This is a genomic window from Methylobacterium sp. Leaf88, from assembly GCF_001422795.1.
Taxonomy (GTDB): domain Bacteria; phylum Pseudomonadota; class Alphaproteobacteria; order Rhizobiales; family Beijerinckiaceae; genus Methylobacterium.
Genome location: NZ_LMMK01000020.1, coordinates 191,727 through 235,106, shown reverse-complemented (window position 1 = coordinate 235,106; position 43,380 = coordinate 191,727). Strand labels below are relative to the sequence as shown.

At 69.6% G+C, this 43,380-nt stretch carries 41 protein-coding genes and 1 tRNA gene; 26 read left to right on the top strand and 16 right to left on the bottom strand.

The genetic code is table 11. The features are described from left to right. The 3 genes from ASF20_RS23355 to ASF20_RS12695 form a co-directional block, all read right to left on the bottom strand. The coding region (locus ASF20_RS23355; RefSeq protein WP_244476417.1) for a Hint domain-containing protein at positions 1–648 on the bottom strand (648 nt) is incomplete at its 3' end. Between the two features lie 783 nt (positions 649–1,431). Beyond that, the gene (locus ASF20_RS12700) at positions 1,432–1,665 is read right to left on the bottom strand and encodes a Flp family type IVb pilin (protein ID WP_056274668.1); all 234 of its coding nucleotides are present in this window, start codon (positions 1,663–1,665) and stop codon (positions 1,432–1,434) included. 196 nt (positions 1,666–1,861) lie between these two features. After that, positions 1,862–2,167, bottom strand: a complete 306-nt coding sequence (locus ASF20_RS12695) for a DUF3072 domain-containing protein (RefSeq protein ID WP_056274666.1) — start codon at positions 2,165–2,167, stop codon at positions 1,862–1,864. A gap of 287 nt (positions 2,168–2,454) precedes the next feature. Between ASF20_RS12695 and ASF20_RS12690 the strand changes: the two genes are divergently transcribed. The 4 genes from ASF20_RS12690 (at position 2,455) to ASF20_RS12675 (ending at position 5,409) form a co-directional block, all read left to right on the top strand. Further along, positions 2,455–2,964 carry a MarR family transcriptional regulator gene (locus ASF20_RS12690; RefSeq protein WP_056274665.1) on the top strand — a complete coding sequence of 170 codons (510 nt, stop codon included), beginning with the start codon at positions 2,455–2,457 and terminating at the stop codon, positions 2,962–2,964. Then, complete coding sequence (locus ASF20_RS12685) at positions 2,964–3,686, top strand: response regulator (RefSeq protein ID WP_056213646.1); 723 nt, start codon at positions 2,964–2,966, stop codon at positions 3,684–3,686. Before ASF20_RS12690 ends, ASF20_RS12685 begins: the two co-directional genes overlap by 1 nt. Positions 3,687–3,690: 4 nt before the next feature. Next, positions 3,691–5,082: an ATP-binding protein gene (locus tag ASF20_RS12680; protein ID WP_056274663.1), complete on the top strand. Its 1,392-nt coding sequence runs from the start codon at positions 3,691–3,693 to the stop codon at positions 5,080–5,082. Positions 5,083–5,214: 132 nt separating this feature from the next. Beyond that, on the top strand, positions 5,215–5,409 hold the full coding sequence (locus tag ASF20_RS12675; protein ID WP_056213650.1) for a hypothetical protein: 195 nt from the start codon (positions 5,215–5,217) through the stop codon (positions 5,407–5,409). 82 nt (positions 5,410–5,491) lie between these two features. On the opposite strand, the gene ASF20_RS12670 is transcribed toward ASF20_RS12675, so the two are convergent. Beyond that, the gene (locus ASF20_RS12670) at positions 5,492–8,635 is read right to left on the bottom strand and encodes an efflux RND transporter permease subunit (protein WP_056274662.1); all 3,144 of its coding nucleotides are present in this window, start codon (positions 8,633–8,635) and stop codon (positions 5,492–5,494) included. Between the two features lie 12 nt (positions 8,636–8,647). Continuing rightward, positions 8,648–9,895, bottom strand: coding sequence for an efflux RND transporter periplasmic adaptor subunit (locus tag ASF20_RS12665; RefSeq protein WP_056274660.1), 1,248 nt, complete (start codon positions 9,893–9,895; stop codon positions 8,648–8,650). A gap of 188 nt (positions 9,896–10,083) precedes the next feature. Here ASF20_RS12665 and ASF20_RS24635 point away from each other — a divergent pair, with 188 nt between their 5' ends. Further along, on the top strand, positions 10,084–10,257 hold the full coding sequence (locus tag ASF20_RS24635) for a hypothetical protein (RefSeq protein WP_181259671.1): 174 nt from the start codon (positions 10,084–10,086) through the stop codon (positions 10,255–10,257). Positions 10,258–10,317: 60 nt separating this feature from the next. Here ASF20_RS24635 and ASF20_RS12660 read toward each other — a convergent pair whose 3' ends face one another. After that, positions 10,318–11,277 (bottom strand): Crp/Fnr family transcriptional regulator, encoded by a 960-nt coding sequence (locus tag ASF20_RS12660; RefSeq protein WP_244476416.1) that lies wholly within the window; start codon positions 11,275–11,277, stop codon positions 10,318–10,320. Between the two features lie 254 nt (positions 11,278–11,531). On the opposite strand from ASF20_RS12660, the gene ASF20_RS12655 reads away from it, so the two are divergent. Both ASF20_RS12655 and ASF20_RS12650 read left to right on the top strand, forming a co-directional pair. Further along, positions 11,532–12,242, top strand: a complete 711-nt coding sequence (locus ASF20_RS12655) for a Crp/Fnr family transcriptional regulator (protein ID WP_056274658.1) — start codon at positions 11,532–11,534, stop codon at positions 12,240–12,242. A gap of 445 nt (positions 12,243–12,687) precedes the next feature. Further along, positions 12,688–13,434 carry a sigma-70 family RNA polymerase sigma factor gene (locus tag ASF20_RS12650; RefSeq protein ID WP_056274656.1) on the top strand — a complete coding sequence of 249 codons (747 nt, stop codon included), beginning with the start codon at positions 12,688–12,690 and terminating at the stop codon, positions 13,432–13,434. Between the two features lie 109 nt (positions 13,435–13,543). Here the strand turns inward: ASF20_RS12650 and mgtE are convergent, their stop codons facing one another. After that, complete coding sequence (gene mgtE / locus ASF20_RS12645; protein WP_056274654.1) at positions 13,544–14,914, bottom strand: magnesium transporter; 1,371 nt, start codon at positions 14,912–14,914, stop codon at positions 13,544–13,546. Positions 14,915–15,435: 521 nt separating this feature from the next. On the opposite strand from mgtE, the gene pqqA (ASF20_RS12640) reads away from it, so the two are divergent. Both pqqA (ASF20_RS12640) and pqqA (ASF20_RS12635) read left to right on the top strand, forming a co-directional pair. After that, complete coding sequence (gene pqqA / locus ASF20_RS12640; protein ID WP_019902976.1) at positions 15,436–15,525, top strand: pyrroloquinoline quinone precursor peptide PqqA; 90 nt, start codon at positions 15,436–15,438, stop codon at positions 15,523–15,525. 93 nt (positions 15,526–15,618) lie between these two features. After that, positions 15,619–15,708: a pyrroloquinoline quinone precursor peptide PqqA gene (pqqA, locus tag ASF20_RS12635; protein ID WP_056213663.1), complete on the top strand. Its 90-nt coding sequence runs from the start codon at positions 15,619–15,621 to the stop codon at positions 15,706–15,708. On the opposite strand, the gene ASF20_RS12630 is transcribed toward pqqA (ASF20_RS12635), so the two are convergent. Next, the gene (locus tag ASF20_RS12630) at positions 15,701–16,717 is read right to left on the bottom strand and encodes a LysR family transcriptional regulator (RefSeq protein WP_082501314.1); all 1,017 of its coding nucleotides are present in this window, start codon (positions 16,715–16,717) and stop codon (positions 15,701–15,703) included. The two genes, pqqA (ASF20_RS12635) and ASF20_RS12630, sit on opposite strands and share 8 nt — an antisense overlap. Positions 16,718–16,819: 102 nt before the next feature. Between ASF20_RS12630 and ASF20_RS12625 the strand changes: the two genes are divergently transcribed. Beyond that, the gene (locus ASF20_RS12625) at positions 16,820–17,989 is read left to right on the top strand and encodes an MFS transporter (protein WP_056274652.1); all 1,170 of its coding nucleotides are present in this window, start codon (positions 16,820–16,822) and stop codon (positions 17,987–17,989) included. 22 nt (positions 17,990–18,011) lie between these two features. Here ASF20_RS12625 and dinB read toward each other — a convergent pair whose 3' ends face one another. Then, complete coding sequence (gene dinB, locus ASF20_RS12620; RefSeq protein ID WP_056213667.1) at positions 18,012–19,100, bottom strand: DNA polymerase IV; 1,089 nt, start codon at positions 19,098–19,100, stop codon at positions 18,012–18,014. A gap of 225 nt (positions 19,101–19,325) precedes the next feature. On the opposite strand from dinB, the gene ASF20_RS12615 reads away from it, so the two are divergent. The 4 genes from ASF20_RS12615 to ASF20_RS12600 all read left to right on the top strand — a co-directional run bounded on the left by ASF20_RS12615 (position 19,326) and on the right by ASF20_RS12600 (position 24,656). Next, complete coding sequence (locus ASF20_RS12615; RefSeq protein ID WP_056274650.1) at positions 19,326–20,480, top strand: hypothetical protein; 1,155 nt, start codon at positions 19,326–19,328, stop codon at positions 20,478–20,480. Between the two features lie 179 nt (positions 20,481–20,659). Next, positions 20,660–21,583 carry an alpha/beta hydrolase gene (locus ASF20_RS12610; protein ID WP_056274648.1) on the top strand — a complete coding sequence of 308 codons (924 nt, stop codon included), beginning with the start codon at positions 20,660–20,662 and terminating at the stop codon, positions 21,581–21,583. Positions 21,584–21,690: 107 nt separating this feature from the next. Beyond that, complete coding sequence (locus ASF20_RS12605; protein WP_056274647.1) at positions 21,691–23,964, top strand: xanthine dehydrogenase family protein molybdopterin-binding subunit; 2,274 nt, start codon at positions 21,691–21,693, stop codon at positions 23,962–23,964. A gap of 161 nt (positions 23,965–24,125) precedes the next feature. After that, the gene (locus tag ASF20_RS12600; RefSeq protein WP_056274646.1) at positions 24,126–24,656 is read left to right on the top strand and encodes a phosphate-starvation-inducible PsiE family protein; all 531 of its coding nucleotides are present in this window, start codon (positions 24,126–24,128) and stop codon (positions 24,654–24,656) included. Positions 24,657–24,746: 90 nt separating this feature from the next. On the opposite strand, the gene ASF20_RS12595 is transcribed toward ASF20_RS12600, so the two are convergent. The 3 genes from ASF20_RS12595 to ASF20_RS12585 form a co-directional block, all read right to left on the bottom strand. Continuing rightward, positions 24,747–25,259, bottom strand: a complete 513-nt coding sequence (locus tag ASF20_RS12595) for a winged helix DNA-binding protein (RefSeq protein ID WP_056213676.1) — start codon at positions 25,257–25,259, stop codon at positions 24,747–24,749. Positions 25,260–25,423: 164 nt separating this feature from the next. Next, positions 25,424–25,891 carry a DUF6163 family protein gene (locus ASF20_RS12590; protein ID WP_056274644.1) on the bottom strand — a complete coding sequence of 156 codons (468 nt, stop codon included), beginning with the start codon at positions 25,889–25,891 and terminating at the stop codon, positions 25,424–25,426. Positions 25,892–25,904: 13 nt separating this feature from the next. Continuing rightward, a complete protein-coding gene (locus ASF20_RS12585; RefSeq protein ID WP_056274642.1) occupies positions 25,905–26,972 on the bottom strand; it encodes an enoyl-CoA hydratase/isomerase family protein in 1,068 nt (355 codons plus the stop codon). Positions 26,973–27,238: 266 nt separating this feature from the next. Here ASF20_RS12585 and hemB point away from each other — a divergent pair, with 266 nt between their 5' ends. The 4 genes from hemB to ASF20_RS12565 all read left to right on the top strand — a co-directional run bounded on the left by hemB (position 27,239) and on the right by ASF20_RS12565 (position 30,317). After that, positions 27,239–28,297: a porphobilinogen synthase gene (gene hemB, locus ASF20_RS12580; protein ID WP_056274641.1), complete on the top strand. Its 1,059-nt coding sequence runs from the start codon at positions 27,239–27,241 to the stop codon at positions 28,295–28,297. Continuing rightward, positions 28,294–28,716 (top strand): hypothetical protein, encoded by a 423-nt coding sequence (locus tag ASF20_RS12575; RefSeq protein ID WP_056274639.1) that lies wholly within the window; start codon positions 28,294–28,296, stop codon positions 28,714–28,716. The genes hemB and ASF20_RS12575 overlap by 4 nt, the downstream gene beginning before the upstream one ends. 172 nt (positions 28,717–28,888) lie before the next feature. Next, entirely contained in the window at positions 28,889–29,377 is a 489-nt protein-coding gene (locus tag ASF20_RS12570) for an RDD family protein (protein ID WP_056274637.1), read from the top strand. Positions 29,378–29,570: 193 nt separating this feature from the next. Next, the gene (locus ASF20_RS12565) at positions 29,571–30,317 is read left to right on the top strand and encodes an arginyltransferase (RefSeq protein WP_056274635.1); all 747 of its coding nucleotides are present in this window, start codon (positions 29,571–29,573) and stop codon (positions 30,315–30,317) included. Positions 30,318–30,339: 22 nt separating this feature from the next. Here the strand turns inward: ASF20_RS12565 and ASF20_RS12560 are convergent, their stop codons facing one another. Then, on the bottom strand, positions 30,340–32,481 hold the full coding sequence (locus ASF20_RS12560) for a TonB-dependent siderophore receptor (protein ID WP_056274633.1): 2,142 nt from the start codon (positions 32,479–32,481) through the stop codon (positions 30,340–30,342). A 504-nt stretch (positions 32,482–32,985) separates the two neighbouring features. Between ASF20_RS12560 and purB the strand changes: the two genes are divergently transcribed. From purB to ASF20_RS12525, 7 genes are all read left to right on the top strand, one after another. After that, entirely contained in the window at positions 32,986–34,293 is a 1,308-nt protein-coding gene (gene purB, locus ASF20_RS12555) for an adenylosuccinate lyase (protein WP_056213693.1), read from the top strand. Positions 34,294–34,351: 58 nt separating this feature from the next. Then, positions 34,352–35,212, top strand: coding sequence for a D-amino-acid transaminase (locus ASF20_RS12550; protein WP_056274631.1), 861 nt, complete (start codon positions 34,352–34,354; stop codon positions 35,210–35,212). A gap of 222 nt (positions 35,213–35,434) precedes the next feature. Further along, the gene (locus ASF20_RS12545; protein ID WP_056274630.1) at positions 35,435–35,725 is read left to right on the top strand and encodes a DUF6516 family protein; all 291 of its coding nucleotides are present in this window, start codon (positions 35,435–35,437) and stop codon (positions 35,723–35,725) included. 2 nt (positions 35,726–35,727) lie between these two features. Further along, positions 35,728–36,072, top strand: a complete 345-nt coding sequence (locus ASF20_RS12540) for a transcriptional regulator (RefSeq protein WP_056274628.1) — start codon at positions 35,728–35,730, stop codon at positions 36,070–36,072. Positions 36,073–36,275: 203 nt separating this feature from the next. Beyond that, entirely contained in the window at positions 36,276–36,626 is a 351-nt protein-coding gene (locus tag ASF20_RS12535; protein WP_056213699.1) for a hypothetical protein, read from the top strand. 173 nt (positions 36,627–36,799) lie between these two features. Next, a complete protein-coding gene (locus tag ASF20_RS12530) occupies positions 36,800–38,092 on the top strand; it encodes an adenylosuccinate synthase (RefSeq protein ID WP_056213701.1) in 1,293 nt (430 codons plus the stop codon). 144 nt (positions 38,093–38,236) lie between these two features. Further along, positions 38,237–39,805, top strand: coding sequence for a hypothetical protein (locus tag ASF20_RS12525; RefSeq protein ID WP_056274626.1), 1,569 nt, complete (start codon positions 38,237–38,239; stop codon positions 39,803–39,805). 133 nt (positions 39,806–39,938) lie between these two features. Here ASF20_RS12525 and rpoH read toward each other — a convergent pair whose 3' ends face one another. Both rpoH and ASF20_RS12515 read right to left on the bottom strand, forming a co-directional pair. Further along, positions 39,939–40,829: an RNA polymerase sigma factor RpoH gene (gene rpoH / locus ASF20_RS12520; RefSeq protein ID WP_056213706.1), complete on the bottom strand. Its 891-nt coding sequence runs from the start codon at positions 40,827–40,829 to the stop codon at positions 39,939–39,941. Positions 40,830–41,074: 245 nt separating this feature from the next. Continuing rightward, positions 41,075–42,070 carry an RluA family pseudouridine synthase gene (locus ASF20_RS12515; protein WP_056274625.1) on the bottom strand — a complete coding sequence of 332 codons (996 nt, stop codon included), beginning with the start codon at positions 42,068–42,070 and terminating at the stop codon, positions 41,075–41,077. Positions 42,071–42,218: 148 nt separating this feature from the next. On the opposite strand from ASF20_RS12515, the gene ASF20_RS12510 reads away from it, so the two are divergent. Continuing rightward, a tRNA-Glu gene (locus ASF20_RS12510) sits at positions 42,219–42,293 on the top strand. Between the two features lie 65 nt (positions 42,294–42,358). On the opposite strand, the gene ASF20_RS12505 is transcribed toward ASF20_RS12510, so the two are convergent. Further along, positions 42,359–43,126 (bottom strand): Crp/Fnr family transcriptional regulator, encoded by a 768-nt coding sequence (locus ASF20_RS12505; protein WP_244476415.1) that lies wholly within the window; start codon positions 43,124–43,126, stop codon positions 42,359–42,361. Between the last annotated feature and the right edge of the window lie 254 nt (positions 43,127–43,380).

Sequence of the window (43,380 nt, the reverse complement as noted above, 5' to 3'; positions counted from 1 at the left end):
GTGCCAGTAGGAGACGCGCGCCAGGCTGGTGCGGGCGATGGTGGTTCCGTTGGCTAGGCACATGACCGGCACGAGTACGCCGCCCTGCGCCTCGGCATCGGCGCCGACGAGGACGGGATGCCCGGGGGAGAGGAAGAGGTCGTGCCTAGGCAGGCCGTGGCCGAAGGCGCCGGCCCGGATGCGGATGGGCGACTGGTCGGCGGGCAGCGGCCGCTCTGCCCCGAGATCGCGATGGCCGGTCCAGGTGATCGTGCGGGGCCGGCCGGAGGCGGTGACGGCGCGGTCGCCGACCTGCAGGTCCTCCACGGCGACCTCGCCCCGCGTCGTCAGGATGCGCGTGCCGGACCCGAAACAGAGGGCAAGGGGCGACTGGTCCACGTTCGAGACGGGATTGTTGTACTGAAAGCCGTCCTGGTTGGTGAACAGGATGTAGACGTAACTGCCGGCTTTCTCGCCTGTCGTGGGAAAGCGCACGACGGTGCCATCGGTGCCGGTCTTGCCATAGTAGGTGAGGCTCTGTGGGTAGGGTGTCCCATCGGGCTGTATCACGGTGATGGGCTCATTCGACGTATCGCCGAACACGCCGAGGTTGTCGCCTGACCCGGTGCTGGCGGTTTCCATCAGCGTGTAGCCCGGCGGGTCGGACATGACATTGCCCACCAAGAACCCGTCTGAAGCCGGCCGCAGTTCCACGAAATTCTTGTACGTGATGGAAGGATTGGGGCCGGACGACATCGTTGCGCTCCATGTATCGATTTGTCTATAGCGTTTCTAGGATTTCATAAATTTAAAAGCCAATAGAATTCGACAGAAATACTTCTATAGCTATATCTCAATACATCGAAGGTATAAGAACCTATTTAATCGGGCAATGTGAAAGTCGCGCAATTGTGCAATGAGGTCGGCACGGGACGGTGAGGGGCGGAAAGCGCGTTCTCCTGCACTCAGGTGCTTCCCACGAGTCTGTGGAACGGCATGCGAAACTTCACACGCCGTTGCGGCACTTTTTTTTAGCGGTTGGATTCGCAGTTGCGGATTGGATTGGTGGCCGCACCTAAGTCGACGCGTCGGAAGGGTGACGATGGCGCCGGGGTGCCACCCGTTTGCGCGATCGATGCGCGAGGGCCGGTCGCTGCGTCGGCGCCGGGAAGGAGCGAGAGGTCGTCATTGCCGCCGCGACGAAACGGGCCCGGTGGGGCTCGCCGTTCAGCCGGAGCGTGGGCGGCGTCGCGGCGCGCGTCCGCCGTCCTGTTTCGCGAAGCGGGGGCGGACGGCGTCCCGGGGACCGCCGGCTTCCGGCCCGGTGTTCTACGTGGAGGCAGCGCCGGGGATCGTTCGGACTGCGGAGCGCTCGCGGACCGAACGCGTCCGAGACTGGGTCACATCCGCCGAATGGTCACGCGGATGCACGGCGACGAAACAGGCTCGGACTCAGGATGACCGGTTGAGGGCAGCGCCGATATAGTTGTACATCGCGGTCGTCTGGTCGGCGAAGTACCGCATCGCGGTCACGATCGCCAGAAAGACCATGGCCATAATCAAGCCGTACTCGAGGGCCGTCGATCCGGACCTGTCTTCGAGGAAGCGGCGGGCCAGGATCTGCAGATCGTGCCGCGCCGGAAATCTCCGCCGACCCCTGGCCTGTTCGCAATCCAGTTCGGTCATGGCCCCAGGGAATCTTTCGCGGACGTCGATCGTGGGAAACGCTACGCGACCTTCCTTGCGGAGGACTTAAACGGATCGTCGAAGTCCGGACTTGAGCCGATGCGACGGGCCGGGCGCGTCAGCCCCCGGTCCGTCTTTCACGCTTGCCCGACCCGACCAGGCCATCGGATCGAGCCGGCCGGCCCCGCGGCGACGGTCAGGCCTTGCCAGATTCCTTGCGCAGGGCATCGATCCGCTGGGATGCCTCGGCCTTGTCGAGATCAGGGTCGAACGCGTCCGGGTCCTTCGCCTCTTCGGACAAGGTCTTGAGGTAGGACGCTTGCGCGCCGGTCATCGGCTCGCCGCCGGTGGTCCACTCGCTCGGATCCTTGATCTGGTTCGAGACATCCTTCGGATCGGTCTTGGGGTTCTCGTGAGCTTTCGAAGCGTCAGACTTGGACGTGCCGGACGTCGATGAGTCGGACTTGGATGCCTGGGTCTTGTTCGCCTGGGTGCCGGCCATGTTCGGATCCTCTGGTTCACGAAATGTTCTAGTGAACGCGAGGCTCAACGGCGGGTTCCTGCGCCTGCGCCCGATAAGGCCTGTCGTCCCGTGGTCATCTGTCTCACGGGTTCGCGCGGTTCGGATACGTAGGCGGTTCTCGCGATCGGCTGTTCCCATTGGGGGAACGGGACTCGGCGTGCCGTCACGCGTCCTCCGATCCCAGGCTTGACGGGTCGCGTCCGGGCTGGAACATGTCAACAACGCTGACGTACATCGAGGTCGCCCGAGACGTGACTGCCCACGCGATGCGAGATGCCGACGCCGACGCGCCGCTGCCGTCCTCCGGTTCCGGCGATGATCTCATCGAGCTTCTGTTCTTCGCCTACCGGGATTTCGTCGGCGACCCCGACCGCATCCTGGCCCAGTACGGCTTCGGCCGGGCCCATCACCGGGTGCTGCACTTCGTCGACCGCTATCCGGGTCTTACGATCGCCGAACTCCTGGATATCCTGCGCATCACCAAGCAGAGCCTGAACCGGGTGCTGAAGGATTTGATCGAGCAGGGCTACATCGCGCAGAAGACCGGCACCAGCGACCGGCGCCAGCGGCTGCTGTTCTGCACCGCGGCCGGGGCGGACCTCGCCGGCGACCTCATGCGGGTCCAGAGCCGGCGGGTGGCGCGCGCCCTCGCGGCATCGGAGCGCGGCGGCGAGACTCCCCTCTCCGCCGAGAGCTTCCTCTTCGGCATGATCGAACCCGACGCGCGCGCGGCCGTGCAGCGCCTGATGTCCCGGCGCGCCGGCAAGGCCGCCTGATGGCCACGCCCGGGGCGCGCCCGACCGCCGATCTTCCCGACCATGCGCCGCACGTCCTGGTGGTCGACGACGATCGCCGGGTACGGGAACTGCTGTCGCGTTTCCTCTACGAGCAGGGCTTCCGCGTCACCGCGGCCGGGAACGTGCCCGAGGCCCGCACCAAGGCACAGTGCTTCGTCTTCGATGCTCTGGTGCTCGATGTGATGATGCCCGGCGAGAGCGGTTTCGATTATGCCCGGGAAGTCCGCCAGACCTCGCGCGTGCCGATCCTGATGCTGACCGCGCGCTCGAATCCCAACGACCGGGTCATGGGCCTGGAGATCGGCGCCGACGACTATCTGCCCAAGCCCTTCGAGCCGCGCGAGCTGATCCTGCGCCTGTCGAACATCATCAAGCGGCGCAACGAGGCCGGCGGCCGTGCCCAGAGCCACGACACCGTGACCTTCGGACCCTTCGCCTACCGGATCGACCGGGGCGAATTGCGCCGCGCGGACGAGCTGATCCGGATCACCGAGCGCGAGCGCGAGATCCTCACCCTCCTGGCCCAGGCCGCCGGCGGCAACGTGGAACGGGAGGCCCTGGCCGGAAGCGGCGGCCTCGCCGCCGAGCGCAGCATCGACGTGCAGATCAACCGCCTGCGCCGGAAGACCGAGGTCGATCCGGCCAATCCCCTGTTCCTGCAGACGGTGCGGGGCGTGGGTTACCGCCTCGCGGTCGACTGAGCCCATGGCCGGTACCGGCCTGCTCCAGCGCACGGCGACCCGCCTCGCCGCCCTGCCCCGGCCCCGGCGGATGTGGCGGATCGTCAGCCGCGCCATCGGCGATCTCCTGCCCAAGGGCCTCTATGCCCGATCGCTCATCATCATCATCGCGCCGGTGGTGCTGCTCCAGTCGGTGATCGCCTACACCTTCATGGAGCGCCACTGGCAGCTCGTGACGCGCCGCCTTTCCTCCGCCGTCACCGCCGACGTCGCCGCGCTGATCGACATCTACGAGAGCTACCCGCAGGACAAGGATTCCGAGACCCTCACCCGGATCGCCAACGACCGGCTCAACCTCGACGTCGACATCCTGAAGGGGGCCAAGCTCCCCCCGGCGGGGCCGCGGCCCTTCTTCTCGATCCTGGACGAGGCCTTGTCCGAGGAGATCCGGCGCCAGATCCGCCGGCCCTACTGGATCGACACCGTGGGCCGCTCCAGCCTGATCGAGATCCGGGTCGCGATTCCCGACGGCGTGATGCGCGTCACCGCCCGGCGCAGCATGGCCTACGCCTCGAATTCGCACATCTTCCTCCTTTGGATGAGCGGCTCGTCCCTGGTGCTGCTCGGCGTCGCGATCCTGTTCCTGCGCAACCAGATCAAGCCGATCCTGCGGCTGGCCGCCGTCGCCGAGAGCTTCGGCAAGGGCCGTGAGATCGAGTTCCGGCCCCGCGGGGCCCGCGAGGTGCGCCAAGCCGGCCACGCCTTCATCGAGATGAAGCGGCGCATCGAGCGGGCGATGGAGCAGCGCACGACGATGCTCAACGGCGTCAGCCACGACCTGCGCACCATCATCACGCGGTTCAAGCTCTCCCTCGCCCTGGTCGAGCAGACCCCCGAGGTCGAGGACCTGCAGCGCGACGTCGACGAGATGAGCCGCATGCTGGAGGCCTACCTCGCCTTCGCCCGGGGCGATTCGGGCGAGGTGGCGGTGCCCACCGACATGCGCGCGCTCTTGGAGGACCTGCGCACCGACGTCGAGCGCCTCGGCGCCCATGTGGAGGCGGTGGACCTCGAGGACCATCCGCGGCTGACCCTGCGGCCCGACGCCATGCGGCGCTGCCTGTTCAACCTCGCGGCCAACGCGGCCCGCTACGGCGAGACCGTCGCGATCACGGGGCGGCGCGAGGCGAGGGCCTTCCTGGTCTCCATCGACGACGACGGCCCGGGCATCCCGCCCGATCAGCGCGAGGAGGTGTTCAAGCCCTTCGTGCGCCTCGACGATGCGCGCCAGGATGCGGGCGGCTCCGGCCTCGGGCTCTCCATCGCCCGCGACATCGCCCGGGCCCATGGCGGCGACGTCAGCCTGCACGACAGCCCGCTCGGGGGCCTGCGCGCCACGGTGCGGATCCCGGCCTGATCCGGGCTCATCGACCGCAGGAAAGCGTGGCCGATCCAGCTTGGCGCCGGGTGCGGGGCGATGCTATGAGAGGCGCAGCAAACGCCACAGGGACCGGTGAACCGGGTCCGACAGAGGTTGAGAGACCCGCCCATGAACAGCCCGCTGACCCCCCTCCTGATCCTCCTGCTCCTGCCGATCACCGCCATCTGCGCCGTGCTCTACACGGATGCGGGCATCGAGCCGGCGCTGTTCTACGCCACCGTGAAGACCTTCGTGGTGCTCTTCATCGTCGCCGGCGGCCTCTGCTTCGCCGCGAGCCGCCTGGCCGCCCGCAGCGAGGGCTGAGCGCGCGCGAGCCCAGGACCGCCGACGAAAAGGCCCGGACCGAAAGGTCCGGGCCTTTTCGTTTGGCCCCCCTGCTGGCGGCCTATTCGGCCGCGATGCGCGGCGGCAGGATCGGCTTCGGGTCGTTGGCCGAATGGGTCGGCAGCCGCGCGAACGCGCCCTCCGTCGGCTCGTCCACGCGTCCGACGAAGCGGCCGAAGACCCGCACGAAGAGGCGCGACAGGTCGTCCACCAGGACGAAGATCGCCGGCACGAAGACCAGCGACAGGCCCGTGGAGACGATCAGGCCGCCGATGACCGCGATCGCCATGGGCGCGCGGAACTCGCCGCCGATGCCGAGCGCCATGGCGGAGGGCACCATGCCGGCCGCCATGGCGATGGTGGTCATCACGATCGGCCGCGCGCGCTTGCGGCCGGCATCGATGATCGCGGTGGCACGGTCGACTCCGCGGGCCATCTCCTCGACGGCGAAGTCCACCAGCATGATGGCGTTCTTGGTCACGACGCCCATCAGCATCAGGATGCCGATCACCACCGGCATCGAGATCGGCTTGTTGAAGATCAGGAGGCCGAGGATCGCGCCGCCGATGGAGAGCGGCAGCGAGAACAGGATGGTCAGCGGCTGTAGAAAGTTCCCGAACAGCAGCACCAGCACGCCGAACACCATCATTAGGCCGGCGCCCATGGCGAGGGCGAAGCCCTCGAAGACCTCGCCCATCACCTCGGCGTCGCCCGTCTGGCGAATGGTGACGCCGGGCGGGAGGTCCTTGGCGGTAGGCAGGGCGAGGACGGCGCCGATCAGGGCGCCGAGGGCGTCCGAGCCCTCCATGTCCGCCTCCAGGGCGACCCGGATGGCCCGGTCGTAGCGGTCGATGGCTGTGGGGCCGCGCCCGAGGCTGAGATCGGCCACGGTAGAGAGCGGCACGGCCGCGCCGCCCTTGACCGGGACCTTCAGCGTTTCGAGCTGCGAAAGGTCGCCGCGCAGGCGCTCCGGCAGCTGCACCCGGATCGGCACCTGGCGGTCGATGGTGTTGAACTTGGCCAGATTCGCGCCGATGTCGCCGATCGTGCCGACCCGCACGGTCTCGGCGATGAGGTCGGTCGTGACGCCGAGATCGGCCGCGACCCCGGCCTTCGGGCGGATGCGGATCTCGGTGCGGTCCAAGGGGGCCGTCGAGAGCACGTTGACCAGGTGGGGCACGCCCGCGGCCTCGCGCTGGAGCTTGGCCGCCGTCTCCGCCACCACCCCCTTGTCGGGGCCGGACACGATCAGGGTCACGTCGCGCTGGCCGCCCTCGCGCAGGGCCCAGAATCGGATGTCGGGCACGTCGTGCAGGATCGCCCGGATGGCGATGTCCACCTGCTTCTGGGTGCGATGGCGGGTGTTCTTCGGAGTGAGATTGATGGTGAAGGTCGCGAGCCGGACTTCCTTCTTCCCGGGCAGCTGCCGGCCGCCGTCGACGAAGACGCTGCGCACCTCCGGCAGGGCGCGGATGCGCTCCACGAGGGCGTCCGTCACCTGCGTGGTGTCGGCGAGGCGAGCCCCCGGCGGCAGTTCCACCACGAAGATGGTGCGGGCGGCGTCCTCCGCGGGGAGAAAGCCCGCCGGCAGCAGCCCGGTGGACAGGATCGACCCGGCGAAGCAGGCGAGCCCGAGCACCAGGGTGATGAATTTGTGGCGCACCGACCAGGCGACCACGCGGGTGTAGCCCCGCATCACCGGGCCCTCGCGGGTGTGATCGGGGCCGTGATCGCGCAGGAAATAGGCGGCGAGCAGGGGCGTGATCAGGCGGGCCACCAAGAGCGACATGAACACCGCCGCCGCGATGGTGAGCCCGAACTGCTTGAAGTACTGCCCGGCGATGCCGCTCATGAAGGAGACGGGGGCGAAGATCGCCATGATCGTCGCCGTGATGGCGATGACGGCGAGGCCGATCTCGTCGGCGGCCTCCAGGGCGGCGCGGTAGGGGGATTTCCCCATGCGCATGTGCCGAACGATGTTCTCGATCTCCACGATGGCGTCGTCGACGAGGATGCCGGTGACCAGCGTGATGGCGAGCAGGCTGACGGCGTTCAGGGAGAAGCCGAGGCTGCTCATCACCCAGAAGGTCGGCAGCACCGAGAGCGGCAGGGCGATCGAGGCGATCAGGGTGGCACGCCAGTCCCGCAGGAACAGAAAGACCACGACGACCGCCAAGGCGGCCCCCTCCACGAGGGACAGCATCGCCGAGTGGTAATTGCCCACCGTGTTGGTGACCGAGGTGTCGATCAGGTCGAAGCGCACACCGGGATGGCGGGTGCCGAGTTCGGCGATGCGCTTGGCGACGCCGACGGCGACCTCCGCGTCGCTGGCACCGGTGGAGCGCGAGATCGCGAAGGCCACCACGGGCTCGCCGTTGAAGCGCGCGAAGGTGCGCGGCTCCTCCGAGCCGTCCACCAGGGTGGCGAGTTCGTCGAGGCGGACCTTGCGCCCGCCGGGGACGACGATCGAGGTTTCCGCCAGGGTGTCGAGGCTGGCCGCCCCGGCCAGGGTGCGGATGGACTGCTCCTGCCCGCCGAGTTCGCCGCGCCCGCCCGCCATGTCGGCGGCGGTCAGGCGCAGCTGCCGGTTCACGTCGGCGGCCGTGATCCCCAGCGCCAGCAGGCGGTCGGGCTTGAGGGTCACGCGGACCTCGCGGGCGACGCCGCCGAGGCGCTCGACGCCCCCGACGCCCTTCACGCTCTGCACCTGCCGGGCGATGACGTCGTCGATGAGCCAGGACAGGTCTTCCGGCGTCATCGCGGGCGCCGAGGCGCCGTAGATCATGATCGGCAGGCCCGCGATCTCGACGCGGTTGATGATCGGCTCCTCGATGGTGCGGGGCAGGTTCACCCGCACTTTCGAGATGGCATCCTTGACGTCGTTGACCGCCCGGTCGCTGTTCACCTCCAGGCGAAATTCGATCGTGGTGCTGGAGACGCCCTCGGAGATCGTCGAGATGACGTGCTTGACGCCCTTCACCCCCGCCACCGCATCCTCGACGACCTTGGTCACCTGGGTCTGCAGCTCCGAGGGCGCGGCCCCGGATTGCAGCACCTGGACGGAGACGATGGGGATGTCGATGTTCGGAAAGCGCGTGATCGGCAGCGCGCGGAAGCTGACCAGTCCGAGGACCACCAGCACCAGGAAGAGGACGAGGGAGGGGATCGGCTTGCGGATCGCCCAGGCCGAGATGTTCAGGCGCATGGGATCGTCCGATCAGCGGGAGGCGGCATCGGCCGCCGGAGGCGTCGCGGCCTCGGCCGCCTTGATGGGTGGAACCACGGGCCGGACGCGATCGCCGTCGCGCAGGAAGCTGCTGGCACGGGCCACCACCACCTCGCCCGCCTTCACGCCGGAGCGAACCTCCAGAACGCCGTCGGCGGCGAGGCCGGGCACGATCCGGCGGGCCTCGACGCGGTCGCCGGCGACGATGAAGACGCTCGCACCGCCATCGGCGCCGTAGAGCACCGCCGAGAGCGGCACCGCGACGCCGGTGCGGCGTGCGACCTCGACCTTGCCGCGGGCGAAGGCGCCGATGCGCAGGCTCGCATCGGGATCGAGGCCGATGCGGATGCGTCCGAGGCGCGTTGTACGATCGATCTCCGGATCGATGCGCCGCACCCGCCCCTTCAGGGTCCGCCCCTCGTCCCAGTCCAGGCGGGCCGGATCACCGACGTGGAGCCGCGGCATCCATACCTCCGGCACCTCGCCTTCGAGTTCGATCTCGCCCCGGGCGATCAGGCGGAACATCGGCTCCCCGGCGGCGGTCGCGGTGGCCCCCACCCGGGCGGTGCGCCGGCTGACGATCCCGGCCTCGGGGGCGCGGATCTCGGTTCGGGCACGCCGCAACGCGATCTCGGCGCCCTGGGCCCGCGCGGTGGCCAGATCGGCCTCGGCCAGCTGAAGTCCGCCCCGGGCGGCCGCGAGCCGGCCCTCGTTGCCCTGGGCGGCGGAGACGCGCTGCTCCAGGGTCACGGCCGTGGCATTGCCGGTGCGGATCAGGCTGCGCGTGCGCTCCAGGGCAAGGTTCGCCTCGACCTGGGCCGCCTCGGCCTGCACGATCTGGCTCCGGGCCTGGATGATCGCGGCCTGAGCCTTGGCGATGCCGGCGGCGTTGGCCGCCTCCTGGGTCACGATCATCTCGAGGGAGAGCCGTGCCAGGGGCTGGCCCCGGGCGACTCCGGCGCCCTCCTCCACCAGCAGGTCGGTGATGCGAAGGCCCTCGATCTCGGGCGCCACCAGGATCTCGTCGCGGGGCACCAGCGTGCCGGTCACGACAGCGAACTCCACGATCTCGCGGGCGACGGCCGATGCCACCGTCACGGCGGGTGCGACGGCGGCCGGATCGGGAACCGCCGCCGGCTCCGCGGCGCGGGCGACGGGGGCGAGCGACGCGGCGCCGGCCAGCACCGCGAGGGCGAAACGAAACCGGTGTCCGAACGGCACGGGCCGAGGGGGGCGCATGGCAGGGCACTCGACGCGGGTGGGATGTACGGGCTTGCGGGGCGAGACCGGCAAATTCATGGCACACCTCTCGGGCGACGTCCGCGTTGCCGGGACCTCGCCCCCGCTCGGTGCGAGGATCGGCAACATTTTGCCTGCCGTCACGTTAGGACAATCGTAGACCTTTTCCGGTCGAGGGTTAACGAACCATGAGCATCTTCGAGGTCCGTCAGCAGTCGAATGGCGCCGTTCTCTGGACCGGCAGCGCGCTCGACGAAGTGTCCGCTCTCGATGCGATGGCGCGCGAAGCCGGTTACATCGACTTTCAGGCGCTTCCCGAGGAGATCCGCGCGGCTCACCCGGTCGCCCGTCCGATCGCGTAAGGCGTTTCGGGGCCCGTTTGGCGAGAGATCCTTGACCCGGGTCGCCGACCGGCATGCGCCCTAGCGGGACGCCATGGGATCCAGCGACAGGTAGCGGGGATCGAAGCCGGCCAGGCTCGTCAGCCGCTGGACGTTCCGGATCGTCAGGATGCGCGAGCGCAGCTCGATCAACCCCTGGCGCTTCAGATCCTGAAGCGTGCGATTGACGTGCACGCTCGCGAGGCCGGTCGCATCCGCCAGATCGAGCTGGGACACCGGAAGATCGTAGCCGTCGCCCCGCACCAGTCCGACGGCCCGCAGGCGCATCAGCAATTCGAGAAACAGATGTGCGATCCGCTCGATGGCCGAGCGGGAGCCGAGATTCACGATCCACTCGCGCAGGATCGCGTCGTCCACGAGGTTCGCCCGACGCAGGGTCGTGACCAGCGTGGCCTGCTCCCGGACGAGGTTGCCGAGGGGCACGAAATCCATGCGCGTGAAGCGGCAGGCCGAAAGGCTCGTGATCGCGTGGTCCCGGCGGTCGAGCAGGCCGGTATCAAGGTCGCAGAAATCGCCCGGGACCAGATAGGCGAGGATCTGCCGGGTTCCGTTGGCCCGCAGCTTGCACCGGCAGGCCATGCCTTCGAGGAGCACATGGACGCCGTCGGGACGCTCACCCTCCCGCACGATCTCCATGCGCGGTCCGATGAGCGAGATGGCTCCACAGAGCCGCGTCAGGATCGCGCGATCTTCGGTCGATACCGGCCCGAACCGCTCCAGCTTCCGGATCAGCGGAATCATCACATCGTCGTCATCGTGCAGGGTTAGGCGATGCGGCAAATCCGGATCGGAGTCCGACGCCGTCATCGACACCGCTCCGGTGTCTGTCGCCGCGCGCGATCGCACCCTCTCGCGTTCACCCAACCCGTCACGGTGTCGAACCCTTCCTCCGACCGATTCCGGGCTGCTCCGCCTGCGCGTGGACCAACCGAGCCGTGCTCGCAGGATCATCGGCCGAGAACGGCCGAACCCTTGCGCCACTACGGCCAGGACCCTCGGTTCGTTGCGATATTCCCCGAACCGCAGCGTTCATAAATCCCAAAGAAGCATGTCGGACAGGGCACGACGCCTTTGGTGTTGTGCCCGACATTGGAGGAATGTCGTCTACCCGACAGATCTCCTGGCGGGCTTGCCTTTGTCTCGCATCGTACAGATAGTCGCAAAATCGCTTGTATATATTCCTGAATATGGGTCCGTGAGAGACTATTTGTGCTCTTGCCCCAAGGGACAGGCCCGTGTCGCTGCTAGAGCAATCTGCCGTCCGTAACCGCTTGCTCAAACGTCTCTCGCCAGGTGATTATCGGTTGCTTCAGCCGCACCTGCGCGCGATGACGACGGAGCTGCGCCAAGGCCTGATTTATCCGCATCGACCGATTCAGGACCTCTACTTCCCGGAGGCCGGCTACGCGTCGATCACGACCTCCGGGACGAGCAGGGTCGAGGTGGGCATCATCGGGCCCGAGGGCGTGGTCGGTGCCGCACCGGTGCTGCTGGGGAGTGACCGCACGCCCTACGACCACTTCGTCCAGAACGCGGGCGAGATGCTGGCCATCGACGCCGCCGTGCTGATGGCCGCCACCGAGGAGAGCCTCACGCTGCGCAACCTGCTGCTGCGGTTCGTCCAGACCCTCCTGGTCCAAACGGCGCAGACCGCGTTCGCCAACGCGAGCTACAACATTGAGGTCCGGCTCGCCCGCTGGCTGCTCATGTGCCACGACCGGGTCATCGGCGACGAGCTCACCGTGACCCATGACTTCCTGTCCTTCATGCTCGGCGTCCAGCGCACGACGGTGACCCTCGCCCTGCAGCTCCTCGAGGGCAACCGCCTGATCAAGGCACGTCGCGGGCGGATCGGGGTTCTCGACCGGACCGGCCTGCTGGCCGTGGCGGGGGGCAGTTACGGCGTACCCGAAGCCGAATATCTCCGCCTGATCGAGGGCGCCTGACCCGGAGGGGTGGTCCCTGTCGAATGCCGCGACGCACCGGGGCGCCTGCACCGTCGAGCAGGCCAGGTCCGGCTTCGGCCGATGGGCGCGTGACATCGCCCTGTCGCGGACGCGAGGCAGTGAACACTTGCTCTCCTGCAGGGTTGAAGAACGACGCATCACGCGTTCCTCCCGGGACTCGCCTCCCAGGACACGCCTCCCAGGACTCGGCCCGCCCGGCAATGGCCGTGGCGGGCTCTTTGCGTCTTGCTATCATGTATCTTCTCGAGAAGACTTTTGCCGGGTTGTCTCTCGATCCAGACGTAAACGTACGATTTCGCGCATAAATCTTTGAAGGTCTTCCCATTAACCTGTGTTGATGCGGATAAATCTCTCGTTTTGCACACTCGGGCGGACTGAGGGGGATCGGGCTCATGCCCTTCCCGGCCGAATGAGAAGTGACTGGATGACATCGCAATCTGGATCCGATGCGTCGACCCGCCTCCGTCCCGAGAACACTCCCCCGCTGGCGCCGTCGATCCGACGAACCCTCGGGCAGCACCTGCGCGCTGCCTATGCCTCCCTCGATGACGACCCGCCCGACCGGTTCGCCGTGCTGCTCGCCCGTCTTGAGGCGGTGCTCGCCGCCCGCGGCGAGACTCTCACGGCTGAGGTCCGCCAGGGGCTCCGGGACCATGCGCCGGGCCTGCGCAAATACGCCCTCTCGTTGACCCGCGACGCCGCGCGCGCCGACGATCTGGTCCAGGACACGATGATGCGGGCCTGGATGTACCGCGAGAGCTTCACGCCGGGCACCAACGTGTGCGGCTGGCTCACCATCATCATGCGCAACACGTTCTATTCCGGCCAGCGCAAGCGCGTGCACGAGGTCGAGGACAGCGACGGCAGCTACGCGGCGCAGCTGGTGACCCTGCCGGCGCAGGGCGCCGTCCTCGACCTGGAGGACGTCAACGCTGCCATCGGGCGGCTCTCCACGACCCTGCGCCAGGCCCTGACGCTGGTGGCAATCGACAACATGACCTACGACGAGGCCGCCAGGGTGATGGGCTGCAAGATCGGCACGGTGAAGAGCCGCGTCTGGCGGGCCCGCGAGAGTCTCGCCGCCCTCGTCGGCTACTCCGCCCACGAGATCGGGCCGGACCGCCTCGCCACCTCCGTGCTCAGCGACCTGAGCCTCCGGCCCCGGGCCTGAAGCGGCCTTCGAGTCTGTCAGGTTCATCCGGAACCAGACAGAATCCGGATTCCTTTCTTGTCCGTTTGTCTTACCGGGACAACCGGTTTCCACGTATCCCTGACAAACTCTACAGCAGCGTTCCGCGCAGGATCAGCATCGCCACAGAGAAGTAGATGACGAGGCCCGTGACGTCGACGAGGGTGGCGACGAAGGGTGCCGAGGCGGTGGCGGGATCGAAGCCGAGGCGCTGCAGCAGGAACGGCAGCATCGAGCCGGTGAGCGAGCCGAAGGTGACGATGCCGATAAGGGCCGCCCCCACGGTCGCCGCCACCAGCATCCAGTGCTCGCCGTAGTCGTAGAGGCCGGTCTTCTGCCAGACCACGATGCGGACGATGCCGATCGCGCCGAGGATCGTGCCGAGCACGAGGCCGGTGGGCACCTCGCGCAGGGCCACCCGCCACCAGTCGCGCAGGCGCACCTCGTGCAGGGCCAGGGCGCGGATGAGCAGCGAGGTGGCCTGGCTGCCGGAATTGCCGCCCGAGCTCATGATCAGCGGGATGAACAGGGTCAGCACGATGGCCTTTTCGAGCTCGCCCTCGAAGCCCTGCATGGCGGTGGCCGTCATCATCTCGCCGAGGAAGAGCGCGCAGAGCCAGCCCGCCCGCTTCCGGATCATCGTGCCGAAGCCGATGTCCATGTAGGGCTCGGGCAGGGCTTCCATGCCGCCGAAGCGCTGCACGTCCTGGGTCTGCTTCTCGACCATCGCGTCGATCATGTCGTCCACCGTGACGATGCCGATGACGTGCCCGACCGCGTCGATGACGGGAAGCGCCAGGAGGTCGTAGCGCGAGATCAGACGGGCGGCCTCCTCGCGGCTGGCCGTGGGCGAGACCGCCAGCGGACGTCGGTTCGGGGCCACCGAGAGCACGTTGTCGCCCGGATTGCCCGAGATCAGCCGACGCAGGGGCACCGCCTTGGTCAGGGCCCGGGTGCGCGGGTCAAGGACGAAGATCGCGTAGATGGTCTCGCGGGTCTTCTCGACCTGGCGGACGTGGTCGAGGGTCTGCTGCACCGTCCAGTTGCCCGGCACGGCGACGAATTCCGTCGTCATCAGCGAGCCGACGGTCTCCTCGCCGTAGGTGCTCAGCCGGTCGACGGCCCCGCGGGTCTCGGCGTCGAGACGGGCGCGCAGGTCCGAGCGGCCGGGCTCCTCGATTTCGCGGAAGAGGTCGGTGATGCGGTCGGCCGACATGCCCGACAGGTAGGAGGCGACCCGGTCGCGCGGCAGCATCTCGATGATGTCGGCGGCGCAGTCGAGCTCGGGCTGATCGAGCACCTCGATCGCCCGCTCCACGGGCAGGCCCAGTAGGATGGCGGCGGCGACCTCGGGCGCCTCGTCGTTGAGCGCCTCGACGATGTCGGGCGCGCGCTCGTCCGACAGGCGGGCGGCGAGCACGGCCGGATCGATGCCGGTCGGGAAGGAAGCGATCTCGTTCATGGGCTCACCTCGCAGGGCGCGCGATCCGGCCGTGAGGGGCCGTCCCGCGCCGGGCCGCCCGGGCCCGGTCAGCGGGGCGTCAGGCGAAGGAAGCGGAGGCGGCCGCGCACGGCGCGGGCGATCGGTCTGGATTGTCGCTGGGCATCGGAATCGTCGAGAGGGAGCCGAAGCGCGCGCCGCGCGGTGAGTCGTGACCCCCGCGCAGGCCCGTTCGGCGGCGCGTCAGTGCGCCTCCCCTCCCCGGGGCGTCAAGCCGAAACCGGCCTCGGCCGGATCTTTCCTCCGCACCCGTGGCGCCCCTGCCGTCCGGTCCGGGGCCGACCCATCGCAGACCCCCTCGCACGGGCGAGGTGCCGGCATCATATCTCCGTTGTCCGGAGTGCCGGGCCGAAAGCGCGGCAACGCTCGGGTGCAGGATGTGAACTTTCCCGCGATCCTATGAGAAATATAAGTGTAGCGTCCACTTGTATTGTGCCCAACACAACGGCATATCAGGGACGTCGAACACGAAGGAGTTTCCCATGAAGTGGTCCGCCCCCGTCGTCCAGGAAGTCTGCGTCGGCATGGAAGTCACCAGCTACGAGTCCGCCGAGATCGATCCCTTCAACTAAGGCGCGGCCTTTCGAGGCTGTTTCTCGTCGAAGAGTGGATCGAACCCATCCGGGTTCGGCTTTCATACCCCCAAACCAACCAGGAGAGATGTCATGAAGTGGTCTGCCCCCATCGTCCAGGAAGTCTGCGTCGGCATGGAAGTGACGAGCTACGAGTCCGCCGAGATCGATCCCTTCAACTAAGGGCGATCGCGGGTCCCGCCCGCGGGACCGGCTGATCCGAGGGGGCGCTGTCCGAAAGGGTGGCGCCCCTTTCGTTTGGGCTGAGAGTGACGGGCGGCGGTGATCCCCTCGGCGAGCGCAGCGCCTCCGCCAGGAAGTCGATCAGCACCCGGACGCGCGCCGGCATCGACGGGCCGCCGACGAAGACCGCATGGATGGCCTCGCGGTCCTGCGGATTGTAGCGCTCCAGCAGCGGCACGAGGCGCCCGCTCGCCAGTTCGTCGGCGATGTGGAAGCGCCCGACACGGGTGATGCCCATGCCGCCGAGGGCGAGTTGGACCAGCGTCTCGCCGTTGTTGGCGGACATGGAGCCGGAGACCGCCAGGAGGTAATCGCGTCCCTCCTCCCGGAACGGCCACCCGGGCTCGGCGCGGCGGAAGTTGAAGTCGAGGCAGTTGTGTCGGGTGAGATCCGCGGGGATCTCCGGCGTTCCGACCCGCGCCAGATAGGCGGGCGAGGCCACGACCGTCCGGCCCGTGTCGCCGAGGCGGCGCGCGGTGAGCGGGCTGTCCGGTAAAGTCCCGAAGCGGATCGCCACATCGGCCCGTCCGCCGAGGATGTCGGCGACCTGGTCGCTGAGGTCGATGTCGACGCTGATGCCGGGATGGCGCGTCACGAATTCCGCCAGCAACGGTACGATCACCAGACGCCCATGGGCGGAGGCGGTGCTGATCCGGACCCGACCGCGGGGGGAGGCCTGGTCGGCGACCGCGCTCTCGCTCTCGGCGATATCGGCGAGGATGCGGCGCGCGGCACGGGCATAGCTCTCGCCTTCTGCGGTAAGGCGCAGCGTCCGGGTGGTCCGCACGATCAGCTGCACGCCGAGGCGTGCTTCCAGGCGGGCGACGATGCGGCTGACGGCGGAGGCGGTCAGCCCCAGCCCGCGGGCCGCCGCGGACAGGCTGCCGTCTCGCGCAATGGCGAGGAAGGCCGCCATCTCCCCCGTCCGGTCGATTCGGTCTCGCGGCATTCGTGCTCCTGACGCACAGATGTCGGTCCGGAGATCGGGCTACCGCCCGGTGTCGCGCTGCATCATGTGCCTGTCGGGAACAATGACCGAGAGGCAACCCCCATGACAATCCATCCTGCCCTGCTGGCGCTGAGCATCGGAGCCTTCGGGATCGGCGTCACCGAATTCTCGCCGATGGGCATGCTGCCGCTGATCGCGAACGATCTCGGCGTCTCGATCCCGGCCGCCGGCCTGCTGGTCAGCGCCTATGCGCTCGGCGTCCTGATCGGCGCCCCGCTGATGACCCTCGCCTTCGCGCGGGTGCCGCGCCGGGCGCTTCTCGTGGGCCTGATGGGCATCTTCACGGTGGGCAGCGTGATTTCGGCCCTCGCCGACGGTTACGCGATGCTGCTCGCGGCGCGGATCGTCACGGCCTTCAACCACGGCGCCTTCTTCGGGATCGGATCGGTGGTGGCCGCCAGCCTCGTACGGCCCGAGCGGCGTGCGGCCGCCGTGGCCGCGATGTTCTCCGGCCTGACCATCGCGACGATCGGCGGCGTGCCCCTCGCCGCCTGGGTGGGGGAGGCGCTGGGCTGGCGCGCGGCCTTCTGGGGCATCGCCGGCATCGGCGCCGTCGCGATGCTGTCGCTGCGGCTGGCCCTGCCGCCCCTGCCCGTGGACGGCGCCCCCGACATCCGCGCGGAACTGCGCGTCGTGGCGCGGCCGGCCATCCTCGGCGCCCTCGCGCTCACGGTCCTCGGGTCGAGCGCCATGTTCACGGTCTTCACCTACATCGTCCCGATCCTGCGCATCGAGACGGGGGCGGACGCCTCCTTCGTCACGGCCATGCTGGTGGTCTACGGCGTTGGCCTGACCCTCGGGAACTGGGCCGGCGGACGCCTGGCCGACCGCACGGTGGACGGAACCATCATCGCCTCCCTGGTGGCCCTGGTCCTGCTGCTCGGGGTGTTCGCCGTCGGGATGGACTCGCGCTGGGTCGCCGCCCCGCTCATCCTGCTCTGGGGCGTCGCTAGCTTCGCCCTGGTGCCGCCCCTACAGATGCGGGTGATGGCGGAGGCCGGCGAGGCGCCCAACCTCGCCTCGGCCCTGAACATCGGTGCGTTCAACCTCGGCAACGCCATCGGTGCGGCCCTCGGCGGCCTCGTGATCGACCTCGGCGGAGGCTATCCGGCGGTCTCGGTGGCGGGGTCAGCAATGGCGGCGGTCGGCCTCGCTTTCCTCCTCGTTCTGCGGCGCGGCCGGCGCGTCGCCGGCGTAGCGGCGTGTCCCTGACGCCGGGGAACCGGGCGCTCCTCTACAATCCGAGGCCGAGCTGGCGCGGCTCGGGCGCGGGGCCGTGTTCCAGGGCGGAGAGGGAGACGCCGAGGAGGCGGACGCTGCGCCGCAGGGGGAACAGGTCCCGCAGGAGGACCAGAACGGTTTCCTCCAGGACGGCGCGGTCCGGGACGAAGCCGGGCAGCGAGCGGGCCCGGGTGATCTGCTCGAAATCCGCGAACTTCACCTTGAGCGTCACCGTGCGGGCCCGGACCTCCCTGGCGGTGGCGGCGCCCCAGACCTTGTCGAGGATCGGCGCCAGGCGCCCCGCGAGCACCCCGTAATCGGCAGAGTCCTCCGAGAAGGTGTTTTCGGCGCCGATGGATTTCCGAATCCGGTTCGCCCGGACCGGACGGACGTCGATGCCCCGCGACACCCCATAATAGTAGGGCGCCGAGGCGCCGAACCGCTTCGTCAGGGTCTCCAGGCTGAGGGCGCGCAGGTCGCGTCCGGTCAGGATGCCGAGCGCCTTCATCCGCGCTTCGGTGACGGGGCCGATCCCGTGGAAGCGCCCGATCGGCAGGTCCTCGACGAAGGCCGGCCCCATGGCGGGGGTGATCACGAACAGGGCGTCGGGCTTGCGGAAGTCGGACGCCACCTTGGCCAGGAACTTGTTGTAGGAGACGCCCGCCGAGGCCACGAGGCCGGTCTGCGCGCGGATCGAGGCCCGGATCGCGCGGGCCACCGCGGTGGCGGTCGGCAGACGCTGCCGATTCTCCGTCACGTCGAGATAGGCCTCGTCGAGGGCGACGGGCTCGATCAGGTCGGTATGCTCGGCGAAGACCGCCCGGATTTGCTCCGAGATCCCCCGGTAGACCTCGAAGCGCGGCTTGACGAAGACCAGGTCGGGGCAGAGCCGGCGCGCCGTGACGGAGGGCATGGCCGAGCGGACGCCGAAGGCCCGCGCCTCGTAGCTCGCCGCCGCCACCACGCCGCGCTCGCGCGATCCGCCCACCGCGACCGGGCGGCCCCGCAACGCCGGGTCGTCGCGCTGCTCCACCGAGGCGTAGAAGGCGTCCATGTCGATATGGATGATCTTGCGGATCGCGCCCGCGTCGTCCGGGTCCATCGCGGACGTTCCTCCGATCGTTTTGTCGCTGGTGTTCGTGGTCTGTTCGCAGAATCCCGGTCCGGGCACGGGAATCAAGCCCTGACGGGTCTCGATCCACCGCGGAACCGACGCAGCCTCGCCGCGGCTCACCGCGCGGGGGCTCGCCGTGGACCGGGGCGTGCCGCATAAGGGCGCCCAGGACAGCCGAAGCCCGCGCTTGGCGATTCGCCCGAGGACAGGTTCTTGAACATCACCCAGATCACCCACCACGACCTCGACGGCTACGGCGCCTCCACGGTGGTCGGCCAGTTCGCCGAGGTCGCCCGCATCGTGCACGTGCCGCGCTATTCCGATGTCGGGCCGGTGGTCGAGACCGAGCTGAAGCGCCTCGGCAAGGCGTCCGCCCCGGAAATGATCGTGATGACCGACCTCGGCCTCGAGGCGGTGGCTGTGACCTTCATCCGCAACTTCGCCGCCCTGAACCGCCGCCGCGATCTGACGGCGCGCCACCGCCTCGTCGTCCTCGATCACCACGCCTCCTCGGTCGACCAGCTGCGCGAGCAGGGCCTCGCACCGCAGGCCGATCCCGCGGCGCCGAGTCTGCAGCGCTTCGAACTGGAAGACCCGAACATCGTCGTGCTCATCGACGAGGCCTGCTGCGCCACCCGCATGGCCTACGAGCACCGGGCCCTCTACGCGACTCGCGAGACCGGCGCGGATCCGATCCTCGGCGCCCTGGTGACGGCGGTCGATGCCGTCGATCTGTGGCGCAAGGACCGGCCGGCCTTCCGCAACGGCCTGAGCCTCGACGAGATGTTCTGGGACAACGTCTCGAACCTCGTGCCCATCGGGCATCCCTGGCACGACCGGTTCGTCGGCGACCTCCTCCTCGGCGCGGCCCGTCTCCTCGGCGAGGGCGCCTCCCCGGCCGTGATCGAGAGTCAGGTGCCGGCCCTGCGCAAGGCGATCCTCGACGGCTACCTCGCAGAGGACGAAGGCGACGACCGCACCCTCACCACCCGCATGCGCATCGCCCGGGTGCTCGCCCGCTCGGACCTGTTCCATCCCCTCTCGGACGGCACGCTGATGTCTTTCGGCCTCGATTCCGGCACCTTCCAGCGGGTCTCGGACCTTATCATGGAGAGCGGCCGGGCCAAGCGCGTGCTCAACGTGCAGCGGGCGGGAACCATGTCCTTCCGCTCCAACAACGAGACCGCCCTGGAAGGCGCGCGGCGCTTTCGCGGCGGCGGCCACAAGGATGCCGCCGGCGGCAAGCTGACCAGCGGCTCGGCCTTCTCCCTGGCGGACGCCATCGCGCAAGTCGAGCCGGTGCTGAACCCGCCGGCGGCCGACCCGGCGCTGAGCCCGTTCGGGGCCTTGAAGAACTGGAAGGGCTGAGACGCGCGGTCCCCCCGACGCAGCCGCTCCCGATGGCCGGCCCGGCACGGGCGCGGCAGTCTCGCCGCCGCGCGCCGCCCGTGCCATCCTCGCCGCGGGCCGAATCCCTGCCCGGCACCGACGGCACAGCTGCGGCGCCGGGACGGTCGAACCCTGTCCGCGACGTTTCCGGGGACACCATGCCGCCGATCGCTCTCCTCAGCCGCGGGCCGTGTCCGTTCCTGTCGGGCTTCGACCTCGCCGACGCGACGCTGCCCGACCTGCGCCTCCGGGTCGCCCTGTCCCCGGGCGGGCCGCGTCTGCCGGTGCTGCTCCTGCACGGTCATCCGCAGACCCACGCCACCTGGCACGCGGTGGCGCCCCGGCTTCGGGAGGCCGGCCATCCGGTGGTCGCCCCCGACCTGCGCGGCTACGGCGACTCGGATCGACCGGACTCGACGGCCGATCACGCCCCCTACGCCAAGCGGGCCATGGCGGCCGATGCCGTCGCGCTGATGCACGCCTGCGGCTACGAGCGCTTCGCGGTCGTCGGGCACGATCGGGGCGGCCGCGTCGCGCATCGCCTGGCCCTCGACCACCCCGCCGCGGTGGACCGCCTCGCCGTCCTCGACATCGCCCCGACGCTGACGATGTACGCCCGCACCGACCGGGCCTTCGCGACCCGGTACTTCTGGTGGTTCTTCCTGATCCAGCCGGCGCCCCTGCCCGAGCGGATGATCGGCGCCGACCCGGAGGCCTATCTGCGCCATCACCTCGCGGGCCAGAGCCGGACGCCCGGGATCCCGAGCGAGGCGATGATCCGGGAATATATGCGCTGCTACCGCGCGCCCGGCAGCCTCCATGCGATCTGCGAGGATTACCGCGCCGCGGCCGGGATCGACCTCGACCACGATGCCGCCGACGCCGCCGCCGGACGCCGGGTCACCGCGCCGCTCCTCGCCCTCTGGGGGGCGCAGGGCACGGTCGGCGAACTCTACGACGTCGCCGCCACCTGGCGCGAGACGGCCGACCGGGTGGAGGGGCACGCCCTCCCCTGCGGACACCTGCTGCAGGAGGAGGCACCGGACCTGGTGCTGGACCACCTGCGTCCCTTCCTGGGCTGAGGGCCTGTCCTCGCGACGCGACGGGGACTCCCGAGCGACTCGCGGTCGCGCCCGGATCGGCCGGCCCGGAACGGCGGTTACCCCTGCCGTAAGGCGAGGAGAGCCCGATGGCGAGACCGACCGATCTGCGCGATCCCCCCGCCTGGCTGGGGCATCCGCATCCCCGCGTCGAGGGCGGCGCCAAGGTCACGGGTACGGCGGTCTACGCCTCCGACACCCGCCTGCCGGGTCTGGCCCACGCCGCCCTGGTCACCAGCACCATCCCGCGCGGACGGATCACCGGCTTCGACCTCGCCGCCGCGCAGGCGGTCCCGGGGTGCCTGCGCATCTTCACCCATCGGGATTTCGCTGGCGCGATCCGGCCGGTGAAGCACCTGATGGCCGGGGGCTACGCCAACAGCGGGCACCTGCCGCTGGGATCGGACGCGGTCGCGTATGCCGGTCAGATCGTCGCCCTGGTGGTGGCGGAGACCGTCGAGGCGGCCCGCGCGGCGGCAGCCCGCACGCGGGTGCACTACGCGGCCGAGGCCTTCGCCGACGGATTCGACGCGCCCGGGGCCGAGGTCGTGCGCCTCGCCGACCTGAAGCCGGAGCACCACGACCCCCGGATCGGCGACGCCGACGACGCCCTGGCGCGGGCCGACGTCGCCGTGTCCGCCCGCTACGCGACGCCGATCCAGCACCACAACCCGATCGAACTGTTCACCACCACCTGCACCTGGGACGGCCCGCGCCTCACGGTCCACGAGCCGTCGCGCTACATCGGCGCGGTCCGGCACGGGCTCGCCGCGCAGCTCGGCCTCGATCCGGGCGACATCCGGGTGGTCTCGGGCCTGATCGGCGGCCATTTCGGCGCGAAGCTCGCCCTGGCGCAGTACACGGCCCCGGTCGCCCTGGCGGCCCGCGCCCTCGGGCGGCCGGTATCCCTGGTCGCGAGCCGCCGGGACGGCTTCACCATCGCCAACTACCGTCCGGAAAGCCGGCACGACATCCGCCTCGGGGCGAGCGCCGACGGGCGCTTCACCGCCCTCGTGCACGAGGCCGCGGTCATCGCCTCGCGCTTCGATCCCTTCGCCATGGAGGGCACCGACGTCACCGCGAGCCTCTATGCCTGCCCGGCCATCCGCACCGACGAGCGCGCCGTGCGGGTCGACCGCAACACCCCCGGGCCGATGCGGGCGCCGCCCGAGGTGCCCTACCTCTTCGCCCTGGAGAGCGCCGTCGACGAGATGGCGGTCGCCCTCGGGATCGACCCGATCGCCCTGCGCCGTCGCAACGACACGGCCGCCGACCCGATCTCCGGGAAGCCGTTCTCCTCGCGCTCGCTGATGGCCTGCTTCGAGGCCGGCGCGGAGGCCTTCGGCTGGGCGACGCGCGATCCGGAACCGGGGCGGATGCGCGACGGCCCCTGGCGGATCGGGCTCGGCTGCGCCGCCTCGGCCCGGCCGGTGAAGATTTCCCCCGCCACGATGCGGATCCACCTCGGGGCCGATGGCCGCGCCACCGTCGCCACCGCCCATCACGAGATCGGCAACGGGATCACGACGCTGCTCGCCCTCGGGGCCGCCGAGTGGCTCGGGACCACGCCCGAGGCCGTCACGGTCTCCCTGGGCGATACGGCGCTGCCGGCGGCTGGGCTCTCGGGTGGCTCCTCCACCACGACCAGCCTGCTCCACACCCTGGCACAGGGCTGCGAGACCCTCCGGGCCCGCCTGGCGCAGGCTGCGATCGGATCCGGCCCCCTGGCCGGAGCCGATCCCGCCACGCTGCGCCCGCATGCGGGCGATCTCGTCGCCCCGGACGGGCGGACCTGTCCGCTGGCGGCACTCGTCGCGGGCCTCGACCCGAACGGAATCGAGACGGTGGCGGCCTTCACCCCCGAGGGGCCGGAGGCCCTGGAGGCGATCGGATCGGGCCGGATGGCCCTCGGGACAGGCGCCGGCGGCAAGGCCGTATCCTGGGCCTTCGGCGCCCAGTTCGCGCGGGTGCTGATTCACGACGAGACCGGCGAGATCCGGGTGCCGCGCCTCCTCGGCGCCTTCGCGGCCGGCCGCGTCCTCAACCCGTTGACCGCCCGGAGTCAGCTCACCGGCGGGATGATCTGGGGGCTCGGCTCGGCGCTCCTGGAGGAGACCATCCTCGACCGCGGCCATTACCGAAACGCGGATTTGGCCGAGTACCTCGTCGCCACCGCCGCGGACGCGCCGCAGGTCGAGGCCCTGCTCGTGCCGGACCCGGACGACGGCGTGAATCCCCTCGGCCTCAAGGGCCTCGGGGAGCTCGGGATCATCGGCGTCAACGCCGCGATCGCCAACGCGGTGTTCCACGCCACGGGCCGCCGGATCCGGTCCCTCCCGATCCGGGTCGAGGACATGCTGTGACCGATCGCGGGCCCCTTCGGCCGATCCTCGTCCGGGGCTGACGCGGTCGTGATCGCGTCGCCCGGCCCGGGCGCTCCGGCCGGCACGCTCTCGAAGCGTGGCCACCCTGGACGCCCGCCCGCCGATCCTGTCTGATCGACCCGACAGAGGAGGAGCGCGTCATGTCCGACGACCGGGACGATCAGGGCCGGCTCACGCGTGCGGCGAGCTTCGTCTTCCTGCACACCGAGCACGCGATCTACGCGGCGCTCGGAATCCTCCTCGCCCTGACCGCCCTCGTCGCCCTGATCGACGCCACCGCGCTGACCTGGGAAGCCGTGCGCCACCTGGGCGGGGCCGATCAGATCCTGGAGGTGGTCGACCGGCTGCTGTTCCTGCTGATGCTGATCGAGATCCTGCACACGGTGCGGGTGTCGATGCGCTCGGGCAAGCTGACCTGCGAGCCCTTCCTCATCGTCGGCCTCATCGCCTCGATCCGACGGGTCCTCGTCATCACCCTGCAGTCGTCGGAGATCACCCACGCCAAGGACTGGTCGCCGGAGAAGCAGGCGCTGTTCCAGGCCTCGATGATCGAGCTCGGCGTTCTCGCCGGCCTGATCCTCACGATGGTGTTCGCCATCTTCATGCTCCACCGCGCCCGGGACGACGGCAAGCCGGCGGGCGAGGAGTCGGCCGAGCACGCGGGTTCCTGACGGAGCGGGACGCCGTCACCGGGGCCCCGGAACGCGAACAAGCCCGGCGAGCCGGGCTTGCGCGGTGCCGCGATCGCCCGCGATCCGGTCCTAGAGGCGGTAGCGGATCTGGTCGGTCCAGAAGCGCTCCAGGCGGCTGAGCGCCGTGTTGAGGCGGCCGAAATCGTCGTCCGAGATGCCGCCGATCGGCTGGATGGTGCGGGCGTGCTTGTCGTAGAGGCTCTGGATGATGTCGTGGACCTGACGGCCCTTGTCGGTGAGGCTGATGCGGACCGAGCGGCGGTCGGTCTTCGACCGGGCATGGTGCAGGTAGCCGGCCTCGACGAGCTTCTTGACGTTGTAGGAGACGTTCGAGCCCAGATAGTAGCCCTTGGTGCGCAGCTCGCTCGCGGTGAGCTCCTTGTCGCCGATGTTGTAGAGCAGCAGCGCCTGGACGCTGTTGACGTCCTCGCGGTCGCGACGCTCGAACTCGTCCTTGATCACGTCGAGGAGGCGGCGGTGCAGGCGCTCGACGAGGTGCAGAGCCTCAAGATACGAGCCGTGGGCCGGGACGGTCTCGGGAGCGGTTTCGGTCTTGCTAACCTTGGCAGCCTGGGACTTCATCGTGGGCCTCTTCAGATCTCTGTGCTTCAGGGCCGGTGTTCTTCGCCACCGCTCATGAAGCCAACCTAGGAGTCGCAGATGAAAGACGGTTTAAGCGATAGGATGAATTTGCGATTTACCTCTCTGGGTAAATGCAAGATGAAGCGAACGTCGTAACCCGACGTTTACCGGATTTCCCGCGCCGCCAGGAAAGACAAGATAAAATACAACGCAATAATCCCGGCCTGTATTGCCAGGTAGACGGGCACTATTGGCAGGAGCTGCGGGGTCAGGACCGCCAGGGTGAGCGCGCTGGTGGCGGCCAGCAGCCAGACCACACCGCCCCAGGCGCTGGTGAGCCAGAGGCCCACCGCGGCCATCGGATCGATCACCGCGAAGTAGACGATCACGCTCTGGCGCCCGAGCGTCTCCGATTCGAAGGGGCGTCCGCCGGGCAGGATGTCGAGGATGCCGGCCCAGGTGGCGACGGCCTTCGCGAGCCAGAACAGGGCGGTGAGGCGCATGAACCAGACCAGCACCACGTCCCAGCCGGTCTGCGGCACCTGGGGCGCACGCTCGATCCGGTCGGCACCCCCGTCCTGATTGCGTCCGCGGATTTCGCGGGAGCCGGGGACCTTGGTCAATCCGCGCACGCCGGACCTCTTCTCATGACTCGGACGATCCGGTGAAGGACGGCTCCGGCCCGCCCGTGGCTGCGAAGGCCGCGGCGATCGTCGCGGGGTCGACGGCGTCCAGGGTGGCGGGATCCCAGGCGGGCGCGCCGTCCTTGTCGATGACGGCCGCGCGCACGCCCTCGAAGAAGTCGTGGCCGCGCATCAGGGCGCTGACCATCCGGTATTCCGTGAGCATCGCCTCGGGAAAGCTCAGGCCCGCGCCGCGGCGCATCTGCTCGCGCACCAGAACCAGGCTGGTGGGCGAGCGCATGCGCATCAGGGCGGCGGCCTCGGTGGCGAAGGGTGCGCCGTCCGCATCGAGGCGCGCCAGGATCTCCGCGACGGTGTCGGCGCAGAAGCACGCGTCGATGCAGGCCCGTGCCGCGACCAGGGGCCCGGGCTCGGGCACCGGCCGCGCATGGGCGCCGAGCACCGCCGCGATCGGCGCGCCGGAGGCCAGATCGTCCACGATCCCGTCGAAATCCCCCGCCGCGGCGTGGTGGGTGGCCAGACCCACCGCGTGGGCGTCGCCCGGTCCGATGCGGGCGCCGGTCAGGGCGAGGTAGGTTCCCGTAGATCCCGGCAGCCGCGGCAGCACGAAGGTCATGCCGACATCGGGAAACAGGCCGATCCCGACTTCCGGCATGGCGAAGCTGTAGCTTTCCGACGAGACCCGATGGCTGCCATGGACGGAGAGGCCGTTGCCGCCGCCCATGACCAGGCCCTCGATCAGGCTGACCACAGGTTTGGCGAACCGCTTCACGGTGGCGTCGAGGCCGTACTCGGCGCGCCAGAAGGCATCGACCGACGCGTGCGCGCCGGCCTTGGCGAGGGCGTAGATCTGGCGGATGTCCCCGCCGGCGCAGAAAGCGCGCCCGCCCCGGCCGCGCAGCACCACCCGCGTCACCGCCGCGTCGCCGGCCCAGATGTCCAGCTGCGCCTGCATCGCCCCGAGCATCGCCAGGGACAGGGCGTTCAGGGCGCGCGGCCGGTTCAACGTCACGAGGCCCACCGCCCCGCGCCGCTCGAACAGGATCTCCGCTTCGCCCGTCTCCGCCATGGGTCCTCCCGCCAGGGATGGGTCCTCCCGCCTGGATCGCCTGCTTAGACGAGGTTTTGGCGCTTGGCGTCAATCGGAGGGGCGTTTCCGGAGGCCCTTGCGCTGTGCGCGTGGCGCAGGCCTGCCGTGGACGAAGACCAGCCATCCCTGCGTCGGCATCACGGGTTTCGGAGGCTTTTCCGGATGTGTTAGGCCCGTGCTCGCCCGCCCCGGCCAAGGCCGCTCCCGGTCACGGCCCGGGGCGAAAACCATCGAGTTCGCCCACGATGACCAACGAACCAGCGACCCCGCGTCCCTTGGCGGTCGAGACGGCCCAGGAGGCCGCTCGCCCGGCCCCGCTCGGCATCACCCAGCGCCCGCGCCGAAACCGCAAGGCCGAATGGTCGCGCCGCCTCGTGCGCGAGAATACCCTCACGGTCGATGACCTGATCTGGCCGCTCTTCGTGATCGAGGGGTCGGGCCGGCGCGAGCCCATCGCGTCGATGCCGGGCGTCGAGCGCCTCAGCGTCGACGAGATCGTGCGGGACGCCGAGAAGGCCGCCCGCGCGGGCATCCCGGCGATCTCGTTCTTTCCCTACACCGAGCCCAGCCTGCGCGATCCCACCGGTTCGGAATCGCTCAACCCCGACAACCTCGTCTGCCGGGCGGTGCGGGCGGTGAAGCGGGCGGTGCCCGAGCTCGGGATCATGACCGACGTCGCCCTCGATCCCTATACCAGCCACGGCCATGACGGCCTGCTGGAGGACGGCGCCATCCTCAACGACGAGACCGTGGCTCTCCTGGTCGAGCAGAGCCTGATCCAGGCCGAAGCCGGCACCGACATCATCGCGCCCTCCGACATGATGGATGGGCGCGTCGGCGCGATCCGGGCCGGCCTCGACCGGGCCGGGTTCCGCGACGTTCAGATCATGGCCTACGCGGCCAAGTACGCCAGCGCCTTCTACGGCCCGTTCCGGGACGCCATCGGCACCCAGGCGGCCCTGGTCGGCGACAAGCGCACCTACCAGATGGACCCGGGCAATTCCGACGAGGCCATCCGGGAGGTCGCCCTCGACATCGCGGAGGGCGCCGATTCGGTGATGGTGAAGCCCGGCCTGCCCTATCTCGACATCATCCGCCGGGTGAAGGACGAATTCGCCGTGCCGACCTTCGCCTATCAGGTCTCGGGCGAGTACGCGATGATCGAGGCCGCCGCCCGCAACGGCTGGCTCGACGGCGAGCGCGCCATGGTCGAGAGCCTGCTGGCCTTCAAGCGCGCGGGCGCCGACGGCGTGCTCACCTACTATGCCCTGCGGGTCGCCGAGCGGCTGCGCGCCGGCGCGTGAGCCCCGCACCGGCCGCGCGCGGGCTCCGCATCGCGCTCGCCGCCGGCGTCGCCCTCCTCGGCCTCGCCGGCTGCGAGAGTTCGGTCGATCGTCAGCGCGCCATGATCTGCCGGCGGGTCGTGCCCGCGCTCGCGCCCCCCGAGACCGCGGTGAAGCTCCTGCGCATCGGCGCGGGCGCGACGCCGGACGAGCTCCGGGTTGACTACGCGGTGGCGGGGCGGCCCGGCCAGGCCGCGCGTCAGCGCTGGGTCACCTGCCGTTTCGGCCCCGGCGCGGAACTCCTCGGCCTTGCCACCGAGGCGGGACCGGTCAACGGGGCGCGCCTGTTCCTGTTGCGCCACTACTATCTCGAGACCCCCGAGGCCGCCGCCGCGGATCCGGGCGGCCAGCCGGTGCCGGCCGGCCGCCCGCCCCCGTGAGACCGTGGGGCCGCGGCGATCTCGCGGCGCATGCCCGAGTTTCGTCCTGGCGTCTCTCGTCCGTGAGTCTCATGTCCTTGAGTCTCCTGTCCTTGAGTCTCCTGGGGCGCACGCCCATCTCTCGCCTCAGAACGCCGCCGCTCCGTCCGCGAGCGCGATTCAGGAGCGCCCCATGCGCGAGACGCAAAGCCCCTACGCCGATCGCTTTCAGACCGGCTACGCCCCCCAGGTCCCGGTGCCCTATGTCCGGGGCAGCCTGGGCGCGCGCTTCCTCGCCTATCTCCTCGACATCCTGTTCATCTTCGGATTCACCGCCCTCCTCACCCTGCTGATCACGGTGATCGGCGTCCTTACCTTCGGGCTGGGCTGGACCCTGTTCGCGATCCTGCCGGCGAGCGGCATCCTCTACAGCGCGATCACGGTCGGCGGCCCGGCCCAGAGCACCTGGGGCATGCGGATGATGGGCCTGCGCGTCGTCGCGCCGGAGAGCGGCGCGCGCGTGGACTACCTCACCGCCGCGATCCACGCGCTGCTGTTCTACGTGGCCGTGGCCTCGGCCTTCCTGCTCTGGGTGCTGGATGTCGGCATCGGCCTGGTGCGGGCCGATCGCCGCCTCGGTCACGACCTGATCCTCGGCCTCGCGGTGGTGCGGGCCGGCTGACGCGGTCGCCTCCGGCGTCGCGTCGACGCACGTCTTCGACAACGCGGCGGCTCTCGGCCGGACAGCACGATCCCGGTTTCGCACGAAATCGTCGCGGAACCCTCACAGGGAGTTGAGCCGGCCCGCGTTGCGGATACACTCAAGTCTCGGGGTGCGCGGTGCGCACCCGGCACGCGGCGAGCGACAGACAAGCGTGACGAGCCATTCCCGGGACACCCCGCAATTCTACCTGACGGCGCCCTCCCCGTGCCCCTACCTGCCGGGCCAGGAGGAGCGGAAGGTCTTCACCCACCTGGTGGGGCGCCGCGCCCGCGACCTCAACGAGATCCTGACGCAGGGGGGCTTCCGCCGCTCGCAGACCATCGCCTACCGGCCGGCCTGCGAATCCTGCCGGGCCTGCATCTCGGTGCGGGTGGTGGTCTCCGATTTCCGTCCCTCGGCCAGCCAGCGCCGCATCCTCCAGCGCAGTGCCGACCTCGTGGGCAATCCCGAGCCCAACCGTCCCGCTTCGGAGCAGTACGCCCTGTTCCGGCGCTACCTCGATGCCCGCCACGGCGACGGCGGCATGGTCGACATGACCGTGCTCGACTACGCCATGATGATCGAGGACAGCCACGTCGACACCCACCTGGTGAACTATCGCCGGCGCGGGCCCGACACCGCGATCAACGGGCGCGGCACCGGACCCACCGTCGCCCTCTGCCTGACCGACGTTCTCGCGGACGGCCTGTCGATGGTCTATTCGTTCTACGATCCGGCCGAGGCGCACCGCTCGCTCGGCACCTACATGATCCTCGACCACATCCGCCGCGCCGCCGATCTCAACCTGCCCTACCTCTATCTCGGCTACTGGGTCGAGGGCTCGCGCAAGATGGACTACAAGGCCCGCTTCACGCCGCAGGAGCGCCTGATGGGCCCCGGCTGGCAGCGGGTGGAGTAGCGCCACCCGCCGCGCGTGACCCTCAGAACTTGGCGATGATCTGCGCCCGGATCGTGCGCGGCGCGCCCGGCGTGAGGTTCTGGTTGTTGTCGGCGGTGTAGATGTAGCGCCGGTCGAACAGGTTCTCGATGTTCACCTGGGCCCGGACCGACTCGCTGACCTGGTAGAACAGCCCCAAATCGAAGCGCGTGTAGCTCGGCAGACGCACGGTGTCGTCCGAGGTGGCGAAGGTGTGGGTCTGGTGGATCACCCCGATGCCGATGCCGAATTCGGGCGTGAGGTCGAATTTGTTCCAGAGGGAGACGCTGTTGAACGGCACCAGCCCGACGGTGTTGCCCTTCACGATGGTGGACGAGACGGCACTTTCGATGCGGGCATCGGTGAAGGCGTAGCCGCCGGCGATCTGCCACCAATCGGTGAGGTAGCCGTTGGCGCCGATCTCGGCGCCTTGCGTGTTGGTTCTGCCCGACAGGAGGAAGAAGCCCGCATTGTTCGGGTCGGGCAGCCGCTGGTTGGTGCGGTCGAGATTGTACAAGGCGCCGGTGACCTGGAAGGTCGGCGTCACGTCGTATTTCACGCCCACTTCGAGGTTCTGGAAGCCCTCCGGCCTGGCGATGACGAGGCCGGGCGTGAACGCGCCGATCTGGTCGCCCGAGGACGGCAGGTAGGACACGCTGTAGCTGCCGTAGAAGGCGAGGTTCGCCAGCGGCTTGATCACGAGGCCGGCGCGGGGTGAGACGAGGTTGTCGACGCGCTCGTTGGTCAGGCCCGTGGCCCGGCCCCGCGCGGAGAAGTCGAAATAGTCGTAGCGCAGGCCGCCGACGATCTGGACGTACTCGTTGAGGTCGATCTGGTCCTGGGCATAGGCCGCCGCCAGGCCGAGGTCGTAGCGGACGTTGGCGTCCGTGGTGCCGTTGTTGCGGAAGGTCACCGGTGCCCTGGAGATCGGCGACATCGGGTTCACCACCACGCTGGTGACGAGGCTGTCGCCCACCCGGGAGAAGCCCGTCTCCCGGAAGGCGAGGCCTTCCTGGTAGCCGAGCTCGAAACCGGCGAGCAGCGTGTGCTTCACGTCGCCGGTGAGGAACTTGTAGGTGAAGTCGTTCTGGCTGAAGTAGTTGGTCCGGTTGGTCTCGCTGCGGTAGATCGTGATCGGCACCTGCGTGCCGGCGGCGTTGACCGGCGCGGCCGGCAGGGAATTCGAGTAGAAGCGGTTGTAGTCGGCGAAGCGCAGCTGGTTGTGCATCTGCACGCCGGACTCGAACGTGTGATCGAGGGTCGCCGTGGCGATGTTGGCATCGACCGCCGTCCGGTTCACGGTCGGGTTGCCGAAGAAGGTGCGGATGTTGTTGCGGTAGTTGTACGGCCGGCCGTTCTGCGAGGGGATGCCGCGATCCGGGAAGCGGTCGTCGTGGAAGAACTCGTAGGAGAGCTTCAGGGTGGTGGCCGGGCCGAGCAGGAAGGTCATCGTCGGATTGATGCCGTAGCGCTGCAGCTTCCCGAATTGCCGGTAGGTCTCGCTGTCCTCGAACACGCCGTTGAGGCGGAAGAACACGCTGTCGCTGATGCGGTCGCCGACATCGAGCGCCACGCGCTTCTGGTTGAACTGACCGCCGCCGGCCACGATCTCGCGCACCCGCAGGCCGTCGGCCTCCTTGAGGACGCGGTTGATCACGCCGCCGCCGCCGCCGCGCCCGAAGATCAGCGAATCCGGGCCCTTGAGCACCTCGATCCGCTCGATGTTGTACAGGTCGCGGAAGTACTGGACGTCGTCGCGCACGCCGTTGACGAAGAAGTCCGCGTTGGTCTTCTGGCCGCGGATGACAACCTCGTCGCGGTTGTTCTCGCCCTGGGCCGGAATCACGCCCGGCACGTAGCGCAGCTGCTCGGTAAGGTTCTGGACGTTCTGGTCCCGGATCTGCTGGCGGCTTACCACCGTGATCGATTGCGGGGTGTCGAGGAGCGGCGTGTCGGTCTTGGTTGCGCTGCGGGTGGCGCGGGTGACGTAGCCGACCGTGTTGCCCGGCAGGCCCTCGACGCTGAGCTGATCCAGGGTGACGGTCGTTCCGTCGCGCGGCCCGACCGGCTGGGCCTGGGCGATGGCCGTGAGGGCCGTTCCGCACAGGAGGGGTGCGATCAGTCGTAATCCTGCTGTCGTGCTCATCGGTTTATCGCCCGCCTGTAGTTCATCTGTGCTTGAGAGTTCGCCCGTTAAGCAGTTGCAGGGCGTCTTTGTCCCTTGGGGCGAGCCTATTTTTCAAGCAAGAGGCGACGGCGCTCGTTTAGGGCTTCATCTTTTTCAATCGTTCTTAGAACCCCTGGAAACAAAGCGGCAACATCCTCTTCGCACTGCGCAATCCCTGCGCGGTTCGCAAACTTGGAACGACTCCGAAAACGGCTGATCCGACAGGGCTGTCCCTTTTCTGCCACGGTCTTAAGGGGCGTCGGACGCGTGCCGCGACCGGATCGGGGGCATCGGCAGGGTTCTGCGCCAGCGTCGCCGGGCCGTGGCTCGTGTCTGCGGCGGCCGTGACGCTCCGATTCGCTGCGCTTCGCGCGGGACGGCGTCGGCGGCGGCCGGGGGCCCGCGTTGAGCGCGGTCGCCGCCCATGCTAGGCGCGCCTCATCCCGTTGCCCCTTTTTCCGACGCGTTGACCGAGGCGCCCGCATGATCCCCCGCTACAGCCGCCCCGAGATGACCGCGATCTGGTCGCCCGAATCGCGTTTCCGGATCTGGTTCGAGATCGAGGCCCACGCGACGACCGCGCTGGCCGAGATCGGCGTCGTCCCGAAGCAGGCCGCCGACGCGATCTGGGAGAAGGGCCGCGACGCAGTCTTCGACGTGGCCCGCATCGACGCCATCGAGGCGGTGACCAAGCACGACGTCATCGCGTTCCTGACGCACCTGGCCGAGATCGTCGGCCCCGAGGCGCGCTTCGTCCACCAGGGCATGACCTCGTCGGACGTGCTCGACACCTGCCTCAACGTCCAGCTCGTGCGCGCCGCCGACCTGCTGATCAAGGATGTCGACGCCCTGCTCGCCGCCCTCAAGCGCCGGGCCTTCGAGCACAGGATGACGCCGACCATCGGCCGCTCGCACGGCATCCACGCCGAGCCGGTCACCTTCGGCCTGAAGCTGGCGCAAGCCTACGCGGAGTTCGAGCGCAACCGCGCCCGCCTCGTCGCCGCGCGGGAGGAAATCGCCACCTGCGCCATCTCGGGCGCCGTCGGCACCTTCGCCAACATCGATCCGCGGGTTGAGGCCTACGTCGCCGAGGCCATGGGCCTGACGCCGGAGCCGGTCTCGACCCAGGTCATCCCGCGCGACCGCCACGCGATGTTCTTCGCCATCCTGGGCGTGGTCGCCTCCTCGGTGGAGCGCCTCTCCATCGAGGTCCGCCATCTCCAGCGCACGGAGGTGCTGGAAGCGGAGGAGTTCTTCTCGGAAGGGCAGAAGGGCTCCTCGGCCATGCCGCACAAGCGCAACCCCGTGCTCACCGAGAACCTCACGGGTCTCGCCCGCATGGTGCGCGCCTACGCCCAGCCCGCCATGGAGAACGTCGCCCTCTGGCACGAGCGCGACATCTCGCATTCCTCGGTGGAGCGCATGATCGGGCCGGACGCCACCGTCACCCTCGACTTCGCGCTGGCGCGTCTCACCGGCGTCGTCGACAAGCTGCTGATCTACCCCGAGACCATGCAGCGCAATCTCGACAAGCTCGGCGGCCTCGTCCACTCGCAGCGGGTGCTGCTCGCCCTGACCCAGGCCGGCGTCTCCCGCGAGGACGCCTACCGCCTGGTCCAGCGCAACGCGATGCCGGTCTGGCGCGGCGAGGGCGACTTCCTCACGCTCCTCAAGGCCGATGCCGACGTCACCGCGGCTCTGAGCCCGGAGCAGATCGAGGAGTGCTTCGATCTCGGCTACCACTTCAAGCACGTGGACACGATCTTCGCCCGGGTGTTCGGCGCAAGCTGAGCTCCGCACGAATCCTGCTTGCCCCGACCCGCCCCACCCGGACCGAAGAGGTAACCCCGTGTCCCAGGCCCGCATCGTCTACCTGAACGGCGACTTCCTGCCCTTCGCCGAGGCGCGCGTGCCGATCATGGACCGGGGCTTCCTCTTCGCTGACGGGATCTACGAGGTCTCGGCGGTGCTCGACGGTCGCCTCGTGGACAACGAGGCGCATCTGGCCCGCCTCGACCGCTCGCTGGGCGAGATCGACATCGCCAACCCGCACAGCCTGGCCGAGTGGATCGGCCTGCAGACCGCGCTCATCGCCCGCAACGGGCTGACCGAGGGACTGGTCTACATGCAGGTCACGCGCGGCGTGTACGAGCGCGATTTCGCCTATCCCCCCGCCGGCACCGCGCCCACGGTGATGATGTTCACCCAGGCCAAGACCGTGGCGGCCAACCCGCTCGCCGAGACCGGCGCCAAGATCATCACCGTGCCGGACCTGCGCTGGAAGCGCCGGGACATCAAGTCGGTGGCCCTCCTGGCCCAGGTGCTGGCCAAGCAGCAGGCCGCCGCCGCCGGCGTCGCCGAGGCCTGGATGGTCGAGGACGACGCGGTCACCGAGGGTTCGTCCTCGACCGCGTTCATCGTCACGAAAGGCGGCGCCCTCGTCACGCGGCCGCTCTCCACGGCGCTCCTGCCCGGCATCACCCGCAAGGCAGTGCTGCGCCTCGCCGAGGAGTCCGGCCTCGCCCTCGAGGAGCGCCTGTTCAGCGTCGCCGAGGCCCTGGCCGCGTCCGAGGCCTTCTACACCAGCGCCTCGGCCTTCGTGATGCCGGTGGTCTCCATCGACGGCCACGCCGTTGGCGAGGGCCGCCCCGGCCCGCACACCCGGCGCCTGCGCGAACTCTACATCGGCATGGCGCGCGCGGATGGCTGATCCAGCTGGATTTCACGGCCGGAGGCAGAGGGGCGCATCGCGCGAGAACAGTCCGTTGCCGACCGTCAAACTCGACGATGTCACGCCAACCAACGCCGGTGTCGGATCTCCGCGCCGTACTCGCGATGCCGGATCGCCGGACGCTCCCCTGCTTCCTGCCTGGTCGCCCGGGGTCGATGAACTCGTCGTGACCGCTTGCCAACGCCTGAGGGTGTTGGCATCTTGACCAACACGAAGGCGCGGTTGCTGTTCAGAGAGCGTATCGAGATCGCTGCCGATCGCGCTTTCGCCGAGTTGGTCGTCTGGAGCGTGCCGATGCCGGTTCGCGGAAGCATGCATCCCTTCAAGTATCGCCTCGCCCTGGTCGTCGATGGCGTGTGCGTGCTTCGCTACGACAACGAGGCGGGCAAGGGCGATCACGTGCACAGGCACGGTGGCGAACACGCCTACCGCTTCATGACCCCGGAGGCCCTGCTGGCCGATTTCTGGACCGACGTCGAGGCTTGGAGGTGACCATGCGAACCGTGACCATCGGTGTGTCGTCGACGGAAGAGACCTCGGCCCGCGCACTGGGAGCGTTTCGCGGCGAACCGCAGGGAGAATTCATCTCCTTCTCCAGCGTCGAGCGATTGTGGACCGTCCTGACGCCCGGACGCTGGGCGTTGATCCGGGCATTGGCCGGCCAGACCCCGATGTCGCTGCGGGCCGTCGCCAGGGCGCTGGATCGGGATGTGAAGAACACCCACGCTGATGTTCACGCCCTGCTCAACGCCGGCCTCCTCGATCGCACGACCGATGACCTGATCGTCTTCCCCTATGACGCGGTCCATGTCGACTTCACGATCGGGCAGGCGGCCTGAGAAGCCGAACGCTGCGATCCCGCAGGATTCGGCAGACGGTCGTCGCGGTCGGGCGCCCGGTGCGGTTCTCTGCGTTGTACTCGGGTCGGGGCAACGCCGCCCCCTTCCAGGACCATCGTCCCATCACGGGACCGATGGGACAGGAACGCTTCGGCGCCCGGCCTGTTCTCCCTGAAACCCCGCATCCGAGACAGGGAGACCCTATGCGCTCGATCCTCACCCTCGCGGTCGGCTTCGGCCTGATCGCCGGCACGGCCTTCGCGCAGTCCCCCGACGCGCCGCTGAAAGGCCGGGACACCGATCCGGCCCTGCCGCCGCCGAACCAGACCATTCCCGACAAGATCCGTCCCTCCGAGGGAACGGCCGACCAGGGCACCTCCGCCGACAAGGGCACGCTGAGCGACAGGCTCGAGAAGAGCGATGGCGTCATCAAGCCGCCGGGCAATGCGGCCCCCGGCATGGTGGTGACCCCGCCCGACCCGAACCCCGGCTCGATGCCGGTGATCAAGCCCGGCGACCTGCCCGGCCGCCAGCCCGGGACCGAGGCCCGCTAGACCTCCCGCTCGGCGGGGAGGCCGACTGGGCGACATACCTGCTCATCGGGCGGCAAACCGGCCCCTTGCTTGATTTCCGCGCACGGATCGCGGAAAGACCCGAGGACAGCGAAAGCGGTCCGACCGTCAGGTCGGACCGCTTTCGCGCGGGTTACGGCACAGGTCTTCAGTGAATGGCAAACGTCGTCGTCGTAGGCGCCCAGTGGGGTGACGAAGGCAAGGGCAAGATCGTCGACTGGCTCTCCGAGCAGGCCGACGTCGTGGTCCGCTTCCAGGGCGGCCACAATGCCGGCCACACGCTCGTGATCGACGGGGTGACGTACAAGCTCGCGCTGCTGCCGTCGGGCGTGGTGCGGGGCGGCAAGCTGTCGGTGATCGGCAACGGCGTCGTGGTCGATCCGTGGCACCTCGTGGACGAGATCGCCCGGCTCCAGGCCCAGGGCGTCGAGATCTCGCCCCGGACCCTGCGCATCGCCGACAACGCGACCCTGATCCTCCCGCTGCACCGCGAGCTCGACCACTTTCGCGAGACGTCGAACGCCGGGCTCAAGATCGGCACGACGAAGCGCGGCATCGGCCCGGCTTACGAGGACAAGGTCGGCCGCCGGGCCATCCGAGTCGTCGACCTCGCCGACGAGTCGACCCTCGAGGCGAAGATCGAGCGGGTGCTCACCCATCACAACGCCCTGCGCCGGGGCCTCGGCATCGCCGAGGTGGACGCGGGCGCCCTGCTCTCCGAGCTGAAGGCGATCGCCCCGACGATCCTGCCTTATGCCGACACGGTCTGGAAGCTCCTCGACGACGAGCGCCGCGCCGGCAAGCGCATCCTGTTCGAGGGCGCGCAGGGCGCGCTGCTCGACGTCGACCACGGCACCTATCCGTTCGTGACCTCCTCGAACATCGTGGCCGCGCAGGCCGCCACCGGCTCCGGCATGGGCCCTTCGGCCATCGGCTACGTGCTCGGCATCGCCAAGGCCTACACCACCCGGGTCGGCGAGGGTCCGTTCCCCACCGAGCTGTTCGACGAGATCGGCGAAACCATCGGCGCCAAGGGCCGCGAGTTCGGCGTCAACACCGGGCGCAAGCGCCGCTGCGGCTGGTTCGACGCCGTGCTGGTGCGCCAGACCGTCCGCACCTCGGGCATCGACGGCATCGCCCTGACCAAGCTCGACATCCTCGACGGCTTCGAGTCGATCAAGGTCTGCACCGGCTACCGCCTCGACGGACAGGTGGTGGACCACCTCCCCGCCAATCAGGCGGCGCAGGCCAAGGTGGAGCCGATCTACGAGACCATCGAGGGCTGGTCAGGCACCACGGCCGGGGCCCGCTCTTGGGCCGACCTGCCGGCCCAGGCGATCAAGTACGTGCGCCGGATCGAGGAGTTGATCGGCGCACCGGTGGCGTTGCTCTCGACCTCGCCGGAGCGCAACGACACCATTCTCATGCACAACCCCTTTGAGGACTAGGGTGGTTTCCGCTTGATGGGCGCGCGGCCGCGTGGGGATGATGCCCCTGACGGACCCGCGGTGGTCGGCCGGCTTCGCCCGTCCGCGGGACGGCGGGACGAGGCGGCGGGTCGGTCGCCGGTGAGAAGGCGGATCTGAGGCACGATGGCCGACTATTATCCCCTGCTGGCACGGGCGCTCGACGCGATGCCCGACCGCTCCCCGGCCCTGCGCCAGGCCGTCTACGAGCGCGCGCGGGGTGCGCTGATCGGTCAGCTCCGCTCCCTCGATCCGCCCCTGTCCGAGGACGACATCGACCTCGAGCGCAACGCCCTCGAGGCCGCCATCCTGCGCCTGGAGCGCGACCACGGGGGCGTCGCCCCGTCGCCGCCCGAGCCGGCGCCGGCGCCCGAGCCGCCCGCCCCCGAGCCGGCCCCCCTCCGGCCGCCTCCCCCGGCCAACGATCTCACCGATCTGCCCGAGCCGCTCCCGCCCGAGCCGTCTGGGTCCGAGCCGGTTCCGCCGGAGGCGACCCTGCCGCCCGCGCCGCCGCCGAATCTTGGCGTGCCGGCCGCCGGACCGCCCGTGTCGGCCCAGCCCGAGCCGGGTCCGCCGGCGCCCGTTCCGCCGGCGCCTGAGCCGGTGCAGCCGATCGCCGTTTCGCCGCCGACGCCGCGCGACGGCGCCGGTCTGTCGGCCGAAAGCGGCGCCGACACGATCCCGCCGCCGGTCCGCATCCAGGCGCGCAAGGCGAAGAGCCCGCCCTTCATGGCCGCCGAGGGGGCGGACGAAGCGTCCGCGCCGACCCCGCCCCCGCAGGAGGACGGCAGCGACGTGCCGCCTCCGGATGGCGGCCAGCGCCAGCGTCCGCGCATCGAGGTGGTCGGGCCGCGGCACGGGCGCTCGCGCCTCCTGCGCAACGTGCTCGTCGGCAGCATCCTGATCGCGGTGATCGGGCTGATCGCGGTGGCCGCCTTCCTCCTGCGCGACAGGCCGGCCGACCTTCAACCGATCGCCACCGAGCAGCAGGACGCGGCCCCGGAGGGCGCCGATTCGAAGTTCGCCGACCGGGTCGGCGGCGACGCCGCGCCGGCCGAGCGCGCCGCGCCGGCCCGGCGTGCCACGCCCGCGCCGACGCCGTCCCCGACGCCCGCCGCCCCGACCCAGGCCCAGCCGGACCTCGCGGTCACCCAGCGCGCGGTGCTCTACGAGGAGAACATGGGCGGCGGCGCCAACGCCACGCCCACCACCACCCAGGGCCGGGTGGTCTGGCGCCTCGACACCGTCCCGGGCGAGCAGGGCCAGCAGCTGGAGACCGTCGTGCGGGCCACGGCCGACTTCCCGGAGGCCGGGCTGACCCTCGCGATGACCGTGCGCCGCAACCTCGACGCGACCCTCCCGGCCTCTCACACCATCGAGCTCGCCTTCACGCCGAGCGGCCCCACGGCCGCCCGCCACAACGTCCAGGATATCGGCCTGCTCCAGGGCAAGGACGACGAAGGCGCCCGCGGCTCCCCCGTGGCCGGCCTGCCGGTGCGGGTCCGCGAAAACCTGTTCCTCATCGGGCTTTCGTCGCTGCCGAACGACATCGAGCGCAACACCGACATCCTGCTGCACAAGAACTGGTTCGATATCACGCTGAAGTTCGCCGCCGGCCCCCGCGGGATCATCGCCGTCGAGAAGGGCACCGCCGGAACCCAGGTCCTGCAAGGCGCCTTCGATCAGTGGCGCTAGGGCGTTTCGCGCCGCGGGTCACGCGCGCGGAAGCTCTCGTCAGCGACCGCGCATCGGGCCCGGAACGCAAAACGGCCCCCCGGCACGATGTCCGGGGGGCCGTTCTCCTGTCGGCGAAGGCGGTCTCAAGAACTCAGGCGTGAGCCTCGACGCGCGGGGCCTCGCGGGTGGCGAGGTTGCGCTTGACCGCCTCCTGGATCTTCTCGAAGGCGCGGACCTCGATCTGACGGACGCGCTCGCGCGAGACGCCGAACTCGCCGGAGAGATCCTCCAGGGTGATCGGGTCGTCGGCGAGGCGGCGTGCCTCGAAGATGCGCCGCTCGCGCGGATTGAGCACTGAGAGCGCGTCGCGCAGGGCCGAGAGGCGGTTCTGCCCCTCTTCCTCGCGGGCGAGCACGGTCTCCTGGCTCGGGCTGTTGTCCACCAGCCAGTCCTGCCACTCGCCCTCGCCCTCCTCGCGCAGGGGCGCGTTGAGGGAGGTGTCGCCCGAGAGGCGGCGGTTCATGTCGACCACCTCCTGCTCGGGCACGCCGAGCTTGGTGGCGATCTGGGCAACCTGGTCCGGCTTGAGGTCGCCCTCGTCGAGGGCCGAGATCCGGCCCTTGGCCTTGCGCAGGTTGAAGAACAGCTTCTTCTGGTTGGCAGTGGTGCCCATCTTCACGAGCGACCATGAGCGCAGGATGTATTCCTGGATCGCCGCCTTGATCCACCACATGGCGTAGGTGGCCAGCCGGAAGCCCTTGTCCGGCTCGAAGCGCTTGACCGCCTGCATCAGGCCGACATTGCCCTCGGACACGACCTCGCCGATGGGCAGGCCGTAGCCGCGATAGCCCATGGCGATCTTGGCGACGAGACGCAGGTGGGACGTGACGAGCCGATGGGCGGCGTTGCGGTCGCCCTTCTCGCGCCAGTCCTTGGCGAGCGTGAACTCCTCGTTCGGCTCGAGCATCGGGAACTTGCGGATCTCGTCGAGGTAGCGTGAGAGGCCACCTTCGGTGGCGAGCACTGGCAATGCGCCGGCCATGATCTTACCTCCATGAAAGGACCCCCTGAGGGCGGTCCGAAGCGAACCGCCGCTCCCTTGAGCCGACCGTTCGATTCCCCAAGTCTAGCGGGAAACCGGCGGGAACGGAAAGGCGGCGCGTGGGACGCGTCTGGCATCAACGCACGGGATCCCGCTTGGGTCTCTGATGACACGAATGGCCGCAGCCCGCCGTGTCCTGGCGCACGCCCGCGCGGTCTCGCGCAGTCTTGACTGTGTCTGCGGCGCTACGCCCCGGCCCGCAGCGCGGTGACGAGGGCCTGGAGGTCCGCGGGCAGCGGGCTCTCGAAATGCAGGGTGTCGCCCGTGCGCGGATGGGCAAAGCCCAGGACGCTGGCGTGCAGCGCCTGCCGGCCCAGGGTGCCGAGGGCGGCGCGCGCCGCCGGGCCGAGCCGGCCTGCCTTGGTCTTGAAGGCCCCGCCATAGACCGCGTCGCCCAGCAGGGGGTGGCCGCGATGGCTGAGATGCACGCGGATCTGATGCGTGCGCCCCGTCTCCAGCGAGCAGCGCACCAGCGCCACCGGCGCCTCGGCCCCCAGCACCGCCTCGACCCGGTAATGCGTGATGGCGTGCCGGCCGCCCTCCCCGCGCACCACCGCGATCTTCTCCCGGTTGCGCACGCTGCGGGCGAGGTTCGCCGCGATGGTCCCGGCCCGGGGCTCGGGCACGCCCCAGGCCAGGGCGAGGTAGGCCCGCTCCAGGGGGCCGGTGCGGCCGTGGTCGGCGAACTGCGCCGTGAGCCCCGCATGGGCCAGATCGTTCTTGGCCACCACCAGCAGGCCGCTGGTGTCCTTGTCGATGCGGTGGACGATGCCCGGCCGGCGCACGCCGCCGATCCCCGACAGGCTCTCGCCGCAATGGGCGATGAGGCCGTTCACCAGGGTCCCCGACTCGTGGCCCGGCGCCGGGTGGACGACGAGGCCGGCCGGCTTGTCGATGACGATGAGGTCGTCGTCCTCGTACACGATGGCGAGGTCGAGGGCCTGCGCCATGGGTTCCGGCGCCACCGCCGCCGGGATCACCACGGCGAGCTCGGCCCCGGGGCCGACCTTCGCGGAGGGGTCGCGGCTGACGGCGCCGTCCCGGCACACCTGCCCGGCGCGGATGAGATCCTGCAGGCGCGAGCGCGAGACATCGGGAAAGGCCCGGGCCAGGGCCCGGTCCAGGCGCTCCGTCGCGGCGTCCTCGGGAAGCGTCGCGCGGCGGTCTTCGAGTCCCGGCAAGGGGCCATCCTTCGATTTAAAAATGTCGCGTGCGGGCCGACCGGGCGATTTCAGCCCTTGTCGTGCCGCGCGACCCTCGCTATACGATCGCCCATCGGCCGGGAAGCACGGATCGCCGCAGCGATCACCGAGTGCCTCCCTCCGGTCCGCGCCCATCGTCTAGCGGTTAGGACAGGTCCCTCTCACGGATCAGACCGGGGTTCGATTCCCCGTGGGCGCGCCAAGCACTCCCCTCGACATTCCGAAACATGCCGGCTGTCCCAAGCTTTCGCGCGCGGTCGGTTCCCGTCAATTCGAATGCGGGACCTGCGCGCCGAGGCCATGGGCGGCCATGGCGTTGAGGCAATGGGCCGGAATTCGTCGGATGGCGCGCGTCTCCGCCTCCGCGTCCATGCGCAGGTAGGCGGCGTCGAACTCGGCGAAGGCGGACAGGGCGGCGAGGTCGGGAATGGTGAGGCGCCGGTCCCGGAGTCCGATGCGCCCATTGCCGCGCAGATCCTGCAGCACCCGGTTGACGTGGACGTTCGAGAGGCCGGTCGCGTCCGCGAGATCCGCCTGGGTCACGGGCAGCGCGCAGCTGGTCCCGGTCGTCCGCCCCACCCGCTGCTGGCGGACATAGAGTTCGCAGAAGAGGTGGGCGATCCGCTTCACGCCCGGCTGGCAGCCGAGATTGACCATCCACTCACGCAGGGTCGCCTCGTCCACGAGCGTGCTGAGGCTCAGGGCGCAGGCCAAGGCCGGGACGGTGTCCAGGATCTCCGCGACGGTCTCGGCTGCGAGGTGAACCGCCTTGCAGGGCGACAGGGTGACGATGCTGTGGTCCATCCGCTCCAGGAGGGAGACATCCAGCGCGCAGAGGTCGCCGGGCAGCAGGAACGCCAGGATCTGACGGCGGCCGCTCGCCCGCGCCTTCTGGCGGCACGCCATCCCGTCCAGGATCAGCCAGAGACCGTCCGGCTTGTCGCCCTCGCGCGCCAGGGGCGTGTGCGCTTCGATGCTGCGCCGCTCCGCGCTGATCCGCTCCAGTATCGCCCGGTCTGCCTCTGATAATTCCACGAAGCTTTCGAGCTTTCGCGTGAAGGGATTGGGCAAACGTGGGGGCGAATTGTCCGTCCGGGTCATGCAGTTTTCACCCACGCGTTCCGGCCGATGACAGCACTTACGTAGATCTTAATTTTGTAAATGTTAGCGGTCGAATGTGAAGTCTTCAATCAGGTATTGGGAAATGTCGAAAACCGGACATTTCGTCCGGCGTGAAAAGGCTCCGGGCAAACACTGGGCACCCCCGAGCACTGCGAAACTCCGGATCG

Coding starts and splice junctions, on each gene's coding strand:
- ASF20_RS12625 (WP_056274652.1), top strand. CDS start 16,820: ATGACAATCCATCCTGCCCTGCTGGCGCTGAGCATCGGAGCCTTCGGG.
- ASF20_RS12650 (WP_056274656.1), top strand. CDS start 12,688: ATGACATCGCAATCTGGATCCGATGCGTCGACCCGCCTCCGTCCCGAG.
- ASF20_RS12665 (WP_056274660.1), bottom strand. CDS start 9,895: ATGCGCCCCCCTCGGCCCGTGCCGTTCGGACACCGGTTTCGTTTCGCC.
- pqqA (WP_056213663.1), top strand. CDS start 15,619: ATGAAGTGGTCTGCCCCCATCGTCCAGGAAGTCTGCGTCGGCATGGAA.
- ASF20_RS12630 (WP_082501314.1), bottom strand. CDS start 16,717: ATGCCGCGAGACCGAATCGACCGGACGGGGGAGATGGCGGCCTTCCTC.
- ASF20_RS12535 (WP_056213699.1), top strand. CDS start 36,276: ATGCGCTCGATCCTCACCCTCGCGGTCGGCTTCGGCCTGATCGCCGGC.
- ASF20_RS12525 (WP_056274626.1), top strand. CDS start 38,237: ATGGCCGACTATTATCCCCTGCTGGCACGGGCGCTCGACGCGATGCCC.
- ASF20_RS12540 (WP_056274628.1), top strand. CDS start 35,728: ATGCGAACCGTGACCATCGGTGTGTCGTCGACGGAAGAGACCTCGGCC.
- ASF20_RS24635 (WP_181259671.1), top strand. CDS start 10,084: ATGAGCATCTTCGAGGTCCGTCAGCAGTCGAATGGCGCCGTTCTCTGG.
- ASF20_RS12700 (WP_056274668.1), bottom strand. CDS start 1,665: ATGACCGAACTGGATTGCGAACAGGCCAGGGGTCGGCGGAGATTTCCG.
- purB (WP_056213693.1), top strand. CDS start 32,986: ATGATCCCCCGCTACAGCCGCCCCGAGATGACCGCGATCTGGTCGCCC.
- ASF20_RS12610 (WP_056274648.1), top strand. CDS start 20,660: ATGCCGCCGATCGCTCTCCTCAGCCGCGGGCCGTGTCCGTTCCTGTCG.
- ASF20_RS12675 (WP_056213650.1), top strand. CDS start 5,215: ATGAACAGCCCGCTGACCCCCCTCCTGATCCTCCTGCTCCTGCCGATC.
- ASF20_RS12585 (WP_056274642.1), bottom strand. CDS start 26,972: ATGGCGGAGACGGGCGAAGCGGAGATCCTGTTCGAGCGGCGCGGGGCG.
- rpoH (WP_056213706.1), bottom strand. CDS start 40,829: ATGGCCGGCGCATTGCCAGTGCTCGCCACCGAAGGTGGCCTCTCACGC.
- ASF20_RS12560 (WP_056274633.1), bottom strand. CDS start 32,481: ATGAGCACGACAGCAGGATTACGACTGATCGCACCCCTCCTGTGCGGA.
- ASF20_RS12570 (WP_056274637.1), top strand. CDS start 28,889: ATGCGCGAGACGCAAAGCCCCTACGCCGATCGCTTTCAGACCGGCTAC.
- ASF20_RS12600 (WP_056274646.1), top strand. CDS start 24,126: ATGTCCGACGACCGGGACGATCAGGGCCGGCTCACGCGTGCGGCGAGC.
- ASF20_RS12530 (WP_056213701.1), top strand. CDS start 36,800: ATGGCAAACGTCGTCGTCGTAGGCGCCCAGTGGGGTGACGAAGGCAAG.
- ASF20_RS12685 (WP_056213646.1), top strand. CDS start 2,964: ATGGCCACGCCCGGGGCGCGCCCGACCGCCGATCTTCCCGACCATGCG.
- hemB (WP_056274641.1), top strand. CDS start 27,239: ATGACCAACGAACCAGCGACCCCGCGTCCCTTGGCGGTCGAGACGGCC.
- ASF20_RS12670 (WP_056274662.1), bottom strand. CDS start 8,635: ATGCGCCTGAACATCTCGGCCTGGGCGATCCGCAAGCCGATCCCCTCC.
- ASF20_RS12680 (WP_056274663.1), top strand. CDS start 3,691: ATGGCCGGTACCGGCCTGCTCCAGCGCACGGCGACCCGCCTCGCCGCC.
- ASF20_RS12595 (WP_056213676.1), bottom strand. CDS start 25,259: ATGAAGTCCCAGGCTGCCAAGGTTAGCAAGACCGAAACCGCTCCCGAG.
- mgtE (WP_056274654.1), bottom strand. CDS start 14,914: ATGAACGAGATCGCTTCCTTCCCGACCGGCATCGATCCGGCCGTGCTC.
- ASF20_RS12695 (WP_056274666.1), bottom strand. CDS start 2,167: ATGGCCGGCACCCAGGCGAACAAGACCCAGGCATCCAAGTCCGACTCA.
- pqqA (WP_019902976.1), top strand. CDS start 15,436: ATGAAGTGGTCCGCCCCCGTCGTCCAGGAAGTCTGCGTCGGCATGGAA.
- ASF20_RS12605 (WP_056274647.1), top strand. CDS start 21,691: ATGGCGAGACCGACCGATCTGCGCGATCCCCCCGCCTGGCTGGGGCAT.
- ASF20_RS12690 (WP_056274665.1), top strand. CDS start 2,455: ATGCGAGATGCCGACGCCGACGCGCCGCTGCCGTCCTCCGGTTCCGGC.
- dinB (WP_056213667.1), bottom strand. CDS start 19,100: ATGGACCCGGACGACGCGGGCGCGATCCGCAAGATCATCCATATCGAC.